Genomic DNA, 57671 nt, shown 5'->3' with positions numbered 1-57671 from the left:
TGCCGAGGGTCCGCGCTTCAATAATCAGCGCGTTCATCAGCGTGCGGCCAATACCTTTGCCCTGATGATCCGGATGAACGTAGACAGAATGCTCTACCGTATGCCGGAAACCGTCAAAGGCGCGCCAGTCGCCAAACGAGGCGTAGCCGGTGATAACGCCATTCTCTTCACTCACCAGCACCGGGTAGCCTGCGAGGGCACGCGCCTCAAACCAGGCAATGCGGTTATCCGTATCGACGGTTTTATCATTCCAGATCGCGGCAGTATGCAGCACCGCGTGGTTGTAAATCTCCCCAATAGCGGCGCAGTCTTCTTTGCAGGCATGACGAACGATCATGTTTGAACCTCTGAGTGTGTTGTTCACTATAGTATTACGTTTCGATTACGATATTACACAACTGTACAGACGGATGGCTATGACATAAGCCAGATTTTTTTGTTATCAAAACCGCGTTGAAATGCCGTTCATACACTATAGTATGACGTCATGAATACTATGACAGACACAATGAATCAAAGGATTAGCGCGCGAATTCGCCTTGAACGCGAGTCGCGAGGATGGTCATTAAGCGAGCTTGCTGACCGGGCCGGCGTCTCGCGCGCCATGATCCACAAGATAGAGCGCGGGGACAGCAGCCCGACGGCGACCTTGCTCGCGCGGTTATCCGGCGCGTTTGGCATCAGCATGTCAACGCTGATCGCCAGGGCCGAAATGCAGGAAGGAAAGCTGCTGCGTCTGGAAAACCAGCCCGTCTGGCGTGACCCTCAGACACACTACCTCCGCCGCCACGTTTCACCCCGCACCGATCTGCCCATCGATCTTGTTCAGGTTGAGCTGCCGGCGGGAAGCGATGTCCCTATGCCCGCGTCGTCGTATGCGCTGGCGCGCCAGCTTATCTGGCTGCAGTCTGGCGAACTGGTTTTCCAGGAGGGCGATACCCGTCATGAAATGCACGCCGGTGATTGCCTGGAACTGGGGCCGCCCAACGACTGCCGGTTCATTAATGAGACGAATAAAACCTGTATCTATCTGGTTGTGCGGCTTAACCAGTCTGGCTCGTAAAGTTAAAGCGTTTACGCCGATCATGAGCCAGGCTCTAATGACATTTGTACCAGAAGGAGTTCCTGATGAATCAATCTGTTTCGCAAAATCGCCGCTGGGTTCTGGCTTCTCGTCCGCACGGTGCGCCGGTCGCGGAGAATTTTCGTCTGGAAGAGCAGCCTGTTCCTGAACCTCAGGCAGGACAGCTTTTGCTGCGCACGGTCTGGCTGTCGCTTGATCCTTACATGCGTGGGCGCATGAGTGATGCACCTTCCTATTCACCGCCAGTGGAAATTGGGGCGGTCATGGTGGGGGGAACGGTCAGCCGCGTTGAGCAGTCAAATCATCCGGACTATACGCCGGGTGAGTGGGTGTTGGGCTATAGCGGCTGGCAGGAGTATGCAATTTCAGACGGCAGCGGCCTGGTGAAACTGGGCGATAATATTTCTCACCCCTCGTGGGCGCTGGGCATTCTGGGTATGCCAGGGTTTACCGCCTATATGGGGCTACTGGACATCGGCCAGCCTAAAGCCGGTGAAACGCTGGTGGTTGCGGCGGCGACGGGGCCGGTTGGTGCGACGGTCGGGCAGATTGGTAAAATCAAAGGTTGCCGGGTGATCGGCGTTGCCGGTGGTGCAGAAAAATGCCGCCATGCCGTCGAGGTGCTCGGGTTTGACCAGTGCCTGGATCACCATGCCGATGACTTCGCGGCCCAGCTGGAAAAGGCCTGCCCGAAAGGGATTGATGTCTATTATGAAAATGTCGGCGGGAAAGTCTTTGACGCCGTGTTGCCCTTACTGAACACCTCGGCGCGCGTACCGGTATGTGGTCTGGTGAGCGGTTACAATGCGACGGGTCTGCCGGAAGGGCCTGATCGTTTGCCGTTATTGATGGCGACGATTCTGAAGAAACGTATTCGTATGCAGGGGTTTATCATCGCTCAGGACTACGGCCATCGCATCAAGGAGTTCCAGGATGAGATGGGGCGCTGGGTGCAGGAAGGCAAAATTCACTACCGTGAGCAGGTCACAGACGGCCTGGAGAATGCGCCTGAGGCGCTGATTGGCCTTCTTGAAGGAAAAAACTTCGGCAAAGTCGTGATTCGCGTCGCGGGTGACAATAAATAATCTAAAATATGGCGGGGTTTCCCGCCATATTTATTTGTGAAGATACGATATATTGTCTTTAATTAACTGGACATGGCTTTTCGCGCCTTCCGTTCAGATGAGCACGAAAACGAAAAAAATAAATTTTGCATTTCTTGACATTTTTACAGACTTCCCATCACCAGGCATGACGATACAGGATATATCGGAACAGCGTCGTTTATAAAAAACGGCGTTTAAAAATAGCATTAAGTATTAGCTACAGGAATTGAACATGCTTGATTTGGACCATTTAGAAAAAGCGCAAAGGATCAGTCTTACCATGCAAGTCGAACTCAGTTTGAAAGGCGCGTTAATTACAGGCTCACTGAAACCTGGCGCTCGACTGATTACCAAAGAAATTGCTGATAAATTAGGAACCAGTATTACCCCGGTCCGCGAGGCGCTTTTGCGTCTGGTGTCGTCTGGGGCATTACACGCCACGCCAGCCCAGGCGTTTCTGGTTCCTGAGGTCACGCTTGAGCGTTATAACGAGATTAACGCCATCAGAAAACAGCTTGAGCCTATGGCGGTAGCTGCCGCCTGTCAGCATATGACGGAAAATAAGCTGGAGGTGTTGCGCAAGCTATCAGAGACATTCCATGAAGCCATGCGCAACGGGCACGTTCAGCAGGCGCTGCATGCTAACCGCATCTTTCGGTTTACGCTTTATCAGTACGCGGAAATGCCGACACTCAGCGCCTTAATTGAGCAGCTATGGGTGCGTATTGGACCTTGCATGAACTATCTGCATCAGGAGCTTAACGACATCAAGGTGTCGACTTATCACTACGCCGAGCTCCTGTCCGCGCTTGAGCGAAGAGATGTTGATGGCAGTCAGAAGGCGATAGAGACGTTGATTGATGAAGCGAACACGCTTTTACAGCGACAATATTTTAACTGAGAGATTATTTAGCAGAGCGACTATATCCTGCCGCGAATTATATTCCTGGTTAAATACTCCTGATGGCTTATTGCCATCAGGAGCGTTATTCCATTTATAAAAATAATATTCAGCAAAAAAGAATGCTTTTTGCTTACTCGAAGCGATAAGAGACTGACAGACCTACGCCGTAGTTACGGCCCGGTGCAGGTTCGTAATAACGCCCGTTGGATTCATTCACGATAACCGATCCGACATACTCTTTATCGAACAGGTTATCGACGCGACCAAAGACGTCCATTCCCCAGTTACCGTAGTTGAATTTATACCCGGTATTCAGCCCAACCACCGTGTAGGACGGGGCTTTCGCCGTGTTCTCGTCATCCGCCATGATATCGCTCATGTAGCGCACATCCGATCCCGCATACCAGCCTTCTTCCGGCTGCCAGCCAAACGAGGCATAACCCATGTTGCGGGCAATGCCCGGCATACGGTTGCCGTTACAGTCACCGGTGCTGCACACGTTGGTTCGATAGGTGGCGTCCAGGTAGGTCCACGCCATTTTCAGCTTCCAGTTCTCAGCAAACTGCTGATCCAGGGAAACTTCAACCCCCTGACGACGGGTTTTACCGGCGTTTTTATAGCTGGTACGACCGCCAGCGCTGGCATCGACGACAATCTCATCATCCGTATCGGTGCGGAACAGCGCTGCCGTCAGCAGACCATTACCGATACGGGTTTTGCTGCCCACTTCATAGGTATTGTTCGTGGAAGGTTTCAGGCCAATGTTGAGGCCGCCCTGGTTATCCGCACGATAAGAGAGCTCATTGATGGTTGGCGTTTCAAACCCACGACCTGCCGCAGCATAGAGATTCCACGCATCGGTCACGGCATATTTCACCGAACCGGCCGGGAGCCACTTGTGATAGCTTGCGTCACCGCTGTCGTCTCCGTTGCCCGGGGTCACGTAATGGTCGTTGGAGTCAAACCAGACCGAGCTGTATCGGACGCCGGCATCCACGGAGAGTTTCTGCGTTAACTGCCAGCTGGTTTGCAGGTACGGGTCGACGTTCCACATCAGGTTACGTTCGTTACGACGTTTGTCACCCTTGACGCCGTACTCCGGCACGCCGTTGTTCATGACGAAGTTCTCGTATCCGCGACGATCTTCGCTCATGTTTTCGTAGTTCAGACCGGTGGTAAAGGTGACCGGAACCAGCAGTTCGCCACGGTGCGTCCAGCGGGTATCAATCCCCTGGTAATGGCGCTGCATATCAATCACGCCGCCGGAGTGGGAAGGTCTCAGCTGAGGCTGATAAGGAATTGACTGGTACTGCGTCATTTCACGTTCGCCGGCGTACATCATGACGCTGAGATCGTCCTGGGTGCTGAGCTGACGATCGTAGCGCAGGCCAGCCTGGGTCTGCTTGATGGTCTTACGCGTATTGTATTGATCGCCACGCGGAGACTGGCGAGGGTTGTCATGCCACTCCTGGGCACTCAGTCCACCCGGATCGTTGGCTTTCATGTCCACGCTGTTGAAAATCAGCGTCAGCTTGCTCACGTCATCGATACGAACACCCAGTTTAGCGTTGGCGAGATTCTTCCGTGCGCCGCTGTGGTCGCGATAACCTTTGGTTGTGAAACGGGTAGTGGACACGGTGTAGTCCACATCCCCGGCATGCGTCCCGTCACCCATCGCACCGGTGGCTTTCATTCCATAGCGCCAGGTACCGTAACTGCCGTAATAGCTGCTGGCCTCGATGGTCGACGGCTGCTGCCCGGTCTGGGTCGTCATGTTGATCACACCGCCAGAGGCGTTGCCATAAAGGGCAGAGAAGGGGCCGCGCAGCACTTCTACGCTGTCCACGCTGGAGAGGTCGATATTGGAGGTTTGTCCCTGTCCATCCGGCATGGTTGCCGGAATACCGTCGACATACATACGGATACCGCGCACGCCGAAGGTTGAGCGGGCACCAAACCCACGCATCGAAAGCTGGAGATCCTGAGCGTAATTCTGGCGGTTCTGGATCTGCAGCCCCGGCACGCTGCCAAGAGATTCAGACAGGTTAATGCGTGGCGCAGCATGACGCATATCCTCGCCATTCACGACGCTGACCGCCGCCGGGGTATCGAGCTCCGAGACGGTTTGCGGCGTGGCGCTGACGATCATGGTCTGTTCATCGGCACTCATCGCAGTGAGAGGCGCAGAGATAACAGGAACCAGCAGCAGTGGAAGCGTTGCCTTACGGGCAGAAATGATTTTCATGAAATAGACCGGTTATGGAAAAAACGTACCAAATGGAACATGTCCATATATGTTAAATCTTTTGTAAATCTTTTGAAAACTATAACCGCACATTGCGTTAATGAAAGGCCGGCAAGGAAAGAAAAACTCCACATTTAACTCATAAATGATTACTATTCTCATTATCAAGAAGGCAATGCCATGACGTTGCCTGCCGGAAGTGATGTCAGCAGTAAACCCTGTGTTCAAAAAAGGAATTGTTATGTCTTTACGTCATCTGTGCTCGCCGCGCCTGAGTATGTCTCTGCTGTCAGGGGCGTTACTGTTTGCCGGAACCTTCCAGGTTCATGCTGCCGAAGAGATGTTGCGCAAAGCGGTCGGGAAAGGCGCATATGAAATGGCCGTGAGCCAGCAGGAGAATGCGCTGTGGGTCGCGACATCGCAGAGCCGCAAAACGGACAAAGGCGGGATTGTCTATCGCCTTGACCCGGTCACGCTGGACGTGACGCAGGTCATTCATAACGATCTCAAACCGTTCGGTGCCACCCTTGATAATGCCACCCAGACGCTGTGGTTTGGTAACACCATCAACGGCGCGGTAACCGCGATTGATGCCAAAACGGGTGACGTGAAAGGGCGACTGGTGCTGGATAACCGTCAGCGCAGTGAAACCGTCAAACCGCTGCAGCCACGCCAGCTGGTGGCCGATGACAGCACAAACACGGTTTACATCACCGGCGTAGGCCAGGAGAGCGCGATTTGGGTGGTGGATGGTGCAACGCTGAAGCTGAAAGAGACCATCGGCAGCACCGGTAAATTCAGTACCGGCCTGGCGCTGGATGCGAAGGCAAAACGTCTTTACACCACCAATGCTGATGGCGAACTGGTGACGATTGATACGGCAACCCACAAAATCCTCAGCCGTAAAAAAGTGCAGGACGACGGTAAGGAGCACTTCTACCTGAATCTGAGCCTGGATACCGCCGGACAGCGTGCGTTCTTAACCGACTCAAAGCAGCCGGAAGTGCTGGTGGTGAATCTGAAGGACGGCAGCGTCATCAAGAAAATTGCCGTGCCTGAATCGCTGGCCGTTCTGTTTAACCCGGCGCGCAACGAAGCGTATGTGACGCACCGTGAAGCGGGTAAGGTGAGCGTAATCGACGCGAAAACCTACAACGTTACCAAAACCTTCGACACCCCGGTCTATCCGAACAGTCTGGCGCTCTCTGCGGATGGGAAAACCCTGTATGTGACGGTAAAACAAAAATCGACCCGTCAGCAGGAAGCCACCCAGCCTGATGACGTGATTCGTATCACGCTCTAAGTTTCGCTCCTCAACATAAAGAAAAAGGGAAGGCGCAATGCCTTCCCTTTGTATAACCAGCAGGTCGATATTAACGCGACGTCTCTTCAACCAGCGGGGCGTCGTGTTGGGCATCATCAGGATGAACCGGCGCCGTGCTGTGAATTTCTTGTACGCGTTTACGCACGCCAAACCAGCCAGCAATCAGCAATACGGCCAGCAGAGGAATGGTGGCAATCGTGTAGGTACCGTTCGGGTAATCAAACGCCATCAACACCAGCACGCTGAACAGGAACAGCAGGGTGAGCCAGGAGGTCACCGGTGCGCCCGGCAGCTTAAAGCTGACTTCAGCGGCTTTGCCTTCTTTGATCGCTTTGCGCAGACGCATCTGGCAGACCACGATAAAGGCCCAGGAGGCGATGATGCCGAGCGCGGCAACGTTCAGCACGATTTCGAATACCTGAGACGGTACCAGGTAGTTCAGGAACACGCCGAAGACATATACCACCAGCGTCGCCAGAATGCCCGCGTAAGGCACATGCTGACGGCTCATCTTCGACATGAATTTCGGCGCCGAGCCGCCCATCGACATGGAGCGCAGGATACGACCGGTGGAGTAAAGACCCGAGTTCAGACTGGAGAGCGCAGCCGTCAGCACCACGATATTCATGATGCTGCCAACATAAGGCACGCCCAGTTTAGAGAAGAAGGTCACAAACGGGCTTTGACCCGCCTGATAGGCGTTCCACGGCAGCAGCAGAACCAGCAGCACCACGGAACCAACATAAAAGAGACCGATACGCCAGATAACGCTGTTAATGGCTTTAGGGACCATGGTCTGTGGGTCTTTACATTCACCCGCCGCGGTGCCGACCAGCTCAATGGACGCGAACGCGAACACCACACCCTGAACCAGCACCAGCGCAGGCAGCAGGCCATGCGGGAAGAAACCGCCGTTATCAGTGATCAGGTGGAAACCGGTGGCATTGCCATCAAGCGGTTTACCGCTACCGAGGAACACCGTACCTACGACCAGGAACACCACGATGGCCAGCACTTTTACCAGCGCGAACCAGAACTCCATCTCCGCGAACCACTTCACGCCGATCATGTTCATGGTGCCGACAATGGCCAGTGCGCCCAGCGCAAACACCCATTGTGGCACATCACCAAACGCGCCCCAGTAGTGCATGTAAAGCGCGACGGCGGTGATATCGACAATACCGGTCATTGCCCAGTTGACGAAGTACATCCATCCAGCAACGTAGGCCGCTTTTTCACCGAGGAATTCACGGGCATAAGAGACAAAACTGCCGCTGGAAGGGCGATGCAGTACCAGTTCGCCCAATGCACGAAGAATGAAGAAAGAGAAGATCCCGCACACCAAATAGACCAGGGCGAGAGCCGGGCCAGCCATCTGCAGACGAGCGCCAGCACCTAAAAACAGACCCGTTCCGATAGCGCCGCCGATGGCGATCATTTGAACCTGACGGTTGCCCATCGCTTTGTGGTAGCCCTCTTCATGGGAGTTTAACCAGCGACGTTTAGCAGCGTGATGATCGGCTGCGCTTTTATTGCTTGTTTTCATTGAGTTACCTGTTTGCCTGTCTGAACCATTATCGTGATAGTCCTGCCTGGCAGAGTGCAATACAAACGATTGCTTCTGCGCAAACACATGTTGCCTTCCCAGTCATTCTGCGTATGGATAAGGCGAAACATGGCGAGGCATCCTACCTGCAATTCATAAGCGACGCAAAATATAACCGTGCCGAAAGTGATGCACGTCGAAGGAAATCGTGTGGTCAGAGCAGACGGGGATCACAACACGCTGAATAGCGGTGAGTTTTTAGACAAATCCATTAATGAAGTGGTGCTTTAATCATCAGTTTCGCTTAATGATTGCGCAAAGCAACCAGCGCATAACGGCGCCTTTTCTCAACCGCCAAAAACGGCAATCGCCTGTTGCAGACGGGTCGTGCGCTGCGTCAGATGGTGTGCGGCGTCCGTCACGTTATCCACCATACCGGTATTGTTTTGGGTCATTGTACCGATGCGGGAGATGGACGCGTTAATCAGGGTCAGCGCCTGCGTTTGCTCCTGCGTGGCGTGGCCTATCTCCTTAATCAGAGAAGACATCTCCATGACATTGCCAATCATCACCGTCAGCTGCGATTCAGTTTGCTCGACCTTCTCCACGCCGGCGTTCACGCTGGAAACGTTTTTCTCTATAAGCGTTTTGATCTCTTTGGCCGCGGTGGCAGAGTGCTGGGCAAGGTTGCGGACTTCGGCCGCCACGACCGCAAAACCGCGTCCGGCATCACCCGCACGCGCCGCTTCAACGGCCGCGTTCAGCGCCAGAATATTGGTCTGGAAGGCGATACGATCGATGACGCTGATGATGTCGACGATCTGGCTGTTATCCTGCGACACGGACTGCATCATGCCGATAGTCTCTTTCATCATTGCTTCACCGCGGTGAGCGCTGGTGCGGGTGCGATCTGCCATCAGGATCGCGTCTTTCGCCGTTTCAGCCGTCTGCTGAACCGCGCTGGCAATTTCTTCCACGGCTGAGGCCGTTTGCTGCAGAAAGTCTGCGGTTTCTTCGGTACGTGTCTGTAACGCCATACCTTCTTTCGCCACCTGCTGGCTGATTGTACTTATACCGCTGATTTGCGCACCGACATCGTCCACCAGCGAATGGAGGTTCAGACCCGACTGATTCACCATGCGCATCATCAGGCCGATTTCATCGACGCGGTCAAAATGGTAATAGCCCGCTTTACGTCCTGAAACCACCCGCTGCATTTGCTGGACAATGGATTTAACCGGCTTTGCAATTTGCGCATGAAGATAAACGGCCAGGGCAATAAATAGCAGAGCCAGACCTACAGACTCAACAATACGATCGGCAAATATAAACAGCTGCAGACAAGCGAGCAGGGCGGTTATCGCAATACCAAGATGGATCCTTTTACTGGTGCTGAGGCGTTTAAACAGCGACGTAAAAGAGAACAGACCGTGGCGAACAAACAGGCCTTTATAAAAGCGATGATGTTTTAATTCATTATTTCGCACTTTCTCATACCGTTTTTCACTGACAGCAATCTCTTCACGCGAAGGAATATTCCGCACAGAAATATAGCCGGTTAACGTTTCATTCTGATAAACCGGGGTGACGTTTGCGCGCACCCAGTAGTGATCGCCGTTCAGGCGGCGGTTCTTGACCAGCCCCGTCCAGGTCTCACCCTGTTGCAGGGTAAACCACATGTCGCCAAACGCCTCGGCAGGCATGTCGGGATGGCGAATAAGATTATGCGGCTCACCGAGAAGACTCTCTTCTTGATAGCCGCTGGCGTCAATAAAGGCAGAGTTCGCATAGGTAATATGGCTGTGCGTATTGGTGGTCGACATAAGCGTCGAACCTTCGTTAAGTAAATACTCGTTTTGTGTAACGGGAGTGTTATTCCGCATCAGTAACCCCATGGTCATATATCAATAAAAAAGAGTCCGTTAAACATTCAGGAAAGTTTGAAAGGTTTGGTTTTTTATTTTTACTGTCGGCATATTCTCTACGAAAGTTATGCGTTCCGGAATACCCTGTATTTAGTATTTTTTATTTTTAAAATGCATTCGATGTAATAAAAATGAAAATATTTATCGGTGCGTTTTTGTGGCGCCCTGGAAATAAACGCCATAAGGCAAATTAAAAGCGGGAGATCACGCTTCGACGTAAACTGACCCGCCGAAATAGCGTTTCGTTAACAAGATGAAAACGCTATGCTTTAAGGGTTTTTCTTCAACAGGGGGCAACAGGGTGAAAGTGAATGTGATTGGCACCAGCGGGAGTGGAAAAAGCACCCTGGCGAAGCGTATCGCCGCAGAACTGGATATTCCTTACATTGAAATGGACCGACTTTACTGGTGTCCGGACTGGCAGGGCACACCGGACGCTATCTTGCTGGAAAAACTGGAGACGACGCTAAAGGCGTCAGCGGAGTGGGTGCTTGATGGCAACTATAACCGTACGCGTCCTGTGAAATGGCGAGACGTGGATCGGGTGGTGTGGGTGGATTATGGGTTCGCCCGAACCCTGTATCAGGCTGTCACCCGAGCGTTCAGGCGCGCCTGGCACAAACAGGAACTGTGGCCCGGTACGGGAAACTGTGAGAGTTTTCGTCGCTCATTCTTGAGCCGTGAGTCCATTATTATCTGGACAATCAAAACCTGGCGCAGCAACCGCGCACGTTATGCACGCGATATGGTAGACCCGCAATACGCCCATATTCATTTTGTCCGCATTACCCGCCGCAGTGAGGTGGAAAACCTCATTTCATCGCTTAAGTCACACGCGTAGCATGGATTTATATATCTGATTTCCGGCAAACCAAATGTAAATTAATTGTTTCTCAGAGGTGAAATACGCCCTTAATAATGACGACATGTTAAGTCAAACGAGAACGCAACATGTCCTGGCGAATCAGTATTCTGGATAAAAGCCCCATCGCTGAAAACGAAACGGCTGCCGATGCACTGGCGCGAACCCTGGCGCTGGCACAGCAGGCAGAAAATCTGGGCTATCACCGTTTCTGGATTGCCGAACACCACAACACGCCCCAGCTGGCCAGCCCTTCACCCGAACTGTTAATCGCCTGGATCCTCGGGCAAACACGGCGTATCCGCGTGGGCTCTGGTGGCGTCATGCTCCAGCACTACAGCCCTTACAAAGTCGCAGAAAATTTCAACCTCCTGGCCGCGCTTGCTCCCGGGCGCGTGGATCTGGGCGTCGGGAAAGCCCCAGGCGGCCTGCCGCTCTCCACCCGGGCGCTGCAGCAGGGCCTCGATCAACAGCAAAAAGGCAGTTTTGCCGAACAGCTGACACAGCTTCATCACTGGATCCAGCCGGAAAATCAGTCGGTGGACGAGGCCGTTCGCGCGACGCCGCTGCCGCCGGTTCCGGCGCAGGGGTTCCTGCTGGGGGCCAGTACCGAAAGCGCGCTGCTGGCCGCGAAACTTGACTGGCATTTTGTCTTTGCTGCTCACCTGAATGGGGATCCGGCGCTGCTGCGTGAAGTCATTACCACCTGGCGTAACCACAGCGCCCGGGATGCGATTGTGGCGGTGCAGGTCATCGTCGCCCAGTCGCAGGCTGAGGCGGAGGCACTGGCACAACAGGTTGAAGTCTGGGGCGTCGAACTGGCAAATGGGCAGCGCGTCACCGTGGCCAGCGAAGAGCAGGCCTATGCCTTTGCCCGACAGGCGGGCAGCGAGCCGGTGCGCATTGCCCGTCGGGCACAGTCGCTGCTGGCGGGAACAGCTGAATCGGTGCTGGAACAGTTGAACGCCCTGCACGAAAAATGGGGCATTGATGAATTCATTATTGATACCCCCGTTGCGGATGGCGTAACGCGACTACAGTCTCTGCGTCTGCTGGCGCAGGCGAAGCTTAACAAGGAGGTCGCCGTATGCGTTTTGACGAACAACTGATTGCCTGGCGCCGGGAGCTGCACCAGAACCCGGAGCTGTCCGGCCAGGAGGTCGAAACGACCGCTCGCCTGCGTCAGTGGCTGACGACGGCTGGTATTACGCCGCTGCCTTATGCGCTTCAGACCGGCGTGGTGGCCGAAATTGGCACGGGAAAAAAGCTGATTGCGCTGCGGGCCGATATTGACGCCTTGCCCATTGAAGAGCGCAGCGGCGTGCCGTTTAGCTCACAGCGTGCGGGGGTGATGCATGCCTGCGGACACGATATTCATACCAGTGTGATCCTCGGGGCGGCGCTAAAGCTTAAAGAGCGTGAAGCGTCTTTAAACGGGCGTGTGCGGATCCTCTTTCAGCCGGCTGAAGAGAACTTTGGCGGCGCGAAAAGTATGGTGCGGGCCGGTGCCTTACGTGATGTCAGTGCCATCTTCGGGATGCATAACGAGCCGGGGCTGCCGGTCGGGGAATTTGCCACCCGCGGTGGGCCGTTCTACGCCAACGTCGACCGGTTTGTTATCCGAATTACCGGTAAAGGCGCGCATGCTGCACGTCCGCATGAAGGTAACGACGCCATCGTGTTGGCGAGCCAGCTGGTAACGGCGTTGCAGAGCGTTGCCAGCCGCAACGTCAACACGCTTGATTCCGTGGTGCTGAGCGTCACGCGCATTACCGGGGGCAATACCTGGAACGTCCTGCCGGAAAGCGTTGAGCTGGAAGGCACGCTTCGCACCCACCGCGTGGAAGTGCAGCAGAATGTGAAAGCACGCGTCGGCGAAATTGCCGCCGGGTTTGCCAGCGCGTTTAGCGCGCAGATCGACATTACCTGGTACGCCGGGCCTACCGCGCTGGTCAATGACGTGCACTGGGCCGAATTTGCCACCGCCGTTGCCAGAGAATCTGGGTATGAAACGCAGCACGCCGAGCTGCATATGGGTGGGGAAGATTTCGCGGTGTATCTGCAGCAGATCCCCGGGGCGTTTGTCAGCATCGGTAGCGCCAGTCCGTTCGGTTTACATCACCCGGCCTTCAACCCGGATGAAGCATTAATTGAGCCCGCTGCCCGCTATTTTGCACAGCTTGCGGAAAAAGCCCTGCAACACGTTTAATTCTGAAGAGGTGAATATGTCTGCAACCCGACAATTGCGGCTGGGAACCATTTTGCATGGTGCTTCCGGGAACATGTCTGCCTGGCGTCATCCGGCGGCGGTCGCCGATGCCAGCATTAATTTTGATTTTGTAAAAGCCACGGCGTTAAAAGCCGAAGAGGGGAAGCTTGATTTTTTATTCGTCGCCGACGGCCTCTATATTAACGAGAAATCCATCCCGCATTTCTTAAACCGGTTTGAGCCGTTAACGGTCTTGTCCGCACTGGCAAGTCTGACGTCGCGCCTCGGTCTGGTCGGTACCTTATCGACCTCCTACAGCGAACCGTTTACCGTGGCGCGCCAGTTTGCCAGCCTGGATCATTTGAGCAACGGACGCGCAGGCTGGAACGTGGTGACCTCACCGCTCGAGGGGTCGGCGAAAAACTTCTCGCGCGAGAAACACCCTGAACATGCGCTGCGCTACCGGATAGCGGATGAATACCTCGACGTGGTGAAAGGACTCTGGGATTCCTGGGAGGGGGATGCCTTTGTGCGCAACAAAGAGAGCGGCCAGTTCTTTGACCCGGCAAAACTGCATACGCTTGATCACCACGGCGATTTCTTCCAGGTGGCCGGTCCACTCAATATTGGTCGCACGCCGCAGGGACGCCCGATTGTTTTTCAGGCAGGTGCATCGGATGACGGAAAAAAACTGGCTGCGAAACATGCTGACGCCATTTTTACCCATCATGAAACGTTAGAGGAAGCCAAAGCGTTTTATCGCGACGTGAAACACCAGCTTGAATCCAATGGCCGCAGGGCATCGGACTTACATATTTTTCAGGGCGTCAGCGTGATTGTTGGCAAAGACGCGGAGGACGTGGAGAACCAGTATCAGACAACCGCGGCTCTGGTGTCGATTAACGATGCCCTGAATTACCTCGGCCGTTATTTCGAACATCACGATTTCAGCCAGTACCCGCTTGACGAGCCGTTCCCGGACATCGGTGAACTGGGTAAAAACAGTTTTCGCAGCACGACCGATGAAATTAAGCGTAATGCTCGCGAACGCAACTTAACCCTGCGTCAGGTTGCACTCGAAGCGGCATCCCCGCGCCCGCGCTTTTCCGGTACGCCGGAGCAGGTGGCAGACGGTCTGCAGGGCTGGTTTGAGGCATTCGCCGCGGACGGCTTCATTATTCAGGGTGGAACGCCGGACACGTTCCCGCGTTTTGTTGACCAGGTTGTCCCGGTGTTACAGGCCCGCGGGTTATTCCGCACCGACTATCCCGGCACTACGCTGCGCGACAGTCTGGGTTTAGACGAACCGCAAAACCAGTTCACACAACAATAATAGAGAACCTCGCTATGCAGAAATCATCGCTTATTCTGGCGCTTGCGCTGGCCTTTTCCCCTGCCGTCTGGGCAGAGAATGTGAACATTAACGGCACTGGCGTGAGCCTTGAAGCCAACAAAACGCCCGTCAACACCGCCAAAAACAGCGACGCCATCGCGCAACTGCCGAAAGATTATCGCTTCGCCGTGCCGGGCAAATTCACCGTGGCGGTTGCCGCGCTTAACTCACCGCCGCTGACCGTTTTTTCCGACGACAATAAAACGCTGCTCGGAAGCGAGGTGGACGTTGCCCGTCTGGTGGCCGACAGCCTTGGGCTGGAGCTGAACGTGGTGCCAACCTCCTGGGAGGACTGGCCTCTGGGTGTCGCCTCCGGGAAATACGATGCGGCGATCAGCAACATCACCGTGACCAGAGAACGCAAAGAGAAGTTTGATTTTGCCACTTACCGTAAAGATTCCCTCGGCTTCTATGTGAAATCGACCAGCCCGATTACCTCGCTGCAGAAGGCGGAGGACATCGCCGGGCTGCGCATCATCGTAGGTTCCGGGACCAACCAGGAGGCTATCCTGCTGGCGTGGAATGCGCAGAACGTGAAGAAAGGCCTGAAGCCGTTTACCCCGATCTACACCAAAGACGATGCATCACAAACCCTGTCTCTCCAGTCAGGGCGCGCAGATGCGTTCTTTGGCCCGAACGTGACTGGCGCATGGAAAGCGGCGCTGACCGGGAAAACGAAACGGGTTGGGATTGTCGACGGTGGCTGGCCGAAGGCGGCGCACATTGCGGTGACGCTGAAAAAAGGCAGCGGCCTGGTCGAGCCGGTACAGACTGCACTTAACGGGGTCATCAAAAACGGCGATTACGACAAAGTGCTGAACCGCTGGGGGGAAGGGGTAGAACGTATCCCTCAATCAGAAGTGAACCCGGCAGGACTGGGTGACTAAGGAGGCGCTATGCGCGAGCAATTTCGGGACGTGTCACCGGAAGACGCCGATCTTCAGCCCATTATCGACGGATTATTCGGTGAATATGCCGCCCGCTATGGCGACTACTTCTCTAAAGACGCGGAAGTGGAGCTCACGGAGTGGTACCTGGCCCCGCAGGGGCTGTTTATTGTCCTTGAGCGTGACGGCGACATCATCGCCACCGGCGCGTATAAACCGTTTGATGAACGCACCGCTGAAATCAAACGAATCTGGACGCACAAGGCGCTGCGTCAACAGGGGCTGGCGGCCCGCGTCGTCCAGGAGCTGGAGCGTCGGGCGGTACAGGCCGGTTACAGCCAGATCTACCTCACCACCGGTTTTCGTCAGCCGGAAGCGGTCAGGCTCTATATCAGCCAGGGCTATCAGCCGCAGTTCGATCTGAACCGCGATCCGGAAGAGTACAGCCAGCCGCCGTTTGATGGCCGGCTGCGTTTCACCAAAACGCTGGTCAGTGAAGCGTTCAGTAAAACAGCATGAGGAATGACAATGAGCAACGTTGAAACCATTAAGGTGGTCCCGGCGCGTTATCCGCTGCGGACTGTCGGTGCCGTGGTGGCGCTGTTTGTGCTTGCGGTGGTCATTCAGTCCGTGGCCTTTAACCCGCGCTGGGAGTGGTCTGTTTTTGCCCGCTGGTTCTTTGATCCGGTTATCCTCGAAGGCGTAGGGCAGACATTGCTGTTGACCCTGATCGGTACTGCGTTGAGCGTAATCATCGGCGGCCTGCTGGCGCTGGCGAGGCTCTCTTCATCCTGGCTGCTGAGCAGCCTGGCCTGGGGGTATATCTGGCTGTTTCGTTCGTTGCCGCTGATTGTGGTTCTGATCATTCTCTATAACTTTTCCTATCTCTACGACACGCTCTCGCTTGGCGTACCCTTCACCGCCATTACCTGGGGTCGCTTCGAAACCATCAACGTGCTGGGACAGTTTTCCACCGCCGTGGTGGGACTGACGCTGGTTCAGAGCGCGTATACCGCCGAGATCATTCGCGGCGGTTTTCTGGGGGTGGATCATGGTCAGTATGAAGCGGCGGCGGCGCTCGGTCTGCCAGCCTGGCGTCGCACGGTGCGTATCATTTTGCCGCAGGCGCTACGCACGATTCTGCCGTCCGGATTTAATGAAATTATCAGTCTCGCGAAAGGTACGGCCATGGTGTGTGTCCTGGCGATGCCGGAACTCTTCTATACCATTCAGATGATCTATAACCGCACGCAGGAGGTTATCCCGCTGCTGATGGTCGGTGCGGTCTGGTATCTGGTGATTACCACCGTGTTGTCTGCCATTCAGCATGTTGTGGAGCGCGGGCTTGCCCGCAGCGAACGCCGTTCAGCCGTTAATCAAAACCGGGTAGCCAGTCGCGTCCGTTCTGTATCCACCGCATCAGTACAGGAGCCCGTCCATGCAAACCTCTCCTGAAGGGCATATTTCGATTACCGGCGTCAGTAAGTTTTTTGGCCGCCATAAAGCGCTTGATAACGTCTCGCTGGAGATCCCGCCCGGATCGGTAACGGTGATCCTCGGGCCTTCCGGATCGGGTAAATCGACGCTTCTACGCACCATTAACCATCTGGAACGCGTCGACGAAGGGTTTATCCAGATTGACGGTGATTACATCGGTTACCGCCGTCAGGGTGACAAACTCTACGAGCTGAAAGAGAAAGAGATCCTCAAACAGCGCGTCAATGTGGGCTATGTCTTCCAGAACTTTAATCTTTTTCCGCATCTCACGGTGCTGGAAAACCTGATTGAAGCGCCCATCGCCCATAAAAAACTGAGTAAGAAAGAAGCCGTTGAAAGGGCATACAGCCTGCTGGATGTGGTCGGGCTGCGCGATAAAGCTGACGCCTGGTCGCGCCATCTCTCCGGTGGCCAACAGCAGCGTATTGCCATTGCCCGCGCGCTGGCGTTACGTCCCCGGGTAATGCTGTTTGATGAGCCCACTTCAGCGCTCGACCCGGAACTGGTTGGCGAAGTGCTGGATGTGATTAAAAAGCTCGCCCGCTCGGGTACCACGCTGGTGGTGGTCACCCACGAGATCGGCTTTGCCCGGGAAGTGGCGGATCAGGTGGTCTTTATGGTCGACGGCAAAATTGTGGAGCAGGGCAGCAGTGACGATGTATTAACCCGTCCGTCGCACCCGCGAACGCGCCAGTTCCTGTCAAAAGTGCTGTAAGGAGCGCAGATGAAATATGCTTTTCTGGCCGGTCTGGCTTTTACGACCGCGAGCCATGCGGGTATCGATTTACACGCCAACGAGCAGCCGCTGCCGGTGACGGTAGATCGGCAGGCCGTCGCGAAAATCCCCGCGAACTATAAATTTGTTGAGCCGGGCACGCTCACGGTAGCGATCTCAGCGCTTAACTCTCCACCGCTGGCGCTGCTTGCCAGCGATAACCGGACGCGGATTGGCAGCGATCCGGATATTGCCCGCTTGCTGGCGGGCAGTCTGGGGTTAAAGCTGAAGCTGGTTCCCACGGCCTGGGAAGACTGGCCGCTGGGGATCAGCTCCGGACGCTATGACGTGGCGCTGGTGAATATTGCGGTGACCGAACAGCGAAAAGAGAAATTTGATTTTGCGACCTATCGCGTCGACTCGCTGGCGTTTTCCGTGAAATCCACCAGCGCGGTCCAGGCGATTAACAGCGCAAAAGATCTGGCAGGCAAAAAGGTGATTGTGGGTTCCGGGACCAATCAGGAGCGCATTCTGCTGGGCTGGAATGAAGAGAACAAAAAAGCCGGTCGTGAGCCTGCGCTGCCGGTCTATCTGACCGATGATGCTTCCGGCAACCTCTATATTCAGTCCGGCAGGGCGGATGTGTTCTTCGGACCTCAATCCGTATCCGCCTATAAAGCGGCGTTGACCGGCAAAACGCGCGTAGTGGGTCTCGGGCCGAAGAGAGCCTATGTCGCCACGACGACCAAAAAAGGCAATGGGCTGGTTTATGCTTTGCAGGCTGCGCTGGAGGGCGCTATTACGCGTGGAGAGTACCAGCGGGTGCTGGCACGCTGGGGAGAAGAGGGCGAAGCGGTGACGCAATCCGACGTGAACCCGCCTGGGATAACCTATTAGTCGTGTCTACACTTAGGGTTTTCATCCCGGAGGGGGCAACATGATTAAACTCTATGGCGTACCCGGCTGGGGATCGGCAATCAGTGAAGTGATGCTGACTCTGGCAGACATCCCTTATCAATTTATCAACGTGGACGGGTTCGACCAGCCCGGCCCGCAGCGTGAGTTGCTGAAAGCACGCAATCCGCTGTGTCAGGTACCCACGCTGGAACTGGAAAACGGGGCGATCATGACCGAAACGGCGGCGATTGCCCTGATGGTACTGGACAGATGTCCCGATCTTGCGCCTGCCGTCGGCCAGGCTGAGCGGCAGCAGTTTCAGCGGTTGCTCATCTGGTTTGTTGCGAACGTTTATCCCACCTTTACCTACGCTGACTACCCCGAACGCTGGGTGCCGGATGCGCCGGAGCAATTGAAAAACAGCTGTATTGAATACCGAAAATCACTCTATCTGTGGTTTGACAGCCAGCTCAGTGCCACCCCTTTTGCACTCGGGGAACGGCTGACGCTGCTTGACGTCTACATCACGGTTGCACGCACCTGGGGGCCTCGCCATGCATGGTTTGCGGCGAATACGCCGAAGATAACGGCGATTGCGGATACCGTGTGCCAGCTGCCGGAACTGCACAAGGTGTTAAAGGCAAACGAGATAATCTGATAACGTGGAACTCACATTCATAACTGGAAGCCTGCATATGCCACACGTAGATATCAAATGTTTTCCCCGTGATTTGAACGACGACCAAAAAACCGCGCTGGCGGCGGATATTGCCGAGGTGATTACCCGTCATCTGAACAGTAAAGATCGCTCTATTTCGGTCGCCCTGAATGAAGTGCAGGAAGCCGACTGGAAAGCGCAGGTCTGGGATACCGAAATTGAACCCAACCTGAATCACTTAATTAAGAAACCCGGCTATTCAATGTGAGAGAGGGTCGGGCGGCGCGGAGTCGCCCGACACACGCGTTACTTCGTCTGCAGCAATATTGCCATTAGCCCCGGAAAGCGGGCATCAAGATCGTCTCTGCGCAGTGAAATCATATTTTCTCGTCCCTGCGGGCGCTGCCAAATCACGCCGCTGTCGCGCAAGACGCGCCAGTGATGGGTCATCGTCGATTTCACCACCTCGTCCGGGCGCAGCGCGTTACAGCTCAGTTCGCTGCCATCGGCCAGCCTGCGGATAATCGACAGCCGTAGCGGGTTACCGAGGGCAAAAAGCACATTTTCCAGCAGTATTTGTTCAGTTTCAGGGTGGTTCGGGATCATCGTTTTCCTGCGTCTGGTGTCAGATTGAGCTATATCAACAATAGGTCAACCGTAAAAAAATAGTTCGATAATACTCGTACAATAGGACTATTATAGCAAACGAACGAACACGCGACCATCCCGGTCGTCACAACGCAGTCTTAATGACTAAGGAAATATTATGCCCCGACCCATCCCTCTCGAACGTTATCGCAACATCGGTATCTCCGCGCATATCGATGCCGGTAAAACGACCACCACCGAGCGCATCCTGTTTTATACCGGTATGAGCCACAAACTGGGTGAAGTACACGATGGCGCGGCAACTACCGACTGGATGGCACAGGAGCAAGAGCGCGGGATAACCATTACCTCTGCGGCAGTCAGCTGTTTCTGGCCAGGTATGGACCGGGGCTTTGAACCACACCGGATCAACATTATCGACACCCCGGGCCACGTGGATTTTACCATTGAGGTGGAACGTTCCATGCGTGTACTCGACGGCGCTGTCATGGTGTATGACTCCGTCGGTGGCGTGCAGCCGCAGTCGGAAACCGTCTGGCGTCAGGCGAACAAATATCATGTCCCGCGGCTGGCCTTCGTCAACAAAATGGACCGCCCGGGTGCGGACTTCTTCCGCGTCGTGCGAATGATGCAGGAGCGTCTGAAAGCGAATCCGGTCCCGATTGTTATTCCGGTGGGGGCAGAAGAACACTTCACCGGCGTGGTGGATCTCATCAAAATGCGTACCATTTTGTGGGACGATGCCACCCAGGGCATGGTGTTTACCTATGCTCCTGTGCCGGATGACGTAGTGAGTACTGCGCAGGAATGGCGGGAAAAAATGGTCTCTGCGGCGGCGGAAGCCAGCGATGAGCTGATGGATAAATACCTGGAAACGGGTGATTTAGAGGAAGCGGAAATCATCAGAGGGCTGCGTATGCGGACCATCTCCGGTGAAATCCAGCCGATGCTGTGCGGCAGTGCGTTTAAAAATAAAGGCGTGCAACGCATGCTCGATGCGGTCATTGAACTGATGCCGTCGCCTCTGGACGTGCCCGCCATTGATGGTGTGGATGAGAATGGGCAGCATGCCGAGCGTCATCCAGACGACAACGAGCCGTTCTCCGCATTGGCCTTTAAACTGATGAGCGACCCGTACGTCGGGCAGCTGACCTTTATCCGCGTTTACTCTGGCGTGCTGCGCAAAGGCGACGCGGTGTACAACCCGGTGAAAGGGAAGAAAGAGCGCATTGGGCGCATCGTGCTGATGCATGCTAACGATCGCCACGAAGTGGATGAACTGCGCGCGGGCGATATCGCGGCCTGCGTTGGGTTGAAAGATGTGACAACCGGTGACACGCTCACCGACCCGAATGCCGTCATCACGCTGGAACGGATGGAGTTTCCGGACCCGGTTATCTCGCTTGCGATCGAGCCGAAAACCAAAGGCGATCAGGAGAAAATGGGCATTGCATTGCAGCGCCTGGCAGCGGAAGACCCTTCGTTTCGTCTGCACACCGATGAAGAGTCCGGCCAGACAATTATCTCGGGGATGGGTGAGTTACATCTTGAGATTATCGTTGACCGCATGCGGCGTGAGTTCGGCGTTGAGGCGAACATTGGTCGCCCACAGGTCACGTACCGTGAAACCCTGCGTAAAGCGGTGAAGGATATCGAAGGGAAATTTGTCCGACAGTCCGGCGGTAAAGGGCAGTACGGCCATGTGGTGCTCAGTCTGGCGCCGTTAGAGCCTGGCAGTGGTTTTGTGTTTGAAGATGCCACCAAGGGCGGCGTTGTCCCGCGCGAGTATATTCCGTCTGTGGAGAAAGGCCTGCGCGAAGCCATGAACAGCGGTGTCCTGGCGGGGTATCCGGTTGTCGATGTGAAAGCGACCCTGACGTTTGGCTCCTATCACGAGGTCGACTCCTCGGAAATGGCGTTCCGCATGGCGGCGATCCTCGGTTTTAAAGAGGGCGCTCGCAAAGCGGACCCGGTGATTCTTGAACCGGTCATGCATGTCGAGGTGGAAACACCGGAAGAGTACGCCGGCAACATCATGGGCGATCTCTCTTCCCGCCGCGGCATGGTGCAGGGAATGGAAGAGCAGTACGGTAGCCAGATTATTCGCGCGGATGTGCCGCTGGCGGAGATGTTTGGCTATGCCACGACGCTGCGTTCGATGTCGCAAGGCCGCGCGACCTACACGATGGAATTCCATCATTTCGCGGAAGCACCGCGTAATGTTGCGGATGAAATTATTGCACGGCGCGCGAAGTAATTTAAAAGCCCTTTCCCTCGCGGAGAGGGCTTTTTTTATAGGCTATTTTTCCAGCGCCTTTATCATTTTCCCACTGGTCACAAACGTCCCGGCCCCCAGATGATGCAGGGTGTTCAGCTTATCGCCGTCAAACTGCCAGCGTCCGGCGACAAACGCGCGTTCATCTGCGGCTGCCGAAACAACCTCACCAAACAGCGTATCGTATTTTTCTGCGGCTGCGGTAACCGGGAGTAAACGACACTCCATCCACGCCAGGCATTTCTCTTCAATCACCGGCAGGCCGAGTACCGGACCTTGCACAACCGGGATCCCGTAGCAGTTGAACTTGTCTTCGTCGCGCCCGCTCACGCTGCCGACGGCATAAGCCCAGTTAGCCGCTGCCACGCCAGGGATGACAATGCCGAACTTCCCGCTGCGCTCAATCAGTTCACGCGACCAGGTGCTTTTGTCCACCACAATTGCGATACGCGGTGGCTCAAACTCTACCGGCATCGACCAGGCCGCAGCCATGACGTTACGACGGTCGATAGACTCATCGCGGCTGGTAATCAGTACCGTAGGGCCATGGTTCAGCAGACGGCTGGCATGCTTTAATTCAACGGGACGAAACGCGCTCATGAACATTCCTCTCAGCAGGTATGCTGGCATTAAACGTCTGATGGGTAGCCGAAATCAAGATGCACCCGCAAAAAGCACTTTTGCGCATATGGAGGCCGGAAAATAGTTTATAAACAGGGAACATCACATCATGGAAGCGAATCATGTCCCCATTTCTGAGTGCTTATTTTGCCCGTACGGGCTGGCAACAGCCTGTTCAGGTTGACATCGACACCCTGCGGGCGCTGCATCTACACCACAACTGCGCGATCCCTTTCGAGAATATTGACGTCGTGATGCCGCGCGAAATCCATCTGGAAGATCAGTGCCTGGTCGACAAACTGGTGACGGCGCGTCGTGGAGGCTATTGCTTTGAGCAGAACGGCCTCTTTGAACGCGTTTTGCGTGAAGTGGGCTTTACGGTTCGCAGCGTGCTGGGCCGCGTGGTCTTAGCCAGTCCGCCACAGATGCCGCCGCGTACGCATCGTCTGCTGCTGGTTGAACTCAACGGCGAGCGCTGGATTGCCGACGTCGGTTTTGGCGGACAGACCCTGACGGCGCCGATTCGTTTGCTCGCCAACGAGGAGCAGGAGACACCCCACGGGCTGTACCGTTTGCTGAGCGAGGGCAACGACTGGATCCTGCAGTTCAGCCACCACGATCACTGGCAGTCGATGTACCATTTTGATCTGACAACACAGTATTTCAGCGATTACGTGATGGGCAACTTCTGGTCTGCGCACTGGCCGCAATCCCATTTTCGCCACCATCTGTTGATGTGTCGCCATCTGCCTGACGGCGGAAAGCTGACCCTGACCAACTTTAACTTTACCCACTGGCAGAAGGGGCATGCGGAAGAGCAGGTCCATCTTCCCGACGCGAACGCGCTGTATCAGGTGATGCAGTCACGGTTTGGACTGGGCGTTGACGATCCAAAACACGGGTTTTCGCTGGACGCGCTGACGGCGGTGATGGCCGGGTTTGATACACATCCTCAGGCCGGGAAATAGAACGGTGGCGCTGCGCTCAGGCGTAGCGCCACCCGGCAACACTCAGCGGCGCGATCTCACCACCTGATACCTGCGCGTTAAATACTCCACCGGCGCGCTCCAGACATGCACCAGTCGGGTGAAGGGGAAGATCAGGAAAATGGTCATGCCCAGCACCAGATGGACACGGAAGATAAACGCCACGCCCGCCAGATGTTCGGACGAGCCACCGCGGAAGGTCACTACCGACTGCGCCCAGTCCACCAGCTTGAGCATCTCGCTGCCGTCGGGATATTTCGCGGAGAACGGAATGGTGGTGAGCCCAAGAATACACTGCACCAGCAAAATGCAGAGGATCAGGATATCTGCCGTGGAGGAGGTCGCCCGGATACGCGGGTTCGTCAGCCGGCGAATCAATAATCCCGCACCGCCCACCAGCGTGAGCACGCCGCAAACGCCGCCCAGAATCATCGCCATCAGCTGTTTCTGCGACATCGGCAGAAACCACGAATAAACCCAGTGCGGCGTCAGCATCCCGAAAAGATGTCCGAAGAAGATCCCCAGGATCCCGATATGGAACAGATTTGACCACAGCACCATGCCGCGCTTATCCAGCATCTGGCTGGAGGAGGCGCGCCAGGTATACTGCCCGTAGTCATAACGCAGCCAGCTTCCCACCAGAAAAACCGTGCCACACAGGTAGGGGTAAATATCGTAGAAAAAGACGTTCAGAAACTGGATCATTTTGGGCCTCCCGCACTGACGTCGACATACTGTGGGGCAACGTCCTGGCTAAAGCGTCGTTGATATTGCTGCATCGGTGAGGTATCACACGATGTGGCGTTGTCCTCGATAAACTTGACCTGTTCCTCTTCCCAGACGGCGTCCAGCGCCTGGCGGGTATCATCCCGTTTCTCGGTGGAAACCTGTTTCGCCACGCTGTCGCTGGTCAGACGCGTGCCTGCGAGCGTCAGGAGCGCATCGAACAGCTGATAATGCGCTACGCCGCGCTGCTTCAGGCGACCGCCAATCAGCGCCAGGATCGGCGCAACGTTGTGTAGCCCTTCGCGGGCCTCGTCGTCGGTGACGAGGCTGAGATACTCCAGGTAGAGCGGCAGATAGTCCGGCAGCTCGCGACAGTCCAGCTGCAGGCCGGCTTTTTCGTACTGGCTCATCAGGTCGACCATCGCCTGGCCGCGATCGCGGGATTCGGCATGAACGTGCTCAAACAGCAGCAGCGAGGTCGCACGACCCCGCTCAAACACCTCGCACCATTCGGCCTGCTTATCCAGCAGCGCGGCATCCAGATGCTGGCGGGCAAAGGGCAGTAACGCAGGGAGATCCTGTTCTATCAGGGAAAGTGCTTCCTCGCGATTTTCCCATAATGTTTCATCGGGATACTCAATCAGCAGGGCGATGATTTTGAGGATCTGCATCACTCCCCCTCCCCGTGGTCGCGCACTTCGGTGATGTTGATGGCATCAATGCGGCTGCTGTTAAAGAGGTTGAATTTGGTGTCGGAACCGTGGCACCCGTCGCCAAAGGAGAAGCCGCAGCCGTTGCGTTCCGGGAAGGCGTCGCGCGCCATTTCACGGTGGCTGGTGGGGATCACGAAACGATCTTCGTAGTTGGCAATCGCCAGATAGCGGTACATCTCTTCGACCTGCTCGACGCTAAGGCCCACTTCTTCGATGGCGCGGGTATCGGTCACGCCTTCAACGGTCTGAGAGCGTTTGTAATGACGCATGGCCATCATGCGTTTGAGGGCGCGCAGCACCGGGGCAGGATCGCCCGCGCTGAGCATGTTGGCCAGATACTGCACCGGTATGCGCAGGCTTTCGACCGCCGGTAACACGCCGTCGTTAAGCGGCAGGCCGCCCGCGTCCGCGTAAGACTGGATCGGTGACAGCGGCGGAACGTACCAGACCATCGGCAGGGTGCGGTATTCCGGATGCAGCGGCAGGGCCAGCTTCCAGTCCATCGCCATCTTGTAAACCGGGGAACGCTGGGCGGCGTCAATCACGTTCTGCGGAATACCTTGCTTGAAGGCTTCTTCAATGACCGCCGGGTCATGCGGATCAAGGAATACGTCACACTGGCGTTCATAGAGGTCGGTTTCATGTTCGGTGCTGGCTGCTTCTTCAATGCGATCCGCGTCATACAGCAGCACGCCCAGATAGCGAATACGCCCGACGCAGGTCTCAGAACAGACGGTTGGCTGGCCGGACTCAATGCGCGGGTAGCAGAAGATGCATTTCTCCGACTTTCCGCTTTTCCAGTTGAAGTAGATTTTCTTGTACGGGCAACCGCTGATGCACATGCGCCAGCCACGGCATTTGTCCTGGTCAATCAGCACAATGCCGTCTTCTTCACGCTTATAGATGGCACCACTCGGGCAGGTGGCCACGCAGCTCGGGTTCAGGCAGTGTTCACACAGGCGCGGCAGGTACATCATGAAGGTGTTTTCAAACTGGCCGTACATCTCCTTCTGGATCTTGTCGAAGTTGCGGTCGCGGGCACGTTTTTCGAACTCGCCGCCAAGCAGTTCTTCCCAGTTCGGGCCGCCAACAATTTTGTCCATCCGTTTGCCGCTAATCAGCGAGCGCGGGCGGGCCGTCGGGAGGTGATCGCCTTGTGGAGCACGGTGCAGATCCTGGTAATCAAACGTGAAGGGCTCGTAGTAATCATCAATGCCGGGCAGGGACGGGTTGGCAAAAATTTTTGACAGCACGCCCACGCGCCCGCCGAGACGCGGCGTCAGCTTGCCGGTGATCCCGCGTACCCAGCCGCCTTGCCACTCCTCCTGATCTTCCCAGTTTTTCGGGTAGCCAATCCCCGGTTTGGTTTCGACGTTGTTGAACCACGCATATTCCATACCTTCACGCCCGGTCCAGACGTTTTTACAGGTGACCGAGCAGGTGTGACAGCCAATGCATTTGTCGAGATTCAGCACCATTCCAACCTGTGAGCGTATTTTCATTTTTTCGCCTCCTGTACCTGATCCCGACCTTCGCCATCCAGCCAGTTAATGTTTTTCATTTTGCGGATCATGATGAACTCGTCGCGGTTAGAGCCGACGGTGCCGTAATAGTTGAAGCTGTACGCCAGCTGGGCGTAGCCGCCAATCATGTGTGTCGGTTTGGGACAGACGCGCGTCACCGAGTTATGGATCCCGCCGCGACGACCGGTGACTTCTGAACCCGGAATATTCAGGATACGTTCCTGCGCGTGGTACATCATGGTCATGCCCGGCGGGACGCGCTGGCTCACCACTGCCCGGGCGGTCAGGGCCCCGTTGGCGTTGAAGGCTTCGATCCAGTCGTTATCCTCAATGCCTAACTCTCTGGCATCGGTTTCGCTGATCCAGACGATAGGCCCCCCGCGTGACAGCGTTTGCATCAGCAGGTTTTCACTGTAGGTCGAGTGAATGCCCCATTTCTGGTGTGGCGTCAGGAAGTTCAGCGCCTTCTCAGGAAAGCCGTTCGGCGGGATTTCGCGCATATGGCTAACGCTTCGGGTATCAATCGGTGGGCGATAGGCCACCAGACTCTCCCCGAACGCGCGCATCCACGGATGGTCCTGATACAGCTGCTGACGACCGGAAAGGGTGCGCCAGGGAATAAGCTCGTGAACGTTGGTATAACCGGCGTTATAGGAGACATGCTCGCTCTCAAGGCCCGACCAGGTGGGGCTGGAGATAATTTTCCGCGGCTGGGCCTGAATATCGCGGAAGCGGATTTTCTCATCTTCTTTGTTCAGCGCCAGATGGGTGTGATCGCGACCGGTCAGTTCGCCCAGCGCTTGCCAGGCTCGCACTGCCACCTGGCCATTCGTTTCAGGGGCGAGGGCGAGGATCACTTCAGAGGCGTCAATCGCCGTTTCAATACGCGGGCGTCCTTTTGCCGGGCCATCAAGCTTGACGTAGTTCAGCTTGCCGAGGAAATCGACCTCGCTCTGGGTATTCCATGAAATGCCTTTCCCGCCGTTGCCAAGTTTGTCCATCAGCGGGCCGAGTGAAGTAAAGCGCTCGTAGGTTTCCGGATAATGACGTTCGACCACCGCAATCGTCGGCGCCGTTTTACCCGGAATGAGATCGCATTCGCCTTTGCGCCAGTCCTGAATATCAAACGGCTGTGAAAGTTCCCCCGGGGAGTCGTGCTGCAGTGGCTGCAGTACCACGTCCGTTTCGGTGCCAAGATGGCCGACGCACACCTCTGAGAAAACGCTGGCAATACCTTTGTAGATCTCCCAGTCGCTGCGGGATTCCCAGGCCGGGTCGACGGCAGCTGAAAGCGGATGAATAAACGGATGCATATCCGACGTATTCATGTCGTCTTTTTCATACCATGTCGCGGTGGGCAGCACGATATCGGAGAACAGGCAGGTGCTGGACATGCGGAAATCGAGCGTCACCAGCAGGTCAAGCTTGCCCTCAATGGCCTGAGTTTGCCACTCCACCTCTTCGGGCTTAACGTCATCCGTCGACCCTAAATCCTCGCCCTGGATGCCGCTTTCGGTACCGAGCAGGTATTTGAGCATGTACTCGTGACCTTTCCCCGAAGAACCAAGCAGGTTAGACCGCCAGACAAACAGATTGCGCGGGTGGTTTTTACCGTTGTCAGGCTGTTCGCAGGCGAAACGTATATCGCCCGATTTTAATGCCTGCACGGTGTACTCCTGCGGGGTCATGCCGGCGGCGTCGGCCCGGGCTTTAATGTGCAACGGATTGAGGTTTAGCTGCGGTGCCGAGGGCAGCCAGCCCATACGCTCTGCCCGGACGTTAAAATCGATCAGGTGACCGGTGAATTTTGTCGCGTCCGCCAGCGGAGAGAGTAACTCCTGCGCGGTCAGTTTTTCATAACGCCACTGACAGGCGTGGTTGTAGAAGTACGATGTACTGTTCATCTGGCGCGGGGGACGGTTCCAGTCCAGCGCAAACGCCAGCGGCAGCCAGCCGGTTTGCGGACGCAACTTCTCCTGACCCACATAGTGTGACCAGCCGCCGCCGCTTTGACCCACGCAGCCGCAGAACACCAGCATGTTGATCATCCCGCGGTAGTTCATGTCCATGTGGTACCAGTGGTTCACCCCGGCACCGAGGATAATCATCGACCTACCGTGCGTTTTGTGCGCCGTGTCGGCAAACTCACGGGCAATTTTCTCTATCAGGTAAGCAGGAACGCCGGTGATCTGCTCGCCCCAGGCGGGAGTATAAGCTTTGATCTGGTCATAGCTGCCCGCCGCGTTGCTGTCTTCCAGACCACGATCGAGGCCGTAGTTAGCGAGAATCAGATCGTAAACGCTGACCACCCGTTTCTGGCTGCCATCGGCCAGCGTCAGGGTTTTACTCGGTACACGGCGCGTCAGGACCGGCTCCTGCTTGACGCTACGGAAGTGTGGATTTTCATTGCCGCCAAAATAGGGGAATGCCACCTCTGCCACGCTGTCGTGGGTAATCAGCAGTGAGAGGGTGAGCTCAGTTTCATGTTCTGCTGCCAGCGGCGCCAGGTTCCATTTGCCTTTTTCGCCCCAGCGGAAACCAATGGAACCGTTCGGCACCACCAGATCGCCGGCGATATCAAAGGCGACGGTTTTCCACTCAGCATTATTGGCTTCACCCAGCCCGTCCGTGAGATCAGAAGCCCGCAGCATCCGCCCCGGCACCACGCGGCCATCGGCCTGTTCATCCAGCAGCACCAGCATCGGCATGTCGGTGTAGCGGCGACAGTAGTTGAGGAAGTACTCGCTGGGGTTGTCGAGATGGAACTCTTTGAGGATCACGTGGCCCATTGCCATCGCCAGCGCGCTGTCGGTGCCTTGCTTGGGTGCCAGCCACTGATCGCTCAGTTTGGCGACCTCGGAGAAGTCCGGGGTGATGGCCACGGTTTTGGTGCCTTTGTAGCGGACCTCGGTAAAGAAGTGGGCATCTGGCGTACGCGTCTGCGGAACGTTAGACCCCCAGGCAATGATGTAGCTGGAGTTGTACCAGTCTGCGGATTCCGGCACGTCGGTCTGCTCGCCCCACGTCATGGGCGAGGCGGGCGGTAAATCACAATACCAGTCATAAAAGCTGAGACAGGTGCCACCCAGCAGAGAGAGATAACGCGTCCCGGCGGCATACGAGACCATCGACATCGCCGGAATCGGTGAAAAACCGGCCACGCGATCGGGGCCGTAATGTTTAATGGTCCAGACGTTGGCGGCAGCAATCAGCTGGTTTAGCTCTTTCCAGCTGGAGCGGATAAATCCGCCGTGTCCGCGTGCCTGCTTGTAGCTCCGGCTCTTCTGCGGATCGTTCTGAATGGCATCCCAGGCCAGCACCGGATCGCTGTGTTGCGCCAGCGCGTCACGCCACAGTTCGATCAGCGTGCGGCGCACCAGCGGGTATTTCAGCCGGTTGGCGCTGTAAAGGTACCAGGAATAACTTGCACCGCGCGGGCAGCCGCGCGGCTCGTGGTTAGGCAGGTCGGGGCGGGTACGCGGGTAGTCGGTCTGCTGGGTTTCCCAGGTAACCAGGCCGTTTTTGACGTAGATTTTCCAGCTACAGGAGCCCGTGCAGTTCACGCCATGGGTGGACCGCACAATCTTGTCGAACTGCCATCGCTGTCGGTAGCTATCCTCCCAGTCACGGTTAGTGTTGTACACCTGCCCGTGTCCATTGGCGAAGCTGTCGCCTTTTTGTTTGAAATAGCGAAAGCGATCCAACAGTTTACTCATGACATTTCTCCTGCTTCGATAGCCTTTTCGGAGAGGGCTGCCCACTCTCAGGCGAATGTGTAATTGTTATTGTTGTGAAGATTTGCGGCCATAAACCAGCCAGGTCACCAGGACGCAGACGATGTAAAACACGAGGAAAACTTTCATGGCACCCACAGGCGAGCCGGTCATGGCCAGCGACGTGCCGAAGGCTTTCGGAATGAAGAACCCGCCGACGGCACCGATGGCGGAGATAAAGCCCAGCGCTGCCGCGGTTTCGGTGACTGCTTCATGCTGCGCCTGCTCGTCACTTCCCCCTTGTTGCTTCACGCGGGTGAGGGTGATTTGGCGGAAAATGATGGCAATCATCTGAAACGTTGACCCGCTGCCCAGTCCGGCGGTGAGGAACAGGCCCATAAAGACCAGATAGAAGGCGAGAAAATTGCCCGACCCGGAACCGGGAAGCGTCAGGAAAAGCAGGGCGCTGAAAAGCGCCATAAAGACGAAGTTAATCAGGGTGACGCGTACGCCGCCGAGTTTGTCTGAGATCATCCCGCCCGCAGAACGGGCCAGCGCGCCAATCAGTGGGCCAAAAAAAGCCAGATGGAGGATATTGACGTCAGGAAACTGGGTTTTCGACAGCATGGCGAAGCCTGCTGAAAAACCGATAAACGAACCGAAGGTTGCCAGGTAGAGGAGGCTCAGGAGCCACAGGTGAAAACGTTTTAACACCGGTAGCTGGCTGGCAATCGTGGCCTTAGAGCTCGCGATGTCATTCATGCCGAAAAACGCCGCAATCGTGGCCAGCAGGAGAAGGGGCGCCCAAATCCACGCGGCATTGGCCAGCCACATCGTTGAGCCGTCATCCTGCGGCACGCCGTTTACGCCGAGAAAGGTGAACATGGGCAGGAAGATCACCAGCGGCGCGACCAGCTGCATTACGCTCACGCCCAGATTCCCCAGCCCGCCGTTAATCCCCAGGGCGCTACCCTGTTTCGTTTTCGGGAAGAAGAAGCTGATATTGCCCATGCTGGAGGCGAAGTTAGCGCCGGCAAAACCACACAGCAGCGCGATGACGATAAAGATCCAGTAGGGAGTGGCAGTGTCCTGAATTGCGATCCCCAACCAGACGCAGGGAACAATCAGGATCACCGTGCTTAACACCGTCCAGTAGCGTCCACCAAAGAGAGGAACCATAAACGAATAGGGGACGCGCAATATCGCACCGGACAGGGAGGGTAAGGCTGTTAGCATAAAAAGCTGGTCGGTGGAAAAATTAAATCCAACTTTATTCAGATTGACCGCAATGGCACTAAATAACATCCATACGCAAAACGCTAATAACAGGCAAGCCACAGAAATTAAAAGATTTCTTCGGGCAATATGTTTTCCTTTATTTTCCCAGAATTGCGCGTTTTCGGGTTTCCAGTTGCTCAGCAGATAAGGATTATTCTTCTCACTTTGTTGTGACATGTCGCCCTCTTGCTTAACCATAAAAAGAAAAAATGGAGTAAAAACAGGTGGATGTCTGACAGTGTGTTTCTGGAATTATTGGATGGTTTGGGATACATCTGAAAGGATAGATAAAAAAGCGAATCCCTGAGCCGGGAGGGGAAATAAGGGTTCGCTTAATGTGTTACGAATTGTAAGTGAGGGCTGTTAATACTCATAAGTGAGTATTAACACAATTCCAGAGAGATTAATTTATCAAGATGGTTATTAAAGGCAGCGTCGTCCATCTCTGGGATATCTAATATATAAATGCCGTCCAGGCCACACACCAGACCAATTAAACGCCAGGCAATATTTTCCGGCCGATCGCCCGGGGTAAAATCTCCCGCGTCAGTGCCTGCTTTGATAAGGGCAACGGTCTCCTGGTGCCACATCTCCATGGTCAGTACATATGCACCCCTGATGTCCGTATCCCGGCTTGCCAGGATCTGCGCCTCACGCCACAGGCGAATATAGGGCTCAAACCGGCCATCATCGCTGCCGAGCATGGCATGCAGCTGCTGTCGCCAGCTGGCCTGCTTGCCGACCACATCCGCATCCAGCAGTTCACGGATTAACCGGACAAAAGCCAGCGATTTTAGCTCCCCGCCAGAGGTGAAATGGTGGTGGACCTGTCCGGTGGCGACGCCGGCTTCGGCGGCAATTCGCCGTACCGTCATTGCGGAAAGTCCGTCAGAGAGCGCCACGCGCATAGCGGCCTGTAAAATCTCTTCCCGCCTTTCATCCTTGCTCAGATATCGCATTTTCACTCACTCTTAATGGGACTGAAACAAGTGTAACAAAAAGCTGGACACTCGTTCAACTTTACGTAGGATCGCAAGCTGGACATGTGTCCATGATTTAAAAGAAAAGGAAATTTATGTTTCGTCAGTGGTTAGCGTTAGTCATTATCGTGCTGGTGTATATCCCGGTGGCGATCGACGCGACGGTACTGCACGTAGCGGCGCCGACGTTGAGTATGACGCTGGGTGCCAGCGGTAACGAATTATTGTGGATCATCGATATATACTCGCTGGTGATGGCGGGGATGGTGCTGCCGATGGGCGCGCTGGGTGACCGCATTGGTTTTAAACGGTTGTTGATAATTGGCAGTACGCTGTTTGGCTTGTCATCGCTGGCAGCTGCATTTGCGCCTTCAGCAGGATGGCTGATTGCTGCCCGCGCCTCGCTGGCGATTGGGGCGGCGATGATCATCCCGGCCACGCTTGCGGGGATCCGCACGTTGTTCGTTAATGCGCGCGATCGCAACATCGCGCTTGGGGTCTGGGCCGCCGTCGGTTCAGGCGGTGCGGCGTTTGGTCCTTTGATTGGCGGTATGTTGCTGGAGCATTTTTACTGGGGATCGGTCTTTTTGATCAACGTGCCGATCGTGGTCATCGTTGTTTCCCTTGCCGCGCGTCTGGTGCCTCGTCAACAGGGACGCCCGGAACAGCCGCTGAATATTGCCCATGCAGTCATGCTGATTGTGGCGATATTGCTGCTGGTCTTCAGCGCGAAAACCGCGCTCAAAGGGGTGCTTTCTCCGTGGCTGGTGGCAATGACGCTGCTCACCGGAGCGGTGATGCTGATGATCTTTGTGCGGATCCAGCTTCGCGCCCGCGTGCCGATGATCGACATGCGCCTGTTCTGTCATCGCATTATTTTAAGCGGTGTCGTGATGGCGATGACCGCCATGATCGCGCTCGTGGGGTTTGAGCTGTTGATGGCCCAGGAGCTGCAGTTTGTGCATGGCTTTACGCCGTTTGAAGCGGGGATGTTTATGCTGCCGCTGATGGTCGCCAGCGGGTTTAGCGGGCCGATTGCCGGTGTGCTGGTCGGTCGTCTGGGGCTGCGGCTGGTGGCGGCAGGCGGAATGGGGCTGAGTGCCGTCAGCTTTATCGGTCTGTCACTGCTCGACTTCAGCACGCAGCACTGGCAGGCATGGAGTCTGATGGTGCTGCTGGGCTTCAGTGCCGCCAGTGCGCTGCTGGCCTCAACCTCGGCAATTATGGCGGCTGCGCCAAAAGAGAAAGCGGCTGCCGCAGGGGCGATTGAAACCATGTCCTATGAGCTGGGCGCAGGGTTGGGCATTGCCATTTTTGGTCTGCTGTTAACCCGCAGCTTCTCGGCGTCAATTGTCCTGCCGCAGGGACTGAGCGCGACGCTGGCCGATAAGGCCTCGTCATCGATTGGCGAAGCGGTGAACGTGGCGCAGAGCCTGACTCCAGGGCTGGCGGAGTCGTTAATTGCGGCGGCAAAAACGGCCTTTATCACGTCGCACAGCGTGGCGTTAGGCAGTGCCGGCGCAATGTTACTGGTGCTGGCGGTCGGGATTTGGTTTAGCCTGGCAAACGTACCGAAACAGTAAAATCAGGCCCGGTGGTGCAATGCTTACCGGGCAACCCTCAGTGTGCGTCATGGGGAGTCAGCAGGCAGCGCTTGTCGTGTGCTTCAATTTCGGTGCCGCTAAAGCGCGCGTATTGCCCGGTCAGGCCAAAGAATGCGGGTTGCGTTTCTGTATAGATTTCAGCGGCAAGTATCAGACGGCGACGTTCGTCTTCGCTCATCTCAAGCTGTGTCCAGGGAATGAAATAGCGCGTCGTTGAGCGTGCGGTCAGTGTGAACCACAGCGGGCAACCGCATCCGGGACAAAACCAGCGTTCGCCGCGCGCAGATGACGTGAAATGAGAAGGGGCTATCGACTCTTCTTCCACAAGCGGTTGACCCTGCGCTTCCAGATACATGGCCATTCCCCCCGACCATTTCTGGCACTGGGTACAGTGGCAGGCATAGACGTCGAAGTTGTTGAGGGAAACGCTGAATTGGCTCATCCCACACAGGCAGCGTCCTTTGAAAATATGCATGGCGTGCTCCTTTATTACGCCAGTCAAACCGAATAAAAAAAGCCAGCCACGAAGGCTGGCTTTTTTATACTAACAAATCTTAGAACTGGTAGGTCAGACCAACAGCAACGATGTTGTCGGTAGAAACGCCAGCTGCTTTAGTGAAGCTGCTGTCGTCAACCAGGTTGATTTTGTAATCAACGTAGGTAGACATGTTTTTGTTGAAGTAGTAGCTCGCGCCAACGTCAACGTATTCAACCAGATCCTGGTCGCCGTAAGTACCAATGTCTTTACCTTTGGATTTCAGGTAAGCAATGGATGGACGCAGACCGAAGTCGAACTGGTACTGAGCAACCACTTCGAAGTTCTGCGCTTTGTTAGCGATGAAACCGCTACCGAAGTTGGTCATGTTACGGGTTTCAGAGTAGGTGGTTGCCAGGTAGATGTTGTTGGCATCGTACTTCAGACCCGCAGCCCATACTTCCGCGTTTTCGCCGCCTGCATTCAGATTGCTTGCAGCAGCAACCTGACGGTCAGTACGGTCAGATTTCGCGTAGGTAGCACCTACACCGAAGCCTTCGAATTCATAAGTAGAAGACAGACCCCAGCCGTCACCGTTCGCTTCGGTGATGTCGTTACGATCGTTTTTACCCTGGTACTGAGCAGCCACGTTCAGGCCATCAACCAGACCGAAGAAGTCGGTGTTACGGTAAGTTGCAACGCCAGTCGTACGGCCAGTCATAAAGCCATCAGTCTGAGTCCAGGTATCACCACCGAATTCTGGCAGAACGTCAGTCCATGCGCCGATGTCGTAAGCAACACCGTAGTTACGACCGTAGTCGAAAGAACCGAATTCGTTGAATTTCAGGCCTGCGAATGCCAGACGGGTTTTGTTGCCGTCAGAACCCTGAGATTCAGAGCGGTTGCCTTTGAACTCGTATTCCCACTGGCCGTAACCGGTCATCTGGTCGTTGATCTGAGTTTCACCTTTGAAGCCCAGACGAACATAGGTTTTGTCGCCGTCGTTGCCAGCGTCATCAGAGAAATAGTGCAGACCTGTTACTTTGCCGTACAGATCCAGTTTGTTACCGTCTTTGTTAAAAACTTCAGCCGCGTTTACAACGCCTGCTGCCAACATGGAAGTCACTGCCACTGCAACTAATTTAAGTTTCATCTTAAATATTCCTTATAATTTTCTTCAGTATTTCCTGAGCCACTTTGAACGATTTCTAAACGAGGCTAATCATCAATGGCATGCTATTTTTAAGAATCTTGTAGTAGGGTTTCAATAATAAGTTTCAAAATATTAGCAATAATTTCAATTAGTGTGATCCGGATCGGATAAATTGCGGCTGTAACGAATGAGATGGTGGGGGTTTGTGCATTTTTTGATGAATTATTCAACAAAACCATTGGCCGAAATATAGTTTTCGGCCGTTTTAGTTTCTTTTGTTAATTGTCGGTATTTTCTGTCTTTTTGCTCGTTTGATATAAATGTCAGTTGTTTAAAATCAATGGGTTAACTATTCAATTGTACGGGATAATCGTTGTTGGACATGAAACACACAGAAACACACTATTGCACTTTGTGCTATATACATTGTTAATATTCGCAAGGGATTAATAACGTAACGGTGTCAAGTTATGTCAATAAAAGACGGCGGAGATTTACGAAAGGGCGGTAATATAAACAGAATCTAAACGGCTTTTCTAACGCGCCGATCATTATTTTGACGCGCGATCACATATTAAATTTATGTTAATTCCCGCCGGGCGATTATGGACCCGGCAGAAGATAGCGATATTATTTTCGCGTGGCGTACCAGCACAACAATGACCCGGCACAAACCATTAATGCGCCTTGCCAGAAAGAAAACGAGAGGGGGGAATTCAGCAATACGGCAGCGAGTGCTGCTGAGAGTACAGGCGTGAAATAGGATACCGCTGCGAGGACCGTGACGTTGCCATGAAGAATACCGATATTCCATGCCGCATAGCCAAACCCCAGTGCGACGCTGCACATGATGAGCTTTACGACCACCGGGAGAGTAAACACCATTTGCGGCTGTTCGCTGAACGCATATTTCACCCACAGACTGAGCGCGGTGAGCAGCACGAAAAGCGTTATCCCGTTTTGCCCGTTGGCAAACTTACTGGTGACGGTGCAGTAAGCCGCCCAGATAAAAGCCCCGGCGAACGCCAGCGCGTAGCTGAGCGGGCTTGAGATGACATTACGCATGATGTCATCAAGATGTAGCCCTTGTTCTCCGCCTAATACCCAACAGACGCCCAACAATGAGACGGCTAAGCCCGGGATCACCCACAGGGTGGACCGTTGGCCGTTAAATAAAATGGCAAACACAATCGTCAGGCTTGGCCAGAGATAATTGACCATTCCCACTTCGATAGTCTGGGAGCGCGTTGCGGCATAGCCTAACGACAGGGCGAGGCAAATTTCATAGCTGACAAACAGCACGCTGCCAGCAATAAGATACCGGGGTGAAAACCGTCTCATATCAGGAAATCCTACCGTCACCAGGCACAGTAATCCGCTGAGGGTGTATATCATTGCGGCGCCTCCCACCGGTCCTAGCCCCTCACTGACGCTACGAATGAGGCCAACCATGGTGCTCCACAACAGTATCGCCGCCAGTCCCGTGAGCGTTGCTCTCTTTCTGTCCATAACCCTGCCATCGGTATAAAAATCAAAGGAAAAATTTATAGCATTAATCCTCCTGCCATCGCGAATTATTCTCTTAAGTCTTTAATCAAAAAGAGGTATTCAAATTCCCTGGGGGTGACTATTAAGGGGGTGAAGACAAGTGACCTTGATTTGACGCAAAAAAAACAGGGGCTTTACTGCTAGTTTGCGGCGCGAAGTCTTAAATGAAAACGAGGACAACAATGGACGTCAGCCGCAGACAATTTTTTAAAATCTGCGCGGGCGGTATGGCCGGAACAACAGCCGCAATGCTGGGATTTGCACCCAAAATGGCGCTGGCTCAGGCACGCAACTATAAACTGCTGCGCGCTAAAGAGATCCGTAACACCTGCACATACTGTTCCGTAGGTTGTGGGCTTTTAATGTATAGCCTGGGCGATGGCGCGAAGAACGCCAAAGAAGCGATTTATCATATTGAAGGGGACCCGGATCATCCGGTGAGCCGTGGCGCACTTTGTCCGAAAGGGGCGGGTCTGCTGGATTATGTCCACAGCGAAAACCGTCTGCGCTATCCGGAATACCGTGCGCCAGGATCTGACAAATGGCAGCGTATCTCCTGGGATGAGGCGTTTTCCCGAATCGCAAAACTGATGAAAGCTGACCGCGACGCAAACTTTATCGAAAAGAACGCGCAGGGCGTTACGGTGAACCGCTGGCTGTCGACCGGCATGCTGTGCGCGTCCGCGGCAAGTAATGAAACCGGCATGCTGACGCAAAAATTTGTGCGTTCCCTCGGCATGCTGGCGGTAGATAACCAGGCGCGCGTCTGACACGGACCAACGGTAGCAAGTCTTGCTCCAACATTTGGTCGCGGTGCGATGACCAACCACTGGGTTGATATTAAAAACGCCAACGTCGTGATGGTGATGGGCGGTAATGCCGCTGAAGCCCATCCGGTGGGTTTCCGCTGGGCGATGGAAGCGAAAAACAATAACGATGCGACGCTGATCGTTGTCGATCCGCGCTTTACACGTACGGCATCGGTGGCGGATATCTATGCGCCTATTCGCTCCGGTACGGACATTACGTTCCTCTCGGGCGTTCTGCTGTACCTGATTGAAAACAATAAAATTAACGCTGAATACGTTAAGCATTACACCAATGCCAGCCTCCTGGTACGGGATGATTTTGCCTTTGAAGAGGGGTTGTTCAGCGGTTATGACGCGGAAAAACGGCAGTACGATAAATCGTCCTGGAACTACCAGTTCGATGAAAACGGCTACGCCAGACGCGATGAGACCCTGAGCCATCCACGCTGCGTATGGAATTTGCTGAAACAGCATGTTTCCCGCTATACGCCGGACGTCGTGGAGAATATCTGCGGTACGCCAAAAGCAGATTTCCTCAAGGTGTGTGATGTACTGGCCTCTACCAGCGCCGCCGACAGAACCACGACGTTCCTGTATGCGCTCGGCTGGACGCAGCATACCGTCGGTGCGCAAAACATCCGCACCATGGCAATGATCCAGCTGTTGCTCGGAAACATGGGGATGGCCGGCGGTGGCGTGAACGCCCTGCGCGGACACTCCAATATTCAGGGCTTGACCGATCTGGGCCTGCTGTCGACCAGCCTGTCAGGCTATCTGACGCTGCCGTCTGAAAAGCAGACTGATTTGCACAGCTATCTGGCGGCCAACACGCCAAAAGCGACGCGTGCCGATCAGGTGAACTACTGGAGTAACTATCCGAAGTTCTTCGTCAGCCTGATGAAGTCGTTCTATGGCGATGCCGCGCAGAAGGAAAACGACTGGGGCTTCGAGTGGTTGCCGAAATGGGACCAGGCCTACGACGTCATTAAGTATTTCAACATGATGGATAAGGGCAACGTTACGGGCTACATCTGCCAGGGCTTTAACCCGGTGGCGTCTTTCCCGGACAAAAACAAGGTCGTTCGCAGCCTGAGCAAACTGAAATACATGGTGGTTATCGATCCGCTGGTGACCGAGACCTCCAACTTCTGGCAGAACCACGGCGAGATGAACGACGTCGATCCCGCATCGATTCAGACCGAAGTGTTCCGCCTGCCGTCCACCTGTTTTGCAGAAGAAGACGGGTCGATTGCCAACTCCGGCCGCTGGCTGCAGTGGCACTGGAAAGGCCAGGATGCACCGGGTGAAGCGCGTAACGACGGCGAAATCCTGGCCGGGATTTACCATCGTCTGCGTGAAATGTATCGCACCGAAGGGGGGAAAGGCGCTGAACCGCTGCTGAGGATGAGCTGGAATTACAAACAGCCGGACCATCCTGAATCCGAAGAGGTCGCCAAAGAGAATAACGGCGTTGCGCTGGCGGATCTGTATGACGCGAACGGCACGCTGCTGGCGAAGAAAGGTCAGTTGCTCAACAGCTTCGCGCTGCTGCGGGATGACGGCACGACCGCGTCGTCATGCTGGATCTACACCGGTTGCTGGACGGAGCAGGGTAACCAGATGGCGAACCGCGATAACGCCGACCCGTCAGGGCTGGGCAATACGCTGGGCTGGGCGTGGGCATGGCCACTGAACCGTCGCGTGCTGTACAACCGTGCTTCTGCGGATATCAACGGCAAACCGTGGGATCCGAAACGGATGCTGATCGAATGGAACGGCAGCAAATGGACGGGTAACGATATTCCGGACTTCAGCACCGCCGCACCGGGCAGTGAGACCGGGCCGTTTATCATGCAGCCGGAAGGGCTGGGACGCCTGTTTGCCCTCGATAAGCTGGCGGAGGGGCCGTTCCCGGAACACTACGAGCCAATGGAAACGCCGCTCGGAACCAACCCGCTGCACCCGAACGTTATATCCAGTCCGGTGGTGCGTATCTATGAAGAGGACGTCCTGCGTTTAGGCAAGAAGGACAGGTTCCCGTATGTCGGGACAACCTACCGCCTGACCGAGCATTTCCATACCTGGACCAAGCATGCACGGCTTAACGCCATTGCCCAGCCGGAACAGTTTGTGGAGATCAGCGAAACGCTGGCGAAAGCGAAGGGTATTGCCAACGGTGACCGCGTGAAGGTGAGCAGCAAGCGTGGCTTTATTCGCGCGGTTGCGGTGGTTACGCGTCGTCTGCAGGCACTGAACGTGCATGGTCAGCAGGTGGAAACCGTCGGTATTCCGTTGCACTGGGGCTTTGAAGGGGTGGCGCAAAAAGGCTACCTCGCCAATACCCTGACGCCAAACGTCGGCGATTCCAACTCGCAAACGCCAGAGTACAAAGCGTTTCTGGTCAACATCGAGAAAGCGTAAGGAGCGAATACATGGCAATGGAAACACAGGACATTATTAAACGCTCCGCGACCAACTCCATCACCCCCGCGCCTCGTGCGCGGGATGATAAGGCAGAAGTCGCCAAGCTTATCGATGTCACTTCCTGCGTAGGCTGTAAAGCCTGCCAGGTGGCCTGTTCGGAGTGGAACGATATCCGCGATGAAGTAGGACACTGCGTCGGGGTTTACGATAATCCGGCGGATCTGAGTGCCAAATCCTGGACGGTGATGCGTTTTAGCGAAACCGATCAGAACGGCAAGCTGGAGTGGCTGATCCGTAAAGACGGCTGTATGCACTGCGAAGATCCGGGATGCCTGAAGGCCTGTCCGTCAGCCGGGGCCATCGTCCAGTACGCCAACGGGATTGTCGATTTCCAGCAGGATAACTGCATCGGTTGCGGCTACTGCATTGCGGGATGTCCGTTTAATATTCCGCGCCTCAGTAAAGAGGATAACCGGGTCTACAAATGCACCCTGTGTGTCGATCGCGTGAGCGTCGGGCAGGAGCCTGCCTGCGTGAAAACCTGTCCGACCGGGGCTATCCACTTCGGGACAAAAAGAGAGATGCTGGAGGTAGCCCAGCAGCGCGTGGACAAACTGAAAGCGCGCGGTTACGCCAGTGCGGGCATTTATAACCCGCAGGGTGTGGGGGGAACGCACGTGATGTATGTTCTGCACCATAACGACCAGCCGGAGCTGTACCACAATCTGCCGAAAGATCCTGCGATCGATACCTCGATCAACCTGTGGAAAGGGGCGCTTAAACCGCTCTCTGCGGCGGGCTTTATCGCTACTTTCGCCGGGTTGATTTATCACTACATCGGTATCGGACCCAACAAAGCGGTGGATGACGACGAGGAGGAACCTCATGAGTAAGTCATGGATTGTGCGCACGAAGTTTGTCGACCGTGCCTGTCACTGGACGGTAGTGATCTGCTTCTTCCTGGTCGCGGTCTCGGGGATCTCCTTTTTCTTCCCGACGCTGCAGTGGCTGACGGAAACCTTCGGGACGCCACAGATGGGGCGTATCTTGCATCCGTTCTTCGGCGTGCTGATTTTTGTGGTGCTGATGTTTATGTTTGCGCGCTTCGTACATCACAATATTCCGGACAAGCATGACATTCCATGGCTGAAGGGGATTATTGAGGTTCTGAAGGGCAATGAGCATAAGGTTGCGAAGGTCGGCAAATACAACGCCGGGCAGAAGATGATGTTCTGGACCATCATGAGCATGATTTTTGTGCTGCTGGTCACCGGCGTCATTATCTGGCGGCCGTACTTTGCGCACTACTTCCCCATTCAGGTGATTCGCTACGCGCTGCTCATTCACGCGACGTCAGCCATCATTCTGATCCACGCCATCCTGATCCACATGTATATGGCCTTCTGGGTCAAAGGGTCGATTAAAGGTATGATTGAAGGGAAGGTGAGCCGCCGCTGGGCGCAGAAACACCACCCGCGCTGGTACCGTGACGTTGAGCGGCTGGAAGCGAAACAGGACAGTACGAAAGGGATGCCGTAAGTCCCGCGCTCGCGGGTCATTCTCTGACCCGCGAACGCTTCAGTCAAAAACGCTCTTCAACATACCGGAACGGGTATTGGGTCGGCTTCACTTTACCAATCTTACGCTTCGGCAAACTCACCGCTTCGATGTGAATGGCTTTGTACGGGATTTGCGCCAGCAGGTGCGAAATAATGTTCAGGCGCACGCGTTTTTTATCTTCCGAACGGGCGACAAACCACGGTGCCCAGGCGGTGTCGGTGGCAGCAAACATCGCATCTCGCGCCACGGTATATTCATCCCACAAATTGAAAGACTTAATGTCCATTGGAGATAATTTCCAGGTCTTTCGCCCGTCGTTAATACGATCGCGCAGACGACGCTCCTGTTCTTTCGGCGTGACCTCCAGCCAGTATTTGAGCAGGATGATCCCGGCATCCACCATTGCTTTTTCCATCACCGGCGTGCCATCAAGAAACTTATCGACCTGCTCCGGTGTGCAGAATCCCATCACCCGTTCAACGCCCGCGCGGTTGTACCAGCTGCGGTCAAAAATGACGATTTCGCCGGCGGCTGGCAGGTGGGGGACATAACGCTGGAAATAGAGCTGGGTCTTCTCTTTTTCCGTCGGGGCGGGGAGCGCAACAACCCGGAAGACGCGTGGGCTAACGCGTTCAGTGATGGCTTTAATGGTTCCGCCTTTACCGGCACCGTCGCGCCCTTCAAAGACAATACAGACCTTTAAACCCTTTGCGACGACCCACTGCTGGAGCTTAACCAGTTCAACGTGGAGGCGACGAAGCTCTTTTTCATACTCTTTCGTTTTTAACGGCTCATGCTTTATGACATCAACTGCGACACTGGTTTTCTTCTTGCTTCCCATGATTGTCATCCTCAGGTTGTCCGGCGCGGGAAAAAGCGGGGCCGCACTATGAAGTGTAATCCACCTGAATTAATGGATTAACGTGTCAGCCAGCTGATTTGAACTGGCTCACCATACAAGATTGTTCAATAATGCCCGTCGCGCGTTGTTAACCAGTGGTTGTGGTATGAAAAAGACAATTTTTTCGTTGGCACTTGGCACGTTTGGCCTGGGAATGGCTGAATTTAGCATTATGGGCGTATTAACTGAGCTGGCCCATGACACCGGAATTTCAATTCCCGCCGCCGGGAATATGATTTCGTTTTACGCCTTTGGTGTGGTGATTGGTGCCCCGATTGTGGCGCTGTTCTCAGGCAAATTTTCGTTAAAATCCACGCTGTTGTTTCTGGTGGTGCTGTGTGCCGTCGGAAATGCGATTTTTACCTTTTCAACGTCGTATGCCTGGCTGGCGATAGGGCGGCTGATTTCCGGTTTTCCGCACGGCGCCATTTTTGGCGTCGGGGCGATTATTCTCTCGAGAATTGCGCCTCCGGGGAAGGTGACGGTCGCCGTGGCGGGCATGATAGCCGGCATGACGGTTGCCAATCTGGTGGGCGTACCGCTGGGCACCTGGCTGGGTCATGAATTCAGCTGGCGCTATACCTTTTTCCTGATTGCCCTGTTTGATGCTCTGGTGATCATCTCGGTACTGGTCTGGGTGCCGCACATCCATGATCGCTCCGAAATCAAATTGACCGCGCAATTTTCCTTTCTGAAAAAACCGGAGCCGTGGCTGATTTTTGCCGCCACCATGTTTGGCAATGCTGGCGTGTTTGCGTGGTTCAGCTTCGTCAAACCGTTTATGGTCAACGTCTCTGGCTTCTCCGAAGGCGTCATGACGGTCATCATGATGCTGATGGGGCTGGGTATGGTGTTAGGTAATCTCCTGAGCGGGAAGTTATCGGGCCGCTTCAGTCCGCTGCGTATTGCCGCCACCACCGACATGGTCATTGTCGCGTCACTGCTGTTGCTATTCGCCTTTGGGGAACATAAAACGGCGTCGCTGGTGATGGGCTTTATCTGCTGCGCCGGGCTGTTTGCACTCTCTGCGCCGCTGCAAATTCTGCTCCTGCAAAATGCCAGGGGCGGTGAGATGCTGGGTGCCGCTGGCGGGCAGATGGCATTTAATCTCGGCAGTGCGATAGGGGCGTATTTTGGCGGGATGATTATCACGCTTGGCTTTAGCTGGAGCTATGTCACGCTGCCAGCGGCTGTGCTCTCTTTCTCAGCCATGAGTTCACTGCTGATCTACGCGCACCTTCGGGCCAGAAAGGCAGACGCCGGTTCGCTCGCTTCCGCACGTTGAACCGCGCCGGTAAGGCGCGGTAGAAGGGCACTAGACAAATTTCGCCAACGGATCGGCAGCGGCAAACGCCACGGCTTTGTCCGCTGCTGGCGGGTAGATAAGTTCATTGGTGATGGCGATTTTGATTTTCTTTGCGTCATCACGCACCGATTTGACGGCCTGGTCCCACCCTTCAGTGTAAACGGCACCCCAGGCACCCAGGTCCAGACAGGTCACGTAGTTAACCTGGCGGTAAGGATAAGGCGTGCGATTCAACAGGCTGGCTGCCGCGTTGTGGCCGGCAAATTTACCCAACTGGATCGCGTGCTGGCAGGTCATTAGCGCCGTGTTCCCCATCTCGTCCGTTCTGGCGTAGGCCATATCTCCCGTCGCGTACACGTCCGGATGAGCCGGAACCTGCAGCGTTTCTGTCACTTTTAGACGCCCTTGGTTATCGCGTTCGCCGTTAATCTGTTGTCCAAGCGGGTTTGCTTCAACGCCTGCCGTCCAGACTACGGTTGCAGCGGGGATACGTTCGCCGTTTTTCAGCGTTACGCCGTTCGCATCGATGGCCTCAATTTCACTGTTCAGACGCCACTCAATCCCCAGTTCCTGGCTCGCGTCTTCAATGGTGTTACGCAATGCTTCACTGTATCGTCCGCCAATGACATGCCCCCTTTCAACTACGATAACTTTTATCGCTGTATCATCACCGAAGCGAGCGCGCAGGCGAGCAGGAAGCTCGGTTGCCAGTTCAATGCCGGTAAAACCGCCGCCACAGACAACCACGGTATTGCGCGCAGCGGTGGAAGGGCGCGAGACCAGGGAGTCAAGATGCTGCTCAAAGGTCTGTGCGGATTCAAGCTGATCGATATCAAAGGCGTACTCAGCCAGCCCGACAATCGGTGGACGTTTGCTCTGGCTGCCGGTGGCCAGCACTAACCGTTCGTAACTCACTGCGGCAGCCACGCCATTCGCATCACGACAGGAAACGATTTTCCCTTTTGTATCAATGGATTCTGCTTTCCCTGCGATAAAATCAATACCCAGTTCAGCGAACAGTCCGGTCAGCGGAGAGACCAGCGACGTCACGTTCTCTTCATAGAAGCGCGGGCGAACACGCAACTCGGGGGCGGGTGCCAGCACGGCGATCTTCAGGCTGTTATTGCCCTCCAGCGCATTCAGACGCGCGGCACTGACTGCAGCCCACATGCCGGAAAAACCACTGCCCACAATTAAAATCTGCTTCTTCATCTTCGATCCTTTTGATCATCACGCTGTATACCTGACATAACTGCAACTATACTTGTCGCAGTTAACTGCGACAACTTCTTTCTGAGTTAAATTTTAATGCTGCATAAAATCAGCATGTTAATGAAAAAGGGGAGGGTAGTTGTGATTGTGGGCAATAACGCCGTTATAATGACCCAGATAAATAACTTCGGAGTTAACCATGGCGTTTTACAGTTCCGGTGTGGAATACGGCATTCACAGCCTGATGTGCATGGTGGATGCAAAAGGCAATGAGCGTGAGATGAGCGTCCGGGAAATGGCCGCCCTGCAGGGTGTGCCGTATGATTACCTGGGAAAAATATTCACCCGTTTGTCACGTGCCGGGCTGGTGAGCAGCACGGAAGGTAAGGGCGGCGGGTTTAAACTGGCGCGTCCGGCGGAGTTGATCACCGTACTGGATGTGGCGCACGCCATTGACGGTGAGAAGAACATGTTTGAGTGTCGCGAGGTGCGTCAGCGGCTGGCGGTGTTTAATGAAACGCCTCCTGCCTGGGTGTGCAATGGCCCGTGTGGCGTACGTTCGGTCATGGACAGCGCACAGCAACGGATGGAAGAGGAGTTAGCGCGACATACCATTCTCGATCTGGCGCGCAAGATGTACCGCAAAGCGCCGGATACCTTTCAGATTGAGGTTCAGGAGTGGATTTCTGACCGGCGATCGTCGTAGTGAAATGCCGGGTAAGGCAAAACCGCCCCCCGGCAACCGGCGATTAAGAGCGTAAATCAATCACCATACGACCGCGGATTTGACCCTGCTCCATCTCTTTAAAGATGGCATTGATATCTTCCAGCGGACGCATTGTCACTTTTGGCACCACTTTGCCCTCTGCCGCAAACTGGAATGCCTCCATCAGGTCCTGACGGGTTCCCACCAGCGAACCGACGACCTGAATGCCGTCCAGAACCAGGCGTGGAATATCCAGGCTCATCGCTTCCGGCGGCAGGCCCACGGCGACCACGCGGCCACCGGCACGCACGGCATCCACCGCTGAGTTGAAGGCTGCTTTTGCCACGGCAGTTACCACCGCGGCATGTGCGCCTCCGGTTTTCTCCTGAACAATTTTCGCTGCATCTTCGCTGCGAGAGTTAATGGTTAAATCTGCCCCCATGCTCGCGGCCAGTTTCAGCTGTTCATCGTTCACATCAATGGCGATGACCTTGGCGTTGAATACGTTTTTAGCGTACTGCAGCGCAAGGTTACCCAGACCACCAAGACCGTAAATCGCAATCCACTGGCCCGGCTTAATGTGGGACACTTTTACCGCTTTGTAGGTGGTGACCCCCGCGCAGGTGATGCTGCTCGCCGCTGCGGAATCCAGACCGTCCGGCACTTTTACCGCATAATCGGCGGTCACGATGCACTCTTCAGCCATCCCACCGTCAACGGAATAACCCGCGTTTTTCACATCCCGGCACAGGGTTTCGTTGCCGGTATTACAGTATTCGCAGTGTCCACAGCCTTCAAAAAACCATGCCACGCTCGCACGGTCGCCAATTTTCAGCGAGTTGACGCCTGGGCCAATCTCTTTAACGATCCCTATTCCTTCGTGACCCAGTATCACCCCGGTCTTATCGCCGAAATCACCGTTCTTCACGTGAAGATCGGTATGACATACGCCGCAGCATTCCATCTTCAGCAGGGCTTCTCCATGCTTAAGCGGGCGTAATGATTTTTCGGTGACATTGACCTGATGATCCTGAGTGACAACAGCAGCCTTCATATGTTTCTCCTTGTTCATGATGAGATTCTGCATAGCAGGTGTACTACTTCTTAAGGATTAATACTTAGGCGCGTTAATGCAAGGTGGCAGCAACATAATGTCATCATTTGATTCGATTTCGGATTAAGAATACAGCGATCCTCTAATAATCAGGGGGGCGTTCAGGGGCAGAGCGGCCCGGCGAGACGCTCGCCGGGCGCGGACTTACAGTTTTGCTTCTATCGCCTCAATCTCCTGGCGCCATTGCGCCTGCAACTGCGGCTTCTGGTGCTTCGGTTTGCGGGCCAGGTCTTCCTCCAGCAATGTCTCCAGCGCGATCAGCCGTTCAAGCAGGTCGTCAAACTGCGAAGGGCGATCGTGCTGTTGTTTCGGTGAACACGGCGATGTTATCAGGCCTGCACTTTCACGCAGCCGTTCAAAGACCGCTTCGGCGTCATGCCATTCACTCAGCCTGCCGTCCTCAATCAGCCAGAAACGGTTGCAGCTTTGGCTGATTAATTGACGGTCATGGCTGACCAGCAGCACGCCACCTTCAAATTGCTGCAGGGTTTCCGTCAGCGCCTCTTTGCCTTCCATGTCCAGATGGTTGGTCGGTTCATCCAGCATCAGCAGGCTATAGCGCGCTAACGTCAGGCCAACAAACAGCAGGCGAGAGCGTTCTCCACCGCTGAGCGTACTGACTTTCTGACCGTGACGTGGCCACGCAAAGCCGGCACCGATCAGGGCCATCTTGCGATTCTGCGGATCGGGTGCAAACGGCTCCAGTGCGTCAAACAGCGATGCATCGTCCGGGAGCTGGTTCAGCGTCTGATCATAATAGCCAGGCGATACGCGTGGGTGGAGTTTCAGCCCATCGTCAGCCTGCTCGCCGCGAAAATGCCGCCAGATCAGCTTCATCAGGGATGATTTACCGCAGCCGTTACGTCCAACGATGGCCACGCGATCGCCGCTTTTGAGACGCGCGATGTCAATGCTAAACAGCGCAGGCAGTCCGGGAGCCGGCGGCACCGCGAGGTTTTCCAGCTCCAGCAGACGATCGGCCCGTAGCGCGTCGCCGCGCAGGGTTAATGTCCACTGACTTCCCGCCGTGACCTCCGTCTGGCTCTCTTTCAGCCGTTCAACCTGCTTTTCCATCTGTTTCGCTTTGCGGGCCAGGTCTTCGTTGTCGTAGACTTTGCCCCAGGTCGCCAGTCTTTTTGCGCTGGCCGCGACGCGGTCGATCTCCTTTTGTTCTGCCTTGTGGCGCTGCGCATCACTTTCGTCTTTCGCATCCAGCGCTTTGCGTGCGGCGGTGCAGGGAAGGGCAAAGTAATGCAGCATCTTATCGCGCAGGATCCAGCTGCCGTTGGTCACGGCATCCAGCAGCTGCCTGTCATGTGAAACCAGCACAAAGCTGCCTGACCAGGCCTGTAAAAACTGCTCCAGCCAGAGCATGGTGGGTAAATCGAGGTGGTTACTCGGTTCATCCAGCAGCAGCAGGTCCGGCGCATTAATCAAAGCCCGCGCCAGCAGCAGACGCGTATGTTGCCCGCCGCTCAATGTTGCCGAGGTTAATGTCCAGTCCTGCGGCGTAAAGCCCATACTCGCCAGCAGCGTTTCCGCTTTCCAGCGCAGGCTCTCGCGTTCAGCTGCAGGCAGTTGTGCCAGCACGGCATCCAGCATGCTCAGGGGGTAAATCCCGTCCGGCAGATGTTGTTCTACGCGCGCCATGATGCAGTGCCCGGCCAGCGCGACCGTTCCGGCGGCAGGCGTGTCCGTACCGTCCAGCACCTTCAGCAACGTACTTTTACCGCAGCCGTTGTCGCCCAGCAGACCGATGCGATCGCCTTTTTTCAGCGTAAAGGAGAGAGAGTCGAAGAGCGTACCAAACGCCGTATCAACACGTAGAGATTGTGCAGTGAGTAAAGTGCTCATTGTTGCTTACCCAAGAGTTACAGGCATGTTTATGCCTCGTCAAACATCGCTGACGATAACTCAGTAAGCCCGAGAGAAGGGATTTCAGGGGTTGGTGTCTTCGCTCAAGCAGAAGTTATCGCAGCACGATACCGATAACGCTTGAGCTGGTGCGATCACCAAATGTATGTGAAACATTGAAAATTTCACAGTACAGCATAATTGGCCTCCTTATATATTCAGTAGGTTAATGGATGAAGGCAGTGTAGCGGGGATTTTACGGCCTGGCAAGCGCGGGCAGAATGGCAGGCCGGGAGGCATGATTGCCTGACCCGGCCTGTTCTTTAGATAGACGTTCTGCGATAGCTGCGGTATTCCGGCATCCAGAAGTTGTCGTCAATGGCCTGCTGCAGCGCATCGGCGGAGGTTTTCACCGCCACGCCTTGCTGCTGTGCCATTTTTCCTACTGCGAAAGCGATCGCGCGGGACACCTTATGAATGTCTTTCAGCTCTGGCAACACCAGGCCTTCACCGTTATTCACCAGCGGTGAGTGTTTCGCCAGGGTTTCGCTGGCTGACATCAGCATTTCATCGGTAATGCGTGACGCACCGGACGCGATAACCCCCAGACCAATCCCCGGGAAGATGTAGGAGTTGTTGCACTGCGCGATCGGATAGGTTTTATCCTTCCACACCACCGGGTCGAACGGACTGCCGGTTGCCACCAGTGCGTTACCTTCGGTCCAGGCGATGATGTCCTGCGGCGTTGCTTCTACACGGGAAGTCGGGTTAGAGAGCGGCATCACGATAGGGCGTTCACAGTGTTTGTGCATTTCGCGAATAATCTCTTCGGTGAAGAGACCGGTTTGCCCGGAAACGCCGATAAGAATGTCCGGCTTCACGTTGCGCACCACGTCCAGCAGGGAGAGCACCTCGTTGTCGGTATCCCAGTTTTTCAGGTTCTCACGTTTCTGAACCAGTCGGGTCTGGAACGGCAGGAGGTTAGGCATACCGTCGGTCAGCAGGCCGAAACGGTCAACCATATAGACACGGGAACGGGCCAGTTCTTCACTCAAGCCCTCGCGCTGCGTCTGAGCAATAATCTGCTCGGCAATACCGCAGCCCGCAGAGCCTGCGCCCAGGAAGACGATTTTCTGGTAGCTCAACTGGCTGCCTGCCGCACGGCTGGCGGCGATCAGCGTCCCAACGGTCACGGCGGCGGTGCCCTGAATGTCGTCGTTGAATGAGCAGATGTCATCGCGGTAGCGATTCAGCAGCGGCATGGCGTTCTTCTGCGCAAAGTCTTCAAACTGCAGCAGCACGTTCGGCCAGCGTGCCTTAACGGCCTGGATAAAATCATCAACAAACTGATAATACTCATCGTCGGTAATGCGCGGATGACGCCAGCCCATGTACAGCGGATCGTTGAGCAGCTGCTGGTTGTTGGTACCCACATCCAGCACTACCGGCAGGGTGTACGCCGGGCTGATACCCCCACAAGCGGTGTACAGGGAGAGCTTACCGATAGGGATCCCCATTCCGCCAATGCCCTGATCCCCGAGGCCGAGAATACGTTCTCCGTCGGTAACAACAATGACCTTGATGTTGTGGTTCGGCACGTTCTGCAGAATATCGTCCATATTGTGACGGTTCTGATAAGAGATGAATACGCCGCGGGAGCGACGGTAGATCTCAGAGAAACGTTCACAGGCCGCACCCACCGTTGGGGTGTAGATCACCGGCATCATCTCTTCGAGGTGGTTCTGAACCAGGCGATAGAAGAGGGTCTCATTGGTGTCCTGAATGTTACGCAGGTAGATGTGCTTATCGATTTCAGTCTTGAAACCCTGATACTGGATCCATGCACGTTCAGCCTGTTCTTCAATGGTTTCCACCACCTCGGGCAGCAGACCAAGCAGGTTGAAACTGCTGCGCTCTTCCATGCTGAAGGCGCTGCCTTTGTTGAGCAGGGGGAATTCCAGTAAAACCGGACCGGCATAAGGGATATATAAGGAACGATGTTTTTTCAGTTTGTTGTCCATGTCACTCACTCTTATTTGAAGATCCGTCCCTGACACTGCTGTTTGTCATCTTTCTGGCCTGTGCGGTGGGGTGCGGTCAGGCGGTATTATAAAGGAGCTAAATGTTAATTACCGCAACACATAAACAAAAACACCATCGGTTTTGCCGATGGTGTTCAGGATCTCTTACTGGAACTTACTTGCCTGCGTGGCGTTTTCTGCCGGTGGCATGGGTGACTTGCGTTTCACTGTCGCCCTCAATCACCACTTTACGTTGGTTAGAAAGCTTGTAGTTCAGTCCCAGAATATGGCGTGCCTGACGGTTCGATTTCATCTTTACTCCTCAATCCTGTTGATAGTTTTAAGGACAAGTTTGCTTACGCAAACGAAATGTAACCCCTTAGGTTGCAGATCCAGCTTAGCAGGTTTTTACAAAGAGGCATTCTGTCCACTGACCACGTAGTTAATGGTCTGTTGGTAGATGTCACTGAGGATGTCATTGTCTGTGGATTCCACCCATTTGGTCAGTTCCATCAAAATGTCATCTTCAGTCACAGCACCGTGTTCGGCGTGAAGACCTTGTGCGATCGCGTTAACGAGTTCAGGTTGTGCTGCTGCGGTATTTGCCGGGTAATAAGTAAACATGCTGCCTCCGTGTCGTTGTCTGTGTAATGGTACGGCTCGCAAAAAATGTAATTCACAAACAGAATGGCAAATATTTTCCTTGCTGTGTCTAAGATTCATCTTAGAAATAAAAATGACATAAGTGCATGCTTTTAGACACTTTTAGAAATGGAGGAATAATAACAGGGGACGAGGGGGGATATTTTGATGCTGCTCCTGCTATCCGAGAAAATAGCAGGAGCAGAGATTAATTTACCATTTCATTTCGCCGGTATTCACTTTCGCACTTAATTCCAGCGAGCTCTCATCGGCCAGGCCCGGATACGCTTTTTTCATGGCGCTAATGACGTCAGCAGAATCTTTGTGATTAGCCAGCGTCTGCTCGAACCGCTGCAGATATTCACGGGTAAAATCGATAGCGCCGGTACCTGACGGTGGCGTCCCCAGATAGTGACCCGGGATCACGCGCTCCGGTTTGTGCGCCGCCATGTTTTCCAGCGTGTCCTGCCACTGCTGGCGACGTGCGCGGTTCTGGGTATCGGCCGTCCACAGATGGATGCCCCATGAAACGCCCGTGCCGCCAAGAATCGTCTTCGCCGACGGGATCCAGACATAGGCCGCGTAGCTGTCTGGCTGTTCAATATCGATTTTCTCACCATCAACCATAAACGTGGTGGAGGTCAGCACCTGGGGAACGATCAGCGTTGTTGGCGCGCCGTCTTTCATCTGTGGGCCCCAGAAGGCCAGCTTGGCATCTTTGGTGGCCTTGATATGGTCAACCACCTGCTGAGTCGCCACGACTTTCGCATTCGGGAATGCTTTTACCAGCGGTTGCAGACCAAAGTAGAAGTCCGGATCGCCGGAGGTGATCACAATCTTGTTCAGGGTTTTACCGCTGCGGCGAATTTTCTCCACCAGTGCTTCACCGTCTTTCACGCTGAACTGCGCGTCAAACAGGACGGCCTCTTTCGGGCCGGACACCAGCGTCGACGAGACCGCAAAAATGCCTTTCTCCTGCGGGTTCCAGGTATCAATGGTCAACGGTGCGGCAAAGACCGCCGGCGTGAAGAGGGTGCATAGCAGTGCAAGGCGAGTGAGCTTCATCATCATGTCTCTTTTTATCAGGAAAGACCCTATTGTACCGAACTCTACATTTGCCAGAATTCCTGAAACAAGACATGCTTAGTTTCATAAATCGAGCAAATGGAGCGTTATATGGATCGCGTTATTGCCGCACAGGTCTATAACCGGATTTGCGAGCTGGGAAGTTTGAGTGCCGCAGCCCGTGCGCTGGGCATTTCCCGGCCCATGGTAAGCCGTTATCTTGAGCAGATGGAGAAGTGGGCGGGGACCCGGCTGGTGAACCGCTCAACGCGCAAGCTGACGCTGACCGCAGCAGGGGAAAAGGTACTGCAGAAAACACGTACCCTTTCGCAACTGTCGCAGGAGATTGAAGGCCAGTCGGAGAAAGATTTACCTTCCGGCACCTTACGGGTAGCCTGCGCGCACTTTACCGCCATGCACATGATTGCGCCGGTACTGCCCGGGCTGCTGGCGCGTTATCCGCAGCTCAGAATTGAACTGGATGTGAATAACCATCCCGTGAGTCTGGTGGGCGAGCGTATTGACGTAGCCGTGCGTATTACCGATAACCCGGAGCCGGGGATGATTGCCCGCAGGCTGGGCGAGTGCCGTTCGGTGCTTTGCGCCTCGCCGGACTATCTTGCGCAGCACGGCACGCCCGTGACGCCTGAGGATTTGGCGCAGCACAATTGTCTGCATTACAGCTTCTTCGCGGGTCAGTCGTGGCATTTTGTGACGCTGGAAGGCGAAAGCGTGAGCGTCGCGGTGAGCGGCAATCTTAGCGCCAGCATCTCGTCGTTGTTGATGGACGCGGCGGTTAAACATTGCGGTATTGCAATGCTGCCCGAGCACGAAGCGCAAGGGGCGCTCGAGCAAGGGCAGCTGGTCCCGGTGCTCACAGACTTAGTGCCTAAGCCGCTCGCCATTCACGGGATTTACCAGTCGCGAGAATATCAGCCTGCGGCCCTGCGCGTCTTTCTTGATGAAATTGCAGGGCATCTGAACTGATGCCCGCGCAGTGAGCCTGTGGCTTATTTCGTCGTCAGCCAGGGCGACGTCGTGCTCCAGAAAATAATATCTGCGCCGAGATACGCTTCTGCGAACTGAACAAATTCATCTTTGGTGAAGGGCTTGCCGGTAGCCGGGTTTCGGTAGGTGAGCGTGGGCTCCTGAACGGCCATGGCGACCAGCGGCAGTTTGTTTTTATACTGGTTAAAGAACGGATAGGCGTTTTTCATTTGCGCCTTGCGGTTGGGAACAATATCCGGTCCGCCAAGCCCGATATTATGGGCACTGGCGTATTCAAACAGCCGCCCCATGTAATTATGGTCATTGTTCCATTCACACGGCCAGAAGTTCACATATTGTACGACATGGGATTGCGTGAAAACCTTTCGCGCAAAGGCGAGGTTTTCCATTTCTCCGGCAAAATAGTTGTCGCACGAAAATCCTGTCGGCGGCTTTTTCTCATCAAGGTCAATGGCGGTTTCAGGTAAGTTCACACCGTAAACCTGGCCATCAAAACGCTTCGCCAGGGCTGCCAGTAAGGCCTGATACCGTTCACGCACGGCAGGATCCCACTGACGGGCTACCCAGCCTGAACCTGTAGGTTTCCCTTCACCAGGGTTGTCAAACTGCGGAGAAATACCGCCGCTGTACTTTGTGTCTGCCATCAGATAATCAGGGACATACCGGGCATCTTTTTCGAAGAAGCGATCCTGAATTTGAATAAACAGCTTTTTATTGCTGGCCTTCAGGCGCGCCAGGTCTCGCTCTATGGATGAGAAGTCATATCTGTTTTTCTCAGGCTCCAGTGCACGCCAGTTATAAACGATCTGCCCGCCACCGATATCACGACGGGCGATAAGCGCGGCGGCGGCATCAAGGTCGCCCGAGCTGGTATAGATAAAATTCTCCGGCGTGCTGGCAAAGAGGGGGAGCGTCACGGCGAGCGTGGTCAGCGCCACGACAGTCCTGGTGTTTAGCATCATAGGCCTTTCCCTTTTGATGGTTCGAAGTGATGTATCGCATCAACGCCAACCAGAATACTCTGTGTTCCAGGACGCGTCAGATCTCTGGTCTATACTTAACCCTTTGTAAGCCAAAAGGAGAGCAAGAATGACAATTCATAAGCACGGTTCAGCACACTGGTCTGGCGATATTAAACGCGGAAAAGGAACTGTTTCTACCGAGAGCGGCGTTCTCAATCAACAGCCTTACGGCTTCAACACCCGTTTTGAAGGCGAAAAAGGGACCAACCCGGAAGAACTGATTGGTGCCGCACACGCAGCCTGTTTTTCGATGGCACTGTCGCTGATGCTGGGTGAAGCAGGCTACACCGCCGATTCCATTGATACCACCGCCGACGTGTCACTGGATAAAAAAGAGGGCGGTTTCGCCATTACGAAGGTCGCACTGCAGAGCAAGGTTACTGTCCCTGGCATTGACCCTCAGCAGTTCGATGGCGTTATTCAAAAAGCGAAAGCCGGCTGCCCGGTTTCCCAGCTGTTGAACGTGGAAATCACGCTGGATTACACGCTCAATTAAACCAAAGCTCATTAAAAGCCCTCATGCGCGCAGCTGTGCGCATGAGGATAGGTGTATTTTGGGTAGCAAAAAGAACCTTAACGCGTGCCGGTTGCGTTAAGGCTGATAATGGGCATGATGGCCACATTACCTGCGTAAAAGAGATCTGAATTCGTAAACGAATAAACACGCCCGGTGAGGTTTACATTGACGTGAGAGCCGTAGCCAGAGATTTTGGCGTCGCCAGTGTCAGCTACCATAAAGGGTGAGCGTTTCTTCAGGTGCTCCAACAGATTATCCTGCAGTTTTGTGTCCAGGTAATAGCGATAAACATCTGAAACCGTCGCACCCCCGCCTTTGTACTTTGTAACGTACAAATAGACCTCGGGTGTAATTTGTTGTTGTGAGTAAAGGTCATCATCCGGTGGCTGGTTTGCAAAATACTGAAACCCTACAAAAACCAGCAGCGCGGCAGTTAGCGCTCTGTGCAGCCACTTAATAACCGTGCTGTTTGGCATAATCTATTCCCTGTTTAATCCAAAACTGGTCATGAGGGTCATCCCCGTAAGGTAACTCACCGTACCATGTTCCCCATTGCGGCTTCGACGTTCCCGCCCGGCTTTGTGCAAAACCCGCGCCCATATACAAGGTTGCTTCTGGTATCCCTGCTGCAAACCCGGTGGCCCCATAATTAAAATTACCAAAATTAGCCAGGTCACGGCGTTGCTGTTTGTAATCCCACGGGCCACGATTTTTGACCTGTTGATAGCACCAGTAATAGGTTTGCGGTAGCGCCATATTCCGCCCTGCGCCATGCGTGCTAGCTTCACGCATATTGCTATCAATTAACCTTGTGCCTCCACTCGGCATTTGTGGCAATACAGCCATAACGTCATCCTTAAAGTTTGATTTTTGGCTAGATATCAACCCATTATCCGCACCAGGTCAATAAAAAACGCTGAATTAAAGGATAGAAATAAATGCATTAGCACCGGATTTTCATGGACTATAAAGTTTATCCGTACTTTGCTCCGGCTATCCCTTCAGCGCGGCAGGAAACACCTCTGCCAGCCAGGCGATAAACACTCTCAGTCGATGTGTCAGATGCCGGTTCTGCGGATAAACCACATGAAACGGATAAGCGTCAGGTCGCCAGTCGCTAAGAATTTCAGTTAACGTCCCCGCCTGTAAATGCCTTTTTGCCGAATATTGAAATGTCTGAATAATACCTAAACCTGCCACCGCCGCCGCCAGATGAGCGTTGCTTTCATTCACCCCAAGGAAGTGCGGAATACTTATCTCCAGCCTTTCTCCCTTTTCCCTGAAGCGAAACGGGAACGCCCGACCGGTGACGGGAGAAAGGTAGCTAATCAGCTTATGGCCATTGCACAGCTCCCGCGGATAGGCCGGTACGCCATGATGTTTTAAATAATCGGACGTCGCGCAGGTGACCATTTCAGCGTCGCCCAGATGACGGGCAATAAGGGATGAGTCGTCCAGAGGGCCGCCGCGGATCACGCAGTCAACGTTACCGCTGATCAAATCCACGGGCCGGTCGGCCACGCCAAGATCGATGCGTATTTCCGGATAACGCTGCATAAATTCCGGGAGCAGGGGGATCAACACGTCGCGCGCGGTTGAACCGCCCACATCCACCCGCAGATGGCCTTTCGGCGTCGCGCGAGAAACGCGAAACGACGTATCAATATCTTCAATATCAATCAGCACCCTGAGCGCTTTTTCATAGTACCCGGCACCTTCTGGTGTGGTGACTACCCGTCGTGTCGTGCGGTGTAAAAGCCGGATCTCCAGGTGCGCTTCGAGCGATTTCACCAGTTTGCTCAGGGTGGCGATAGGCATATTCAGAGAATCAGCCGCACGCGTAAAACTTCCGGTTTCCACCACCCGCGTAAATGCGCGCATTGCCATGAGCTGGTCCATTCGTACTCCGGATTATTTCCACCTGTGAATAGTGATTTTCATTTTTGCCCGTTTTTCATTAATCCTGCAACCGATAGAGTTTATTCAACGCAAGCGAAAACCTCTTCAACCGTTTTTGCGGGCATCCTGAAAACATGATTAAAGGTGAATAACAT

51 protein-coding genes and 1 pseudogene (2 of these 52 cut by a window edge) are annotated in these 57671 nt (G+C 54.7%); 25 read left to right on the top strand and 27 right to left on the bottom strand.

Annotated elements, in window-relative coordinates; all coding sequences use genetic code 11:
* Positions 1-337, bottom strand: the 5' portion of a protein-coding gene (locus tag AM379_RS20250; protein ID WP_020884028.1) for a GNAT family N-acetyltransferase. 182 nt of this gene lie to the left of the window's left edge; the window shows 337 of its 519 coding nt (coding positions 1-337); it begins with the start codon at positions 335-337; its stop codon lies beyond the left edge, outside the window.
* A gap of 150 nt (positions 338-487) precedes the next feature.
* Here AM379_RS20250 and AM379_RS20245 point away from each other — a divergent pair, with 150 nt between their 5' ends.
* The 3 genes from AM379_RS20245 (at position 488) to AM379_RS20235 (ending at position 3091) form a co-directional block, all read left to right on the top strand.
* On the top strand, positions 488-1063 hold the full coding sequence (locus AM379_RS20245) for a helix-turn-helix domain-containing protein (RefSeq protein WP_106504159.1): 576 nt from the start codon (positions 488-490) through the stop codon (positions 1061-1063).
* 65 nt (positions 1064-1128) lie between these two features.
* Positions 1129-2169, top strand: coding sequence for an NADP-dependent oxidoreductase (locus AM379_RS20240; protein ID WP_047356436.1), 1041 nt, complete (start codon positions 1129-1131; stop codon positions 2167-2169).
* 253 nt (positions 2170-2422) lie between these two features.
* Positions 2423-3091, top strand: a complete 669-nt coding sequence (locus AM379_RS20235) for a GntR family transcriptional regulator (RefSeq protein WP_020884031.1) — start codon at positions 2423-2425, stop codon at positions 3089-3091.
* Between the two features lie 133 nt (positions 3092-3224).
* On the opposite strand, the gene pqqU is transcribed toward AM379_RS20235, so the two are convergent.
* Entirely contained in the window at positions 3225-5339 is a 2115-nt protein-coding gene (gene pqqU / locus AM379_RS20230) for a TonB-dependent receptor PqqU (RefSeq protein WP_106504158.1), read from the bottom strand.
* Between the two features lie 241 nt (positions 5340-5580).
* Between pqqU and yncE the strand changes: the two genes are divergently transcribed.
* The gene (yncE, locus tag AM379_RS20225; RefSeq protein WP_032680940.1) at positions 5581-6642 is read left to right on the top strand and encodes a 7-bladed beta-propeller protein YncE; all 1062 of its coding nucleotides are present in this window, start codon (positions 5581-5583) and stop codon (positions 6640-6642) included.
* A 70-nt stretch (positions 6643-6712) separates the two neighbouring features.
* Here yncE and ansP read toward each other — a convergent pair whose 3' ends face one another.
* Both ansP and AM379_RS20215 read right to left on the bottom strand, forming a co-directional pair.
* Positions 6713-8209 carry an L-asparagine permease gene (gene ansP, locus AM379_RS20220; RefSeq protein ID WP_032678241.1) on the bottom strand — a complete coding sequence of 499 codons (1497 nt, stop codon included), beginning with the start codon at positions 8207-8209 and terminating at the stop codon, positions 6713-6715.
* 347 nt (positions 8210-8556) lie between these two features.
* Positions 8557-10092: a methyl-accepting chemotaxis protein gene (locus AM379_RS20215; protein ID WP_106504157.1), complete on the bottom strand. Its 1536-nt coding sequence runs from the start codon at positions 10090-10092 to the stop codon at positions 8557-8559.
* Between the two features lie 343 nt (positions 10093-10435).
* Between AM379_RS20215 and AM379_RS20210 the strand changes: the two genes are divergently transcribed.
* From AM379_RS20210 to pptA, 10 genes and pseudogenes are all read left to right on the top strand, one after another.
* The gene (locus AM379_RS20210) at positions 10436-10975 is read left to right on the top strand and encodes an AAA family ATPase (protein WP_020884036.1); all 540 of its coding nucleotides are present in this window, start codon (positions 10436-10438) and stop codon (positions 10973-10975) included.
* Between the two features lie 110 nt (positions 10976-11085).
* Positions 11086-12105, top strand: a complete 1020-nt coding sequence (locus AM379_RS20205; RefSeq protein WP_032678238.1) for an LLM class flavin-dependent oxidoreductase — start codon at positions 11086-11088, stop codon at positions 12103-12105.
* Entirely contained in the window at positions 12084-13205 is a 1122-nt protein-coding gene (locus AM379_RS20200) for an amidohydrolase (RefSeq protein WP_032680943.1), read from the top strand. The genes AM379_RS20205 and AM379_RS20200 overlap by 22 nt, the downstream gene beginning before the upstream one ends.
* A 16-nt stretch (positions 13206-13221) precedes the next feature.
* Positions 13222-15485 (top strand): annotated as a pseudogene (locus AM379_RS24420) (NtaA/DmoA family FMN-dependent monooxygenase).
* Between the two features lie 9 nt (positions 15486-15494).
* Positions 15495-16004 (top strand): GNAT family N-acetyltransferase, encoded by a 510-nt coding sequence (locus AM379_RS20185; protein ID WP_106504156.1) that lies wholly within the window; start codon positions 15495-15497, stop codon positions 16002-16004.
* Positions 16005-16013: 9 nt separating this feature from the next.
* Complete coding sequence (locus AM379_RS20180; RefSeq protein WP_106504155.1) at positions 16014-16940, top strand: amino acid ABC transporter permease; 927 nt, start codon at positions 16014-16016, stop codon at positions 16938-16940.
* Positions 16924-17697 (top strand): amino acid ABC transporter ATP-binding protein, encoded by a 774-nt coding sequence (locus AM379_RS20175; RefSeq protein WP_014170239.1) that lies wholly within the window; start codon positions 16924-16926, stop codon positions 17695-17697. The genes AM379_RS20180 and AM379_RS20175 overlap by 17 nt, the downstream gene beginning before the upstream one ends.
* 9 nt (positions 17698-17706) lie before the next feature.
* Positions 17707-18594: a transporter substrate-binding domain-containing protein gene (locus AM379_RS20170; protein ID WP_014170238.1), complete on the top strand. Its 888-nt coding sequence runs from the start codon at positions 17707-17709 to the stop codon at positions 18592-18594.
* A 40-nt stretch (positions 18595-18634) separates the two neighbouring features.
* Complete coding sequence (locus AM379_RS20165) at positions 18635-19252, top strand: glutathione S-transferase family protein (protein ID WP_014170237.1); 618 nt, start codon at positions 18635-18637, stop codon at positions 19250-19252.
* A 37-nt stretch (positions 19253-19289) separates the two neighbouring features.
* Positions 19290-19520 (top strand): tautomerase PptA, encoded by a 231-nt coding sequence (pptA, locus tag AM379_RS20160; protein ID WP_106504154.1) that lies wholly within the window; start codon positions 19290-19292, stop codon positions 19518-19520.
* A gap of 38 nt (positions 19521-19558) precedes the next feature.
* On the opposite strand, the gene AM379_RS20155 is transcribed toward pptA, so the two are convergent.
* The gene (locus tag AM379_RS20155) at positions 19559-19858 is read right to left on the bottom strand and encodes an ArsR/SmtB family transcription factor (protein ID WP_014170235.1); all 300 of its coding nucleotides are present in this window, start codon (positions 19856-19858) and stop codon (positions 19559-19561) included.
* A gap of 160 nt (positions 19859-20018) precedes the next feature.
* Here AM379_RS20155 and fusA point away from each other — a divergent pair, with 160 nt between their 5' ends.
* Positions 20019-22118, top strand: coding sequence for an elongation factor G (gene fusA / locus AM379_RS20150; protein WP_020884046.1), 2100 nt, complete (start codon positions 20019-20021; stop codon positions 22116-22118).
* A 42-nt stretch (positions 22119-22160) separates the two neighbouring features.
* Here fusA and AM379_RS20145 read toward each other — a convergent pair whose 3' ends face one another.
* Positions 22161-22736, bottom strand: coding sequence for a flavin reductase family protein (locus AM379_RS20145; RefSeq protein ID WP_047955659.1), 576 nt, complete (start codon positions 22734-22736; stop codon positions 22161-22163).
* A 143-nt stretch (positions 22737-22879) separates the two neighbouring features.
* On the opposite strand from AM379_RS20145, the gene nhoA reads away from it, so the two are divergent.
* A complete protein-coding gene (gene nhoA / locus AM379_RS20140) occupies positions 22880-23725 on the top strand; it encodes an N-hydroxyarylamine O-acetyltransferase (protein WP_020884048.1) in 846 nt (281 codons plus the stop codon).
* A gap of 42 nt (positions 23726-23767) precedes the next feature.
* Here nhoA and narI read toward each other — a convergent pair whose 3' ends face one another.
* From narI to AM379_RS20110, 6 genes are all read right to left on the bottom strand, one after another.
* Positions 23768-24448 (bottom strand): respiratory nitrate reductase subunit gamma, encoded by a 681-nt coding sequence (narI, locus tag AM379_RS20135; RefSeq protein ID WP_014170231.1) that lies wholly within the window; start codon positions 24446-24448, stop codon positions 23768-23770.
* Positions 24445-25140: a nitrate reductase molybdenum cofactor assembly chaperone gene (gene narW / locus AM379_RS20130; protein ID WP_025204126.1), complete on the bottom strand. Its 696-nt coding sequence runs from the start codon at positions 25138-25140 to the stop codon at positions 24445-24447. Before narW ends, narI begins: the two co-directional genes overlap by 4 nt.
* Positions 25140-26684, bottom strand: a complete 1545-nt coding sequence (gene narH, locus AM379_RS20125; RefSeq protein ID WP_020884050.1) for a nitrate reductase subunit beta — start codon at positions 26682-26684, stop codon at positions 25140-25142. The genes narW and narH overlap by 1 nt, the downstream gene beginning before the upstream one ends.
* A complete protein-coding gene (locus tag AM379_RS20120) occupies positions 26681-30421 on the bottom strand; it encodes a nitrate reductase subunit alpha (protein ID WP_106504153.1) in 3741 nt (1246 codons plus the stop codon). The genes narH and AM379_RS20120 overlap by 4 nt, the downstream gene beginning before the upstream one ends.
* Before the next feature lie 66 nt (positions 30422-30487).
* Positions 30488-31873, bottom strand: a complete 1386-nt coding sequence (locus tag AM379_RS20115) for a NarK family nitrate/nitrite MFS transporter (RefSeq protein WP_106504152.1) — start codon at positions 31871-31873, stop codon at positions 30488-30490.
* Positions 31874-32079: 206 nt separating this feature from the next.
* Entirely contained in the window at positions 32080-32655 is a 576-nt protein-coding gene (locus AM379_RS20110; protein ID WP_020884053.1) for a TetR family transcriptional regulator, read from the bottom strand.
* Positions 32656-32771: 116 nt separating this feature from the next.
* Here AM379_RS20110 and AM379_RS20105 point away from each other — a divergent pair, with 116 nt between their 5' ends.
* Positions 32772-34259 carry an MFS transporter gene (locus tag AM379_RS20105; RefSeq protein ID WP_106504151.1) on the top strand — a complete coding sequence of 496 codons (1488 nt, stop codon included), beginning with the start codon at positions 32772-32774 and terminating at the stop codon, positions 34257-34259.
* 37 nt (positions 34260-34296) lie between these two features.
* Here AM379_RS20105 and AM379_RS20100 read toward each other — a convergent pair whose 3' ends face one another.
* The 3 genes from AM379_RS20100 to yddG all read right to left on the bottom strand — a co-directional run bounded on the left by AM379_RS20100 (position 34297) and on the right by yddG (position 37417).
* Positions 34297-34755 (bottom strand): GFA family protein, encoded by a 459-nt coding sequence (locus AM379_RS20100; RefSeq protein WP_020884055.1) that lies wholly within the window; start codon positions 34753-34755, stop codon positions 34297-34299.
* 79 nt (positions 34756-34834) lie between these two features.
* Positions 34835-35908 carry a porin OmpD gene (gene ompD, locus AM379_RS20095; protein ID WP_020884056.1) on the bottom strand — a complete coding sequence of 358 codons (1074 nt, stop codon included), beginning with the start codon at positions 35906-35908 and terminating at the stop codon, positions 34835-34837.
* 630 nt (positions 35909-36538) lie between these two features.
* Positions 36539-37417: an aromatic amino acid DMT transporter YddG gene (gene yddG, locus AM379_RS20090; RefSeq protein WP_106504150.1), complete on the bottom strand. Its 879-nt coding sequence runs from the start codon at positions 37415-37417 to the stop codon at positions 36539-36541.
* A 221-nt stretch (positions 37418-37638) separates the two neighbouring features.
* On the opposite strand from yddG, the gene fdnG reads away from it, so the two are divergent.
* Genes fdnG through fdnI form a run of 3 tightly spaced genes read left to right on the top strand, consistent with a single transcriptional unit; the run spans position 37639 to position 42228 of the window.
* A complete protein-coding gene (gene fdnG, locus AM379_RS20085) occupies positions 37639-40686 on the top strand; it encodes a formate dehydrogenase-N subunit alpha (protein WP_106504149.1) in 3048 nt (1015 codons plus the stop codon).
* Positions 40687-40697: 11 nt separating this feature from the next.
* Positions 40698-41582, top strand: a complete 885-nt coding sequence (gene fdxH, locus AM379_RS20080; RefSeq protein ID WP_032678228.1) for a formate dehydrogenase subunit beta — start codon at positions 40698-40700, stop codon at positions 41580-41582.
* Entirely contained in the window at positions 41575-42228 is a 654-nt protein-coding gene (gene fdnI / locus AM379_RS20075; protein ID WP_020884059.1) for a formate dehydrogenase-N subunit gamma, read from the top strand. Before fdxH ends, fdnI begins: the two co-directional genes overlap by 8 nt.
* A gap of 43 nt (positions 42229-42271) precedes the next feature.
* On the opposite strand, the gene ppk2 is transcribed toward fdnI, so the two are convergent.
* The gene (gene ppk2 / locus AM379_RS20070) at positions 42272-43090 is read right to left on the bottom strand and encodes a polyphosphate kinase 2 (RefSeq protein ID WP_032678226.1); all 819 of its coding nucleotides are present in this window, start codon (positions 43088-43090) and stop codon (positions 42272-42274) included.
* A 166-nt stretch (positions 43091-43256) separates the two neighbouring features.
* Here ppk2 and araJ point away from each other — a divergent pair, with 166 nt between their 5' ends.
* Positions 43257-44435 carry an MFS transporter AraJ gene (araJ, locus tag AM379_RS20065; RefSeq protein WP_106504148.1) on the top strand — a complete coding sequence of 393 codons (1179 nt, stop codon included), beginning with the start codon at positions 43257-43259 and terminating at the stop codon, positions 44433-44435.
* Positions 44436-44465: 30 nt separating this feature from the next.
* Here the strand turns inward: araJ and AM379_RS20060 are convergent, their stop codons facing one another.
* Positions 44466-45668, bottom strand: coding sequence for an NAD(P)/FAD-dependent oxidoreductase (locus AM379_RS20060; RefSeq protein ID WP_032678224.1), 1203 nt, complete (start codon positions 45666-45668; stop codon positions 44466-44468).
* A 199-nt stretch (positions 45669-45867) separates the two neighbouring features.
* Between AM379_RS20060 and AM379_RS20055 the strand changes: the two genes are divergently transcribed.
* On the top strand, positions 45868-46374 hold the full coding sequence (locus AM379_RS20055) for an RrF2 family transcriptional regulator (RefSeq protein WP_014170178.1): 507 nt from the start codon (positions 45868-45870) through the stop codon (positions 46372-46374).
* Positions 46375-46417: 43 nt separating this feature from the next.
* On the opposite strand, the gene adhP is transcribed toward AM379_RS20055, so the two are convergent.
* From adhP to AM379_RS20025, 6 genes are all read right to left on the bottom strand, one after another.
* A complete protein-coding gene (gene adhP, locus AM379_RS20050) occupies positions 46418-47428 on the bottom strand; it encodes an alcohol dehydrogenase AdhP (RefSeq protein ID WP_020884077.1) in 1011 nt (336 codons plus the stop codon).
* Positions 47429-47632: 204 nt separating this feature from the next.
* Entirely contained in the window at positions 47633-49342 is a 1710-nt protein-coding gene (locus AM379_RS20045) for an ABC-F family ATP-binding cassette domain-containing protein (RefSeq protein ID WP_014170176.1), read from the bottom strand.
* 323 nt (positions 49343-49665) lie between these two features.
* On the bottom strand, positions 49666-51363 hold the full coding sequence (locus tag AM379_RS20040) for an NAD-dependent malic enzyme (RefSeq protein ID WP_020884079.1): 1698 nt from the start codon (positions 51361-51363) through the stop codon (positions 49666-49668).
* A 175-nt stretch (positions 51364-51538) separates the two neighbouring features.
* The gene (sra, locus tag AM379_RS20035) at positions 51539-51676 is read right to left on the bottom strand and encodes a stationary-phase-induced ribosome-associated protein (protein WP_013096533.1); all 138 of its coding nucleotides are present in this window, start codon (positions 51674-51676) and stop codon (positions 51539-51541) included.
* A 95-nt stretch (positions 51677-51771) separates the two neighbouring features.
* Positions 51772-51987 (bottom strand): biofilm-dependent modulation protein, encoded by a 216-nt coding sequence (bdm, locus tag AM379_RS20030; protein WP_020884080.1) that lies wholly within the window; start codon positions 51985-51987, stop codon positions 51772-51774.
* Between the two features lie 231 nt (positions 51988-52218).
* Entirely contained in the window at positions 52219-53070 is an 852-nt protein-coding gene (locus tag AM379_RS20025; protein ID WP_106504147.1) for a Vmh family MBL fold metallo-hydrolase, read from the bottom strand.
* 111 nt (positions 53071-53181) lie between these two features.
* Here AM379_RS20025 and AM379_RS20020 point away from each other — a divergent pair, with 111 nt between their 5' ends.
* Positions 53182-54057: a LysR family transcriptional regulator gene (locus AM379_RS20020; RefSeq protein WP_106504146.1), complete on the top strand. Its 876-nt coding sequence runs from the start codon at positions 53182-53184 to the stop codon at positions 54055-54057.
* Between the two features lie 23 nt (positions 54058-54080).
* Here the strand turns inward: AM379_RS20020 and AM379_RS20015 are convergent, their stop codons facing one another.
* Positions 54081-55040 (bottom strand): hypothetical protein, encoded by a 960-nt coding sequence (locus AM379_RS20015; RefSeq protein ID WP_106504145.1) that lies wholly within the window; start codon positions 55038-55040, stop codon positions 54081-54083.
* A 127-nt stretch (positions 55041-55167) separates the two neighbouring features.
* On the opposite strand from AM379_RS20015, the gene AM379_RS20010 reads away from it, so the two are divergent.
* Positions 55168-55596: an OsmC family protein gene (locus tag AM379_RS20010; protein ID WP_050736852.1), complete on the top strand. Its 429-nt coding sequence runs from the start codon at positions 55168-55170 to the stop codon at positions 55594-55596.
* A gap of 77 nt (positions 55597-55673) precedes the next feature.
* On the opposite strand, the gene AM379_RS20005 is transcribed toward AM379_RS20010, so the two are convergent.
* The 3 genes from AM379_RS20005 to AM379_RS19995 form a co-directional block, all read right to left on the bottom strand.
* The gene (locus AM379_RS20005) at positions 55674-56093 is read right to left on the bottom strand and encodes a hypothetical protein (protein WP_020884084.1); all 420 of its coding nucleotides are present in this window, start codon (positions 56091-56093) and stop codon (positions 55674-55676) included.
* Positions 56071-56463: a polymorphic toxin type 44 domain-containing protein gene (locus AM379_RS20000; protein WP_106504144.1), complete on the bottom strand. Its 393-nt coding sequence runs from the start codon at positions 56461-56463 to the stop codon at positions 56071-56073. The genes AM379_RS20005 and AM379_RS20000 overlap by 23 nt, the downstream gene beginning before the upstream one ends.
* 147 nt (positions 56464-56610) lie before the next feature.
* The gene (locus tag AM379_RS19995; protein WP_032680963.1) at positions 56611-57516 is read right to left on the bottom strand and encodes a LysR family transcriptional regulator; all 906 of its coding nucleotides are present in this window, start codon (positions 57514-57516) and stop codon (positions 56611-56613) included.
* A gap of 153 nt (positions 57517-57669) precedes the next feature.
* On the opposite strand from AM379_RS19995, the gene AM379_RS19990 reads away from it, so the two are divergent.
* Positions 57670-57671 carry a 2-nt sliver of an SDR family NAD(P)-dependent oxidoreductase gene (locus AM379_RS19990; protein ID WP_020884087.1) on the top strand. Its footprint extends 748 nt past the window's final position, so a 2-nt sliver of its 750-nt coding sequence is all that appears in the window; its start codon straddles the right edge of the window (only 2 of its three bases are visible, at positions 57670-57671); its stop codon lies beyond the right edge, outside the window.

Origin of the sequence: Enterobacter cloacae complex sp. FDA-CDC-AR_0132, assembly GCF_003010695.1 — a bacterium.
Lineage (GTDB): Bacteria > Pseudomonadota > Gammaproteobacteria > Enterobacterales > Enterobacteriaceae > Enterobacter > Enterobacter ludwigii.
The sequence above is the reverse complement of the archived record's forward strand: the minus strand, read 5'-3'. Positions and strand labels throughout refer to the sequence as shown.

Bases quoted from the DNA above. Each gene is read 5' to 3' on its own strand.
- AM379_RS20015 (WP_106504145.1), bottom strand. From the start codon at position 55,040: ATGATGCTAAACACCAGGACTGTCGTGGCGCTGACCACGCTCGCCGTG.
- AM379_RS20110 (WP_020884053.1), bottom strand. From the start codon at position 32,655: ATGCGATATCTGAGCAAGGATGAAAGGCGGGAAGAGATTTTACAGGCC.
- pptA (WP_106504154.1), top strand. From the start codon at position 19,290: ATGCCACACGTAGATATCAAATGTTTTCCCCGTGATTTGAACGACGAC.
- AM379_RS19995 (WP_032680963.1), bottom strand. From the start codon at position 57,516: ATGGACCAGCTCATGGCAATGCGCGCATTTACGCGGGTGGTGGAAACC.
- fusA (WP_020884046.1), top strand. From the start codon at position 20,019: ATGCCCCGACCCATCCCTCTCGAACGTTATCGCAACATCGGTATCTCC.
- AM379_RS20100 (WP_020884055.1), bottom strand. From the start codon at position 34,755: ATGCATATTTTCAAAGGACGCTGCCTGTGTGGGATGAGCCAATTCAGC.
- AM379_RS20205 (WP_032678238.1), top strand. From the start codon at position 11,086: ATGTCCTGGCGAATCAGTATTCTGGATAAAAGCCCCATCGCTGAAAAC.
- bdm (WP_020884080.1), bottom strand. From the start codon at position 51,987: ATGTTTACTTATTACCCGGCAAATACCGCAGCAGCACAACCTGAACTC.
- AM379_RS20145 (WP_047955659.1), bottom strand. From the start codon at position 22,736: ATGAGCGCGTTTCGTCCCGTTGAATTAAAGCATGCCAGCCGTCTGCTG.
- nhoA (WP_020884048.1), top strand. From the start codon at position 22,880: ATGTCCCCATTTCTGAGTGCTTATTTTGCCCGTACGGGCTGGCAACAG.
- AM379_RS20025 (WP_106504147.1), bottom strand. From the start codon at position 53,070: ATGAAGCTCACTCGCCTTGCACTGCTATGCACCCTCTTCACGCCGGCG.
- AM379_RS20000 (WP_106504144.1), bottom strand. From the start codon at position 56,463: ATGGCTGTATTGCCACAAATGCCGAGTGGAGGCACAAGGTTAATTGAT.
- AM379_RS20060 (WP_032678224.1), bottom strand. From the start codon at position 45,668: ATGAAGAAGCAGATTTTAATTGTGGGCAGTGGTTTTTCCGGCATGTGG.
- narH (WP_020884050.1), bottom strand. From the start codon at position 26,684: ATGAAAATACGCTCACAGGTTGGAATGGTGCTGAATCTCGACAAATGC.
- AM379_RS20185 (WP_106504156.1), top strand. From the start codon at position 15,495: ATGCGCGAGCAATTTCGGGACGTGTCACCGGAAGACGCCGATCTTCAG.
- adhP (WP_020884077.1), bottom strand. From the start codon at position 47,428: ATGAAGGCTGCTGTTGTCACTCAGGATCATCAGGTCAATGTCACCGAA.
- AM379_RS20175 (WP_014170239.1), top strand. From the start codon at position 16,924: ATGCAAACCTCTCCTGAAGGGCATATTTCGATTACCGGCGTCAGTAAG.
- AM379_RS20165 (WP_014170237.1), top strand. From the start codon at position 18,635: ATGATTAAACTCTATGGCGTACCCGGCTGGGGATCGGCAATCAGTGAA.
- yddG (WP_106504150.1), bottom strand. From the start codon at position 37,417: ATGGACAGAAAGAGAGCAACGCTCACGGGACTGGCGGCGATACTGTTG.
- yncE (WP_032680940.1), top strand. From the start codon at position 5,581: ATGTCTTTACGTCATCTGTGCTCGCCGCGCCTGAGTATGTCTCTGCTG.
- sra (WP_013096533.1), bottom strand. From the start codon at position 51,676: ATGAAATCGAACCGTCAGGCACGCCATATTCTGGGACTGAACTACAAG.
- narI (WP_014170231.1), bottom strand. From the start codon at position 24,448: ATGATCCAGTTTCTGAACGTCTTTTTCTACGATATTTACCCCTACCTG.
- AM379_RS20120 (WP_106504153.1), bottom strand. From the start codon at position 30,421: ATGAGTAAACTGTTGGATCGCTTTCGCTATTTCAAACAAAAAGGCGAC.
- AM379_RS20115 (WP_106504152.1), bottom strand. From the start codon at position 31,873: ATGTCACAACAAAGTGAGAAGAATAATCCTTATCTGCTGAGCAACTGG.
- AM379_RS20040 (WP_020884079.1), bottom strand. From the start codon at position 51,363: ATGGACAACAAACTGAAAAAACATCGTTCCTTATATATCCCTTATGCC.
- AM379_RS20200 (WP_032680943.1), top strand. From the start codon at position 12,084: ATGCGTTTTGACGAACAACTGATTGCCTGGCGCCGGGAGCTGCACCAG.
- AM379_RS20005 (WP_020884084.1), bottom strand. From the start codon at position 56,093: ATGCCAAACAGCACGGTTATTAAGTGGCTGCACAGAGCGCTAACTGCC.
- AM379_RS20245 (WP_106504159.1), top strand. From the start codon at position 488: ATGAATACTATGACAGACACAATGAATCAAAGGATTAGCGCGCGAATT.
- AM379_RS20170 (WP_014170238.1), top strand. From the start codon at position 17,707: ATGAAATATGCTTTTCTGGCCGGTCTGGCTTTTACGACCGCGAGCCAT.
- AM379_RS20180 (WP_106504155.1), top strand. From the start codon at position 16,014: ATGAGCAACGTTGAAACCATTAAGGTGGTCCCGGCGCGTTATCCGCTG.
- ompD (WP_020884056.1), bottom strand. From the start codon at position 35,908: ATGAAACTTAAATTAGTTGCAGTGGCAGTGACTTCCATGTTGGCAGCA.
- narW (WP_025204126.1), bottom strand. From the start codon at position 25,140: ATGCAGATCCTCAAAATCATCGCCCTGCTGATTGAGTATCCCGATGAA.
- pqqU (WP_106504158.1), bottom strand. From the start codon at position 5,339: ATGAAAATCATTTCTGCCCGTAAGGCAACGCTTCCACTGCTGCTGGTT.
- ppk2 (WP_032678226.1), bottom strand. From the start codon at position 43,090: ATGGGAAGCAAGAAGAAAACCAGTGTCGCAGTTGATGTCATAAAGCAT.
- AM379_RS20215 (WP_106504157.1), bottom strand. From the start codon at position 10,092: ATGCGGAATAACACTCCCGTTACACAAAACGAGTATTTACTTAACGAA.
- AM379_RS20020 (WP_106504146.1), top strand. From the start codon at position 53,182: ATGGATCGCGTTATTGCCGCACAGGTCTATAACCGGATTTGCGAGCTG.
- fdnI (WP_020884059.1), top strand. From the start codon at position 41,575: ATGAGTAAGTCATGGATTGTGCGCACGAAGTTTGTCGACCGTGCCTGT.
- AM379_RS20235 (WP_020884031.1), top strand. From the start codon at position 2,423: ATGCTTGATTTGGACCATTTAGAAAAAGCGCAAAGGATCAGTCTTACC.
- AM379_RS20045 (WP_014170176.1), bottom strand. From the start codon at position 49,342: ATGAGCACTTTACTCACTGCACAATCTCTACGTGTTGATACGGCGTTT.
- AM379_RS20240 (WP_047356436.1), top strand. From the start codon at position 1,129: ATGAATCAATCTGTTTCGCAAAATCGCCGCTGGGTTCTGGCTTCTCGT.
- AM379_RS20010 (WP_050736852.1), top strand. From the start codon at position 55,168: ATGACAATTCATAAGCACGGTTCAGCACACTGGTCTGGCGATATTAAA.
- araJ (WP_106504148.1), top strand. From the start codon at position 43,257: ATGAAAAAGACAATTTTTTCGTTGGCACTTGGCACGTTTGGCCTGGGA.
- AM379_RS20155 (WP_014170235.1), bottom strand. From the start codon at position 19,858: ATGATCCCGAACCACCCTGAAACTGAACAAATACTGCTGGAAAATGTG.
- AM379_RS20105 (WP_106504151.1), top strand. From the start codon at position 32,772: ATGTTTCGTCAGTGGTTAGCGTTAGTCATTATCGTGCTGGTGTATATC.
- fdxH (WP_032678228.1), top strand. From the start codon at position 40,698: ATGGCAATGGAAACACAGGACATTATTAAACGCTCCGCGACCAACTCC.
- AM379_RS20055 (WP_014170178.1), top strand. From the start codon at position 45,868: ATGGCGTTTTACAGTTCCGGTGTGGAATACGGCATTCACAGCCTGATG.
- ansP (WP_032678241.1), bottom strand. From the start codon at position 8,209: ATGAAAACAAGCAATAAAAGCGCAGCCGATCATCACGCTGCTAAACGT.